The 57,671-nt window shown below is 52.3% G+C and carries 52 protein-coding genes, 2 pseudogenes and 1 riboswitch; of the genes and pseudogenes, 21 read left to right on the plus strand and 33 right to left on the minus strand.

Features of this window, described 5'->3' with window-relative positions; translation table 11 throughout:
- Positions 1–108: 108 nt before the first annotated feature.
- Positions 109–318 (plus strand): DUF1902 domain-containing protein, encoded by a 210-nt coding sequence (locus tag J4E70_RS11310; protein ID WP_213889464.1) that lies wholly within the window; start codon positions 109–111, stop codon positions 316–318.
- A 705-nt stretch (positions 319–1,023) separates the two neighbouring features.
- Here the strand turns inward: J4E70_RS11310 and J4E70_RS11315 are convergent.
- A complete protein-coding gene (locus tag J4E70_RS11315; RefSeq protein ID WP_085825391.1) occupies positions 1,024–1,272 on the minus strand; it encodes a DUF4242 domain-containing protein in 249 nt (82 codons plus the stop codon).
- Positions 1,273–4,254 (minus strand): ATP-binding protein, encoded by a 2,982-nt coding sequence (locus J4E70_RS11320; protein ID WP_213889465.1) that lies wholly within the window; start codon positions 4,252–4,254, stop codon positions 1,273–1,275.
- A 138-nt stretch (positions 4,255–4,392) separates the two neighbouring features.
- Here J4E70_RS11320 and J4E70_RS11325 point away from each other — a divergent pair, with 138 nt between their 5' ends.
- The 3 genes from J4E70_RS11325 to J4E70_RS11335 all read left to right on the plus strand — a co-directional run bounded on the left by J4E70_RS11325 (position 4,393) and on the right by J4E70_RS11335 (position 6,746).
- The gene (locus J4E70_RS11325) at positions 4,393–5,250 is read left to right on the plus strand and encodes a class I SAM-dependent methyltransferase (RefSeq protein ID WP_213889468.1); all 858 of its coding nucleotides are present in this window, start codon (positions 4,393–4,395) and stop codon (positions 5,248–5,250) included.
- 100 nt (positions 5,251–5,350) lie between these two features.
- Entirely contained in the window at positions 5,351–6,289 is a 939-nt protein-coding gene (locus J4E70_RS11330; protein WP_213889470.1) for a carbon-nitrogen hydrolase family protein, read from the plus strand.
- A gap of 25 nt (positions 6,290–6,314) precedes the next feature.
- Positions 6,315–6,746: a GFA family protein gene (locus tag J4E70_RS11335; RefSeq protein WP_213889472.1), complete on the plus strand. Its 432-nt coding sequence runs from the start codon at positions 6,315–6,317 to the stop codon at positions 6,744–6,746.
- A gap of 589 nt (positions 6,747–7,335) precedes the next feature.
- On the opposite strand, the gene J4E70_RS11340 is transcribed toward J4E70_RS11335, so the two are convergent.
- A complete protein-coding gene (locus J4E70_RS11340) occupies positions 7,336–7,890 on the minus strand; it encodes a PIN domain-containing protein (protein ID WP_213889474.1) in 555 nt (184 codons plus the stop codon).
- Positions 7,887–8,357 (minus strand): helix-turn-helix domain-containing protein, encoded by a 471-nt coding sequence (locus J4E70_RS11345; protein WP_246531716.1) that lies wholly within the window; start codon positions 8,355–8,357, stop codon positions 7,887–7,889. The genes J4E70_RS11340 and J4E70_RS11345 overlap by 4 nt, the downstream gene beginning before the upstream one ends.
- A gap of 467 nt (positions 8,358–8,824) precedes the next feature.
- On the opposite strand from J4E70_RS11345, the gene J4E70_RS11350 reads away from it, so the two are divergent.
- Entirely contained in the window at positions 8,825–9,862 is a 1,038-nt protein-coding gene (locus tag J4E70_RS11350; protein ID WP_246531717.1) for an acetamidase/formamidase family protein, read from the plus strand.
- On the opposite strand, the gene J4E70_RS11355 is transcribed toward J4E70_RS11350, so the two are convergent.
- The gene (locus tag J4E70_RS11355; protein WP_213889475.1) at positions 9,863–10,051 is read right to left on the minus strand and encodes a hypothetical protein; all 189 of its coding nucleotides are present in this window, start codon (positions 10,049–10,051) and stop codon (positions 9,863–9,865) included.
- Between the two features lie 338 nt (positions 10,052–10,389).
- Here J4E70_RS11355 and J4E70_RS11360 point away from each other — a divergent pair, with 338 nt between their 5' ends.
- The 4 genes from J4E70_RS11360 to J4E70_RS11375 all read left to right on the plus strand — a co-directional run bounded on the left by J4E70_RS11360 (position 10,390) and on the right by J4E70_RS11375 (position 15,521).
- A complete protein-coding gene (locus J4E70_RS11360; protein WP_213889480.1) occupies positions 10,390–11,985 on the plus strand; it encodes an ABC transporter substrate-binding protein in 1,596 nt (531 codons plus the stop codon).
- An 81-nt stretch (positions 11,986–12,066) separates the two neighbouring features.
- Complete coding sequence (locus J4E70_RS11365) at positions 12,067–13,053, plus strand: ABC transporter permease (protein ID WP_213889485.1); 987 nt, start codon at positions 12,067–12,069, stop codon at positions 13,051–13,053.
- Between the two features lie 3 nt (positions 13,054–13,056).
- On the plus strand, positions 13,057–13,887 hold the full coding sequence (locus tag J4E70_RS11370; RefSeq protein WP_213889486.1) for an ABC transporter permease: 831 nt from the start codon (positions 13,057–13,059) through the stop codon (positions 13,885–13,887).
- Positions 13,884–15,521: an ABC transporter ATP-binding protein gene (locus J4E70_RS11375; RefSeq protein WP_213889487.1), complete on the plus strand. Its 1,638-nt coding sequence runs from the start codon at positions 13,884–13,886 to the stop codon at positions 15,519–15,521. Before J4E70_RS11370 ends, J4E70_RS11375 begins: the two co-directional genes overlap by 4 nt.
- 16 nt (positions 15,522–15,537) lie before the next feature.
- Here the strand turns inward: J4E70_RS11375 and J4E70_RS11380 are convergent, their stop codons facing one another.
- Together J4E70_RS11380 and cuyA are read right to left on the minus strand one after the other, a co-directional pair.
- On the minus strand, positions 15,538–16,308 hold the full coding sequence (locus J4E70_RS11380; protein WP_213889489.1) for an alpha/beta fold hydrolase: 771 nt from the start codon (positions 16,306–16,308) through the stop codon (positions 15,538–15,540).
- A complete protein-coding gene (cuyA, locus tag J4E70_RS11385) occupies positions 16,305–17,315 on the minus strand; it encodes a D-cysteate sulfo-lyase (protein ID WP_213889491.1) in 1,011 nt (336 codons plus the stop codon). Before cuyA ends, J4E70_RS11380 begins: the two co-directional genes overlap by 4 nt.
- A 312-nt stretch (positions 17,316–17,627) precedes the next feature.
- Between cuyA and J4E70_RS11390 the strand changes: the two genes are divergently transcribed.
- Positions 17,628–19,748, plus strand: coding sequence for a N,N-dimethylformamidase beta subunit family domain-containing protein (locus J4E70_RS11390; protein WP_213889493.1), 2,121 nt, complete (start codon positions 17,628–17,630; stop codon positions 19,746–19,748).
- A gap of 612 nt (positions 19,749–20,360) precedes the next feature.
- Here J4E70_RS11390 and J4E70_RS19330 read toward each other — a convergent pair.
- The 11 genes and pseudogenes from J4E70_RS19330 to J4E70_RS11445 form a co-directional block, all read right to left on the minus strand.
- Positions 20,361–20,673 (minus strand): annotated as a pseudogene (locus tag J4E70_RS19330) (transposase); the annotation flags it as partial.
- A 271-nt stretch (positions 20,674–20,944) separates the two neighbouring features.
- Positions 20,945–23,197 carry a molybdopterin-dependent oxidoreductase gene (locus J4E70_RS11400; RefSeq protein WP_213889496.1) on the minus strand — a complete coding sequence of 751 codons (2,253 nt, stop codon included), beginning with the start codon at positions 23,195–23,197 and terminating at the stop codon, positions 20,945–20,947.
- Between the two features lie 466 nt (positions 23,198–23,663).
- Positions 23,664–24,341 (minus strand): hypothetical protein, encoded by a 678-nt coding sequence (locus tag J4E70_RS11405; RefSeq protein WP_213889497.1) that lies wholly within the window; start codon positions 24,339–24,341, stop codon positions 23,664–23,666.
- A complete protein-coding gene (locus J4E70_RS11410) occupies positions 24,338–24,937 on the minus strand; it encodes a twin-arginine translocation signal domain-containing protein (RefSeq protein WP_213889498.1) in 600 nt (199 codons plus the stop codon). Before J4E70_RS11410 ends, J4E70_RS11405 begins: the two co-directional genes overlap by 4 nt.
- 47 nt (positions 24,938–24,984) lie before the next feature.
- Positions 24,985–25,088: riboswitch (SAM-I-IV-variant riboswitch) on the minus strand.
- Between the two features lie 341 nt (positions 25,089–25,429).
- Complete coding sequence (locus J4E70_RS11415; protein WP_213889501.1) at positions 25,430–27,382, minus strand: BTAD domain-containing putative transcriptional regulator; 1,953 nt, start codon at positions 27,380–27,382, stop codon at positions 25,430–25,432.
- 643 nt (positions 27,383–28,025) lie between these two features.
- Positions 28,026–28,601, minus strand: coding sequence for a hypothetical protein (locus J4E70_RS11420; protein ID WP_213889502.1), 576 nt, complete (start codon positions 28,599–28,601; stop codon positions 28,026–28,028).
- A gap of 331 nt (positions 28,602–28,932) precedes the next feature.
- Complete coding sequence (locus J4E70_RS11425) at positions 28,933–31,806, minus strand: VapE domain-containing protein (RefSeq protein WP_213889503.1); 2,874 nt, start codon at positions 31,804–31,806, stop codon at positions 28,933–28,935.
- Positions 31,796–31,972 carry a helix-turn-helix transcriptional regulator gene (locus tag J4E70_RS11430; RefSeq protein ID WP_213889505.1) on the minus strand — a complete coding sequence of 59 codons (177 nt, stop codon included), beginning with the start codon at positions 31,970–31,972 and terminating at the stop codon, positions 31,796–31,798. Before J4E70_RS11430 ends, J4E70_RS11425 begins: the two co-directional genes overlap by 11 nt.
- Before the next feature lie 89 nt (positions 31,973–32,061).
- A complete protein-coding gene (locus J4E70_RS11435; RefSeq protein WP_213889507.1) occupies positions 32,062–32,586 on the minus strand; it encodes a hypothetical protein in 525 nt (174 codons plus the stop codon).
- Complete coding sequence (locus J4E70_RS11440) at positions 32,558–33,718, minus strand: tyrosine-type recombinase/integrase (protein WP_213889509.1); 1,161 nt, start codon at positions 33,716–33,718, stop codon at positions 32,558–32,560. The genes J4E70_RS11435 and J4E70_RS11440 overlap by 29 nt, the downstream gene beginning before the upstream one ends.
- Positions 33,719–34,033: 315 nt before the next feature.
- Positions 34,034–35,071, minus strand: a complete 1,038-nt coding sequence (locus tag J4E70_RS11445) for a hypothetical protein (RefSeq protein WP_213889511.1) — start codon at positions 35,069–35,071, stop codon at positions 34,034–34,036.
- A gap of 724 nt (positions 35,072–35,795) precedes the next feature.
- Between J4E70_RS11445 and J4E70_RS11450 the strand changes: the two genes are divergently transcribed.
- The 3 genes from J4E70_RS11450 to J4E70_RS11460 all read left to right on the plus strand — a co-directional run bounded on the left by J4E70_RS11450 (position 35,796) and on the right by J4E70_RS11460 (position 38,112).
- Entirely contained in the window at positions 35,796–36,542 is a 747-nt protein-coding gene (locus J4E70_RS11450) for a putative 2OG-Fe(II) oxygenase (protein ID WP_213889516.1), read from the plus strand.
- A 68-nt stretch (positions 36,543–36,610) separates the two neighbouring features.
- Entirely contained in the window at positions 36,611–37,348 is a 738-nt protein-coding gene (locus tag J4E70_RS11455; protein WP_213889517.1) for a hypothetical protein, read from the plus strand.
- Positions 37,345–38,112, plus strand: coding sequence for a hypothetical protein (locus J4E70_RS11460; RefSeq protein WP_213889518.1), 768 nt, complete (start codon positions 37,345–37,347; stop codon positions 38,110–38,112). Before J4E70_RS11455 ends, J4E70_RS11460 begins: the two co-directional genes overlap by 4 nt.
- 118 nt (positions 38,113–38,230) lie before the next feature.
- Here the strand turns inward: J4E70_RS11460 and J4E70_RS11465 are convergent, their stop codons facing one another.
- A complete protein-coding gene (locus J4E70_RS11465; RefSeq protein ID WP_213889519.1) occupies positions 38,231–38,494 on the minus strand; it encodes a hypothetical protein in 264 nt (87 codons plus the stop codon).
- A gap of 240 nt (positions 38,495–38,734) precedes the next feature.
- On the opposite strand from J4E70_RS11465, the gene J4E70_RS11470 reads away from it, so the two are divergent.
- Positions 38,735–39,334 carry a GNAT family N-acetyltransferase gene (locus tag J4E70_RS11470; RefSeq protein ID WP_213889520.1) on the plus strand — a complete coding sequence of 200 codons (600 nt, stop codon included), beginning with the start codon at positions 38,735–38,737 and terminating at the stop codon, positions 39,332–39,334.
- A gap of 179 nt (positions 39,335–39,513) precedes the next feature.
- The gene (locus J4E70_RS11475) at positions 39,514–39,822 is read left to right on the plus strand and encodes a hypothetical protein (protein WP_213889521.1); all 309 of its coding nucleotides are present in this window, start codon (positions 39,514–39,516) and stop codon (positions 39,820–39,822) included.
- 95 nt (positions 39,823–39,917) lie between these two features.
- On the opposite strand, the gene J4E70_RS11480 is transcribed toward J4E70_RS11475, so the two are convergent.
- The 12 genes and pseudogenes from J4E70_RS11480 to J4E70_RS11525 form a co-directional block, all read right to left on the minus strand.
- Positions 39,918–41,369: a sensor histidine kinase gene (locus tag J4E70_RS11480; RefSeq protein WP_213889523.1), complete on the minus strand. Its 1,452-nt coding sequence runs from the start codon at positions 41,367–41,369 to the stop codon at positions 39,918–39,920.
- A 20-nt stretch (positions 41,370–41,389) separates the two neighbouring features.
- Complete coding sequence (locus J4E70_RS11485; RefSeq protein ID WP_213889524.1) at positions 41,390–42,445, minus strand: adenylate/guanylate cyclase domain-containing protein; 1,056 nt, start codon at positions 42,443–42,445, stop codon at positions 41,390–41,392.
- Positions 42,435–42,806 (minus strand): group I truncated hemoglobin, encoded by a 372-nt coding sequence (locus tag J4E70_RS11490; RefSeq protein ID WP_246531718.1) that lies wholly within the window; start codon positions 42,804–42,806, stop codon positions 42,435–42,437. The genes J4E70_RS11485 and J4E70_RS11490 overlap by 11 nt, the downstream gene beginning before the upstream one ends.
- A 41-nt stretch (positions 42,807–42,847) precedes the next feature.
- Positions 42,848–43,708, minus strand: coding sequence for an alpha/beta fold hydrolase (locus tag J4E70_RS11495; RefSeq protein WP_213889526.1), 861 nt, complete (start codon positions 43,706–43,708; stop codon positions 42,848–42,850).
- A gap of 172 nt (positions 43,709–43,880) precedes the next feature.
- On the minus strand, positions 43,881–45,056 hold the full coding sequence (locus tag J4E70_RS11500) for an NAD(P)/FAD-dependent oxidoreductase (RefSeq protein ID WP_213889528.1): 1,176 nt from the start codon (positions 45,054–45,056) through the stop codon (positions 43,881–43,883).
- 12 nt (positions 45,057–45,068) lie between these two features.
- Complete coding sequence (locus tag J4E70_RS11505; RefSeq protein ID WP_213889530.1) at positions 45,069–46,313, minus strand: flavin-containing monooxygenase; 1,245 nt, start codon at positions 46,311–46,313, stop codon at positions 45,069–45,071.
- A 49-nt stretch (positions 46,314–46,362) separates the two neighbouring features.
- Positions 46,363–46,500 carry a hypothetical protein gene (locus J4E70_RS11510; RefSeq protein WP_213889531.1) on the minus strand — a complete coding sequence of 46 codons (138 nt, stop codon included), beginning with the start codon at positions 46,498–46,500 and terminating at the stop codon, positions 46,363–46,365.
- A 233-nt stretch (positions 46,501–46,733) separates the two neighbouring features.
- Entirely contained in the window at positions 46,734–47,312 is a 579-nt protein-coding gene (locus tag J4E70_RS11515) for an OsmC family protein (RefSeq protein ID WP_213889533.1), read from the minus strand.
- Positions 47,313–47,813: 501 nt separating this feature from the next.
- A complete protein-coding gene (locus J4E70_RS19530; RefSeq protein ID WP_281414303.1) occupies positions 47,814–48,272 on the minus strand; it encodes a glutaredoxin domain-containing protein in 459 nt (152 codons plus the stop codon).
- A pseudogene (gene cysK, locus J4E70_RS11520) lies at positions 48,252–49,289 on the minus strand (cysteine synthase A); the annotation flags it as partial. The gene J4E70_RS19530 and the pseudogene cysK, both read right to left, overlap by 21 nt.
- A gap of 44 nt (positions 49,290–49,333) precedes the next feature.
- Entirely contained in the window at positions 49,334–49,465 is a 132-nt protein-coding gene (locus J4E70_RS19535; protein ID WP_281414302.1) for a hypothetical protein, read from the minus strand.
- A gap of 48 nt (positions 49,466–49,513) precedes the next feature.
- A complete protein-coding gene (locus J4E70_RS11525) occupies positions 49,514–49,753 on the minus strand; it encodes a DUF1127 domain-containing protein (RefSeq protein WP_213889537.1) in 240 nt (79 codons plus the stop codon).
- Between the two features lie 291 nt (positions 49,754–50,044).
- On the opposite strand from J4E70_RS11525, the gene J4E70_RS11530 reads away from it, so the two are divergent.
- Both J4E70_RS11530 and J4E70_RS11535 read left to right on the plus strand, forming a co-directional pair.
- Complete coding sequence (locus J4E70_RS11530; RefSeq protein WP_213889542.1) at positions 50,045–52,273, plus strand: ATP-binding protein; 2,229 nt, start codon at positions 50,045–50,047, stop codon at positions 52,271–52,273.
- Positions 52,270–52,986 carry a response regulator gene (locus J4E70_RS11535; protein ID WP_213889543.1) on the plus strand — a complete coding sequence of 239 codons (717 nt, stop codon included), beginning with the start codon at positions 52,270–52,272 and terminating at the stop codon, positions 52,984–52,986. Before J4E70_RS11530 ends, J4E70_RS11535 begins: the two co-directional genes overlap by 4 nt.
- A gap of 69 nt (positions 52,987–53,055) precedes the next feature.
- Here J4E70_RS11535 and J4E70_RS11540 read toward each other — a convergent pair whose 3' ends face one another.
- Together J4E70_RS11540 and J4E70_RS11545 are read right to left on the minus strand one after the other, a co-directional pair.
- On the minus strand, positions 53,056–53,985 hold the full coding sequence (locus J4E70_RS11540; RefSeq protein WP_213889544.1) for a hypothetical protein: 930 nt from the start codon (positions 53,983–53,985) through the stop codon (positions 53,056–53,058).
- 491 nt (positions 53,986–54,476) lie between these two features.
- Positions 54,477–54,701 (minus strand): DUF1127 domain-containing protein, encoded by a 225-nt coding sequence (locus J4E70_RS11545; RefSeq protein ID WP_213889545.1) that lies wholly within the window; start codon positions 54,699–54,701, stop codon positions 54,477–54,479.
- Between the two features lie 245 nt (positions 54,702–54,946).
- On the opposite strand from J4E70_RS11545, the gene J4E70_RS11550 reads away from it, so the two are divergent.
- The 4 genes from J4E70_RS11550 to lptB all read left to right on the plus strand — a co-directional run bounded on the left by J4E70_RS11550 (position 54,947) and on the right by lptB (position 57,653).
- On the plus strand, positions 54,947–55,558 hold the full coding sequence (locus J4E70_RS11550; protein WP_213889546.1) for a ribonuclease D: 612 nt from the start codon (positions 54,947–54,949) through the stop codon (positions 55,556–55,558).
- A gap of 206 nt (positions 55,559–55,764) precedes the next feature.
- Positions 55,765–56,367: an LPS export ABC transporter periplasmic protein LptC gene (gene lptC, locus J4E70_RS11555; RefSeq protein ID WP_213889547.1), complete on the plus strand. Its 603-nt coding sequence runs from the start codon at positions 55,765–55,767 to the stop codon at positions 56,365–56,367.
- Positions 56,368–56,382: 15 nt separating this feature from the next.
- The gene (locus J4E70_RS11560; protein WP_213889548.1) at positions 56,383–56,892 is read left to right on the plus strand and encodes an LptA/OstA family protein; all 510 of its coding nucleotides are present in this window, start codon (positions 56,383–56,385) and stop codon (positions 56,890–56,892) included.
- Positions 56,892–57,653, plus strand: coding sequence for an LPS export ABC transporter ATP-binding protein (gene lptB / locus J4E70_RS11565; RefSeq protein ID WP_213889549.1), 762 nt, complete (start codon positions 56,892–56,894; stop codon positions 57,651–57,653). Before J4E70_RS11560 ends, lptB begins: the two co-directional genes overlap by 1 nt.
- Positions 57,654–57,671: the final 18 nt, after the last annotated feature.

Here is a 57,671-nt window from a genome sequence, read left to right on the forward strand (position 1 = left end):
TGATCCTCGGGGATCCAGTAGATATAGCTCAAGACTTTCGTGGCACCTTCGGTGAAGTATCAATACAAGACTCCGCTTAGGTAGAGTCTTGTGCTTTATTGGGGCAGCATGAAAAACCGACTCATAAACATAACAGCGACATGGGATGGTAAGACTGGTATCTGGGTTGCAACCAGTACCGATGTACAGGGCTTAGCAATCGAGGCAGAAAGACCTGAGGATCTTGAGAGTAAGGCAGAAACTGCGATTGCCAACCTGTTAGGGCTATCCGATGCAGAGGCGCTTGATGTTATCATCCGCTTTCAATGGATAGCTTAGAGCTTACTTTTTGCAGCATTAGAAATTTTCCTAAGATTGGTATCTTCGTCGCACCCTATCTCGTGCAGGGGTCATTGAATTTTTAATCGATTGTACAATTGACGAACCTAGGAATCTTAAGAACCGACGTGCTGACGTCCTCACAGAAAGCCAAAACCAACAAGGAGTGAGTGCAATCGCCGGAAAGCTGTTTAGAATGAATGTTAATGAGCAAATCGCTCTACTAAACGACGGTAAGGCATCCTTACCCCTCCCCTTTACGGCTGCGCCTTTGCGGGGAGAGCAGCTGCCCTGCAATTCATGGTTTTAATTTTGGAGAATCATGTTGCGGTCGAAGCCTGCAGTGTTGTCCGGCAGCGGGAAAAGTAGACGAGTCCCCTGCCCCGCGTCCAGGTTTCGCTGTTCGCATGGGAGGGCCTATGTGGCGTCGCACAGACCTATGAAAACCTTGATACATTTCTTTGAACAGACGTTTGCGAGCCATGCAGCTAAGGTCTGAATCGAGCCCAAATTTCCTAATACTGCACGATCGACGAACGGGTGCGAAGCGCACACAGCTGACATTGCTCCTCGAGCGACCTGTACCAAACCAGACCTACACACCCAAGGTCAGCGCGGCGAGTCAGCTCCTCCAAGTGGGCCAATGGCACATCAAACAGTATGTGATCTTCTTGCTTTTTAGGGCCGCAGATCGTGCGCATTTTTTCAAACAATAAGATCGGCCGTCCACACGCGCTCAAAATTGGCACCGGCTTCACGCTGGACGTTGCGAACCGATTCAGAATCCCGGGCTTCATACTCGCAAATCATTCTCTTGCGGTCTGTGCTCCAATAGCTTCTGAGCCACGTCACATCGTAAAGGTCGAGGCAAGGAGCCATGCGCTCTTCAGTGGCGGCGAGTTCCTCTTTTGTCAGTGGCAGCTCGAAACTACGTTCGACGATGAATCTGGGCATCTAGAGTCCTTTTCCTTTGGTCATTTTGCGGCGGGATTGCTTCGCGGTCCGCGCGATCTGGCGCGCGCGCGCCGTGAGTTTAAAGGAGGAAGACCACTCATCAAGTTCAGCGGGCGTTACCGGGTTTCCAACCTCCTCGCCCAATAGCAATGCAAGAGACTGAGCAAACGCTTTCTCGTTCTTATTCCCGATCTCATTGGCAAACTCATACGCTTTCCGAGCGAAATCAACCGCTCGAGAAGCGTCGCCATTCTTTCGTTGGCGCTCTGCGGCGAGGTTTAGAATATAGGCTAGGCGAGACTTGTCGTCGGCGGCTTCGAGAGCCTTTATCGCGCCTGTAAATTCTTGGTCGTTTTGCTGCGAGATGGCAATGATCGCGCGAGACAATGGACCCATAGCCCCCTCTCCAATCTTGGTGGCGAGCTTTCCCAGATCGGTGGCATATCCAATCGCCGTGTCCGTGAGATTCTGTTCCAGCGCAATCATCGCGGCCCAGGTCAGGCACTTGCATTCACGCCAGCGGTCTTCGATGTCGCTGGCGAGCTCCAGAGCTTTCTCGATTTCAGCCGCGGCGCGGACTAGGTCTCCTTCCCAATAGGCTAGAAGTCCTCGGCTCCAGGATACCTCAATATCGGAAAGGCCTTCTTGCTGCGCCAACTGATCGGCGTCATGGCTGAGATCGGTGGCCTTGGGGATGTCACGGCCCAGTTCCAGCAAACAACGGGCGGAATTCGCAAGTTGCCTCACCTTTTTCTGCGCATCCATTCGCCTTGCTGCATCAGCGGCGCGTGTCGTTGCCGCAACCGCTGCCTCAAGGTCCCCCAAATCCTGAAAAAGGACGGATAGCAGGTACTCGCCCTGCGCGACCTCATCCGCCATAGCGTGCTGACTGGCTTTGGATATCAGCGATGAGAGGTCGGAGACCAGATTGGGAGCATTACTGTTCGAAATTCCCGAACTCGATAGGACTTGGACCCCCAATAGGGACACGGTCAGACTGATCCGTTCGCTGCCGACATTAAGCTTTCCGGCATGGAACAGACCCTTTCGAGCCAATTCCGACGCTTCGGAATTGGCAAAAGACCTCAATGCATTTTGCCCCGCGATTACTGCCGCGCGAGCAGCGAGAATGTGGTGATCGGACATCGCGCTATGGTGCAGGACTCGAGCGGCCCGGTCAGGGTTTGCAGTCATTTCCATCGCCAGAAGTTCGGCAACCTGGCCATGCATGAGACGCCGCCTTGTGTTCGATAACCTTTCGTAGGCAGCATCTTTTACGAGGTCGTGGATGAACTCAATTGAGCCCGCAAGGAGCGGTCTTATGACCTCGTGGTTTTCAAGTTCTTCGATCACATCCAGAGCTATGTGGATATCCATTCCGGATGCTTCGATCACTATGTCTATTGGAATGCTACGCCCAAAAATTGATGCCCAGGAGGCAAGCGAGACTGCCGCCTGGGACAACCGTTCGATGCGACTGGAGAGAGATTCTTGTAGCGAAACTGTTGTCAGACCATTGTTCGCGCGGGCCAGCTCCATCAAATAAAATGGATTGCCTTGTGCTTCCCTTACAAGGCCATTCACGTCAGTAGCCGGGCGCAGCGCATGCGCAAGTGCACTGGCTTCGATCGCGGATAGCCCGGTCAGGGCGATCCTCTGAGCGTCGCTGCCAAGTCCCGATATTAGGGTCTGCACCGCTTCATTGTCGTCGACCTCACCGGCGCGTGCAGCCAAACAGAAATGCACCTGATCACCGGAGAGATGCCGGATGAGATAGCTCAGCAACGCGCAGGAGGACGGCTCCATCCATTGCAGGTCATCCAGAGCAATCAGGACAGGGCCGAGTTGGGATAGATCGGTCAAGAGGTTTCGAAAACCGTCGAACACCTGCTGTTCCGTCAGGGTATCGGAACTGCCCGACCTGGCACGAAGCATATCACGCAACTTGTGTTGAATATCCGAAACAACCTCAGTTTCGGCCGATTGATCCAGCGCATCCATCCAAACACCGAAAGGGCGCGATCGTTCAACTTCGATCGCACGCGCCGAGAGGCGGCGTGCTCCGTACTCTTTGCCTATTTCAGATAGAAGGGCGGATTTTCCAATGCCGGGTGCGCCAACGATCAGGGCGACGGCGGGGCTGGAGCCACCGAAGGCACTCCGGATAAGCCGACGCTCTTCCTCACGTCCGATGAAGCGGGTCTGAGATCGCGCGCCCGAACCGGAAGCATCACCTTTGGTTTGCAGATTTTCACAAGACGTTTGCAGGTTTGGCGCATGCAGCGGAACGGCTTTGCAGGCCTGATCGAGCGCCTGAGACGGCTCAACCCCAAGCTCCAGCTGAAAGATCTTGCGGCATTGTGCCGCCTGCGCCGCCGCATCTTCTGGCCGCCCAAGTGCCAATAGCAACTCAATAACCCTGATGTGAGCCGGTTCCTCAAACGGATTCATCCCAACAAGCTTGTGTGCGTATTCAAGTGCAGCGGAGGGTTGGTCGCTGTGGCGGGAAATAAGCGTATCAAGGATCTTCGCACGGAGCCTGCCATATCTTGATCTTTCCGACTGGCACCATTCGTAGAAACCATAGCAATCTGATAGTTCCAGACCGTTCAGAAACTCACCCCGATACAACATCTCTATGGCAAGCAGTGTATCGGTCGTGTTGCTTTCGACGTCACCGGAAGCAGCATCGATAAGTGCAACGTCCACGTCTATAGCAGCGGCGTTCAATTCCACTGTGTTTCTGTTTGCTAAAATCGTTTCCGGCCCAAGGGTCGTGCGCAATTTGCTCAAGGACCAGCGCAAAGCCCCGCGTGGATCCTCAGCCTCTTCCCAGAGCAAGTCGCACAGCTCGCTTCGTGAACGTGGGCGCGGGCTGGAAAGCAAATACCCCAGCAAGCCACGGGTCTTCTTGGAGGCCGGAAGGTCGACAGCTTGTCCGTTCAGCGCGACTCGCATGTGCCCGAAAAGTTCGGCATGCAAGGGCGGCGTTTCCCGATTTTCTTCCCTTGGTTGCAAATTTCCACTTTCTTCAAACGCTGGTTCAAACGATCGGCTGCGATGGTGTCCTCGTCAACAAGTAACACACGGGCTTCCAAACCCGGAATTTGGAGAAACAAAATGACGACAGCACAATTCAACCCTGTAGCATATAAGACAGCAACCACGCAGCAATGGCAAAGCGCCGCCAAAGCCTGGAGCGAATGGGGCGGTACGCTGCGTGAATGGCTTGGACCCGCCACTGAAATCATGATCGACGTCGCCGACATCGCCAAGGGCGCAAAAGTTCTGGACGTGGCGGCTGGCGCGGGAGATCAATCGATGCAGATCGCCGACCGTGTAGGTTCGGAAGGCTATGTACTGGCCACAGACATTTCTCCAAACATTCTGGACTATGCTGCGGCCAACGCTCAATCCAGCGGCTACGGCCAGATCGACTTTCAGGTGATGGATGGCGAGGATTTAACAGCCACACCGGAACAGTTCGATGCCGTCGTGTCCCGCGTCGGTCTGATATATTTCCCTGACCAGATGAAAGCCCTGAAGGGCATCCGAAAGGCCCTGAAACCGGGTGGCTGGTTTTCCGCGATTGTCTATTCCACACCAGAAAACAACGGCTTCTTTTCCATACCCGTCGGCATCATACGAACTGCGGCGCAATTGCCTTCACCTGCAAAAGGTCAACCCGGACCGTTCAGCCTCGGTCAGCCCGGTGTCCTGGCGGACTTGCTGCGGGACGCTGGCTTCCAAAACGTACTCGAGAAAACCCTTTCCGCCCCGCTGGAGCTACCAACCGCGGCCGATTGCGTTCGCTTTGAACGTGAAAGCTTTGGAGCACTTCACGAAATGCTCAAAGGGCTCGACGCAGACGAACAATCCAGGGTTTGGAATGAAATCGAAACCGTGCTGTGTGCATTCGAGAACGGCAATGGCTTTTCCGGCCCCTGCGAACTGATCGTCGCCGCCGGTCAGAAGTGACCTCAAACAAAACAACAATACCGTGGTCAGCAAGCCGCATCGCAACATAAGGATCAATGCGCGGGTTTACGCGCCACATCGAAAGCAAAGGAAACCCCCAATGACAAAAGTAGCAATCATCCAAGAACCCCCCGTCTATCTGAACCTTTCCGCCACCATGGACCGCGCCGTAGAGCTTGTCGAAAAAGCGGCCCGGGATGGTGCCAAGCTGACAGTGTTTCCCGAAGCCTGGTTTCCCGGCTACCCTACCTTCGTCTGGCGTCTTCCGCCCGGTGCAGGCATGGGCAAAACCGACGATCTTTTTGCGAAATTGCAGACCAACTCAATCGACCTGAGCCAGAACGGATTCGCGCCCTTGCAAGAGGCCGCTCGTGAAAATGATATGGTGATAGTTGCAGGCTACCAAGAGCTCGACGGAGAGGTCTCGGGATCAACTCTGTTCAATTCTTGCATCACCATCGACGCCGACGGCCGTATCGTGAACAACCACCGCAAGCTGATGCCGACCAATCCAGAACGCATGGTCTGGGGTTTTGGCGACGGGTCCGGTCTGAACGTGGTCGATACGGCCGTTGGTCGCATTGGCGCCCTGATCTGCTGGGAGAACTACATGCCCATGGCGCGGGCTGCGCTTTATACCCAAAACATCGACATCTACGTCGCCCCCACCTGGGACAGCGGCGATACCTGGCTGGCCACAATGCAGCACATCGCCCGAGAAGGTGGTTGTTGGGTGATCGGATGCGCCACGGCGCTGGAGGCATCAGACATCCCCACCGACATCCCGCACTATGACGAACTGTTCCCGAACAAAGACGAATGGGTCAATCCGGGTGACGCAGTTGTCTACAAACCCTTTGGCGATGTTTCAGCCGGGCCTATGCATCGTGAAAAAGGCCTGCTGGTGACCGAAATCGACGTCAGCGCCGCGCGCGCTTCACGCCGGAAATTCGACGCAAGCGGCCACTATGCCCGCCCGGATGTTTTCAAGCTCTCAGTTAATCGAGCAGCAATGCAACCCGTCGCGTTTACCGACTAGCCACAAGGAAAGAAGGAGAAATACCATGTCCAATTCAACTTATAGCGGCCAATGCTTCTGCGGGACCGTAAAATTCAGGGTCTCGGGAACACCGGAAGGAATGGGATATTGCCACTGTGAAAGCTGCCGCTCCTGGTCGGCGTCTCCTGTGAACGGTTTTACGCTCTGGGATCCCCAGAACCTAGAGATCACGGAAGGCGAAGGCCATGTTGGCGAGTACCACAAGACTGAAAACAGCCATCGTAAATTCTGCACGAAATGTGGCGGGCACCTCATGACTGATCATCCGGGAATGGGTTTGGTGGACGTCTTTTCGGCAATGCTCCCAGAACTTGAATTCAAGCCCGGATTGCATGTCCACTATGGCGAAAAGACATTGTCTGTTCCCGATGGCCTGCCGAAATTTGCCGACCTGCCAAAGGAGCTTGGTGGCTCGGGTGCGCAGCTTGCAGAATGAAACCAACCTGTCTTCAGGGCCGACGGTGACTGGCAGCGCTTAACCCGAACTGCTTACCGCCAAGATCGACCGCTCGTTGTGCTTGCAGCGGGCGGCTGTTTTCCGCGTTCCCCTTCAGAGCGGTGTGAAGTGATGCACATATTGCCGACATCGGAGCGCATGCGGCGAATGCTCACTTCGTCCCGCTCAGCAGACTTTCACGCCGACCGAACTGTAGGTCTGCTTCCGACCAGCCCGACCGTTTTCTACAGTTTATCACAATGGCAGTTGTGAGCATGTGAAAATTTGATTGCACCAAGCACGGAATGCTGAATTATTTAGATTCCCCGGGCAAAGAAAATACCCGCGAATCACAGAAATGATCCCCGTTGGGAACTCGAACCCCAAAATAAAATAGGTATGCGGGGTATCATAGGGGGTATTGATAAAAATCGAGTTTCTTTTTTTCGCTTAATAACATATCATTATTCTTTTTAGATGGGTCCTCTTCTGGCACCAATTCTCCATAATTTATTATTTAATATCAAATAGTTACGCGAATTTGAACATTTCATGTCCACCTTCACACCCACCTCTACGATTTTTAAGTCTAAAGCCTGTCGGAATATTTCGATAGGTAATCCCCCGCCTCGTTTAGGCCACGAGATTTCATCAGTTCTAGAAACTCAGAGCCATCCGACACGCTTGTCATTGAGCGTCTCATTTGCGCAAGAGCCTCAAGGGATTGGACGGTAGCGAGATCAATGGTGTTCGTTATGAACTCATCGGACGTGAAAACGTCTACGGTACTGAGTCCGAAATCGCGCTTGTTGTCAGAACAGATCGCGTCAGCACTTTCCTGCAATGCAACAGCAACTACGTGACGGTCATTTTCGTCTACTAGCTGAATTTTTCTCACTAAATGGATGTATCCACTTTCTGCCATAGCACTTGGAAATGCGCGCTCAAGTTGACCACGTCGTTTCGACCCATCACCGCCAAGCTTTGCTATCGCTGTTTCAGTTTCAGTTTCAGTTTCCGTTAAAATTGTGTCGGACCAAATTGGTTTAAAACACTCTGCAGCAGCTAGATTTAGCAGAATGTTTCTATGCAGTCCTTTCGCTAGTACGTCCGCATCTAGAACGACGGAGTAAGGGTTGCTCAAATCTGATCTTCCTGTTCGTCATCAGCGAGCATCTGGCAAAGAATTTCATTTCGAGAGGAATCTTGTTTCTGTTTGTATTCAAATAGGTCAGCAGCTTTTACTCGCCTGTGCCGCCCAACCAGACGGTAAGCAATTTCCTGAGCTTCCAAGAGCTTGATCAAGAATGGTCTACTGACATTAAGTATTGCCGCAGCCTGCTTAGTCGAAAGCTCCGCTTCAATAGGCACTATTTGCACTGACTGCCCCCTTGACACAATTTCGAGAAAAGCTCGAAGTGCGTCACCTAGGGCAACATCAATATGAACTTCTTGTGGCTCTTTGGTATCTAGAGCAGAAAAACAAAATCTGTACCCACCGCCACGCCCACGCGTTATGTCCATAATGCGCTTTAGTCGCGTTGCGTCGTCTTGCTCAACCTGAGTGGGTAAGCGATCTCCAAATATTGATGCTTGAAGCAATGCCATCATTAATTCCCCATATTCTTACATGTAATATATGCAATAAACGCAATAAATGCAATAAATGCAATAAATATAGGGCTGAATTTTGTCTAGAATCAGTAACTTATTGAAAACGATTCGAATTTTTCTCACAACACAGTAATAATTGATGTGACATCCACAAATGTGATCGGACTATTTGTGGTGGGGTAGCAGCGGTTTGCACCCTGTCGCCACACCACCCATTCGTGATTTTTTGTATTCGTAAAGTGAGAATTAGTCTCTCACCGACAATAGTTCGGGAGCTTATAAACTCTTGCCAACCTCCATGCCCTGCTCAACCAAGTTTCTTCTGACAGTAGCTCGCGAGTTCTCCCGGGGTTGGGTGGCCTGGGGCCGATTGGTCAAGCGGGTGCCGGAATATGTTAAATCTTTGGTTCGTCGCGGTGCCTGTGCTAAGCCTTTCTTGCCGGAAAGGTCAGCGCTTCACATGAATGGCTGAACCACTCAAAGTGATTGGACATGTTTACGATGTGGAGGGGCCTCAAAATGCTGAGCAAAGAACGACTTGCAGATCAAAGACTGACAACGCGATGAGTGTGGTTCTAAAAGCATCGACCGAGACCTGCCACTGGGGCTTTTTCGACGCAGCACTTCCGCCAACACTCACAATCGAAAGTGGCGACAAGATCACAATCGATAGCATCTCTGGCGGGCCTCAAAACCTGCCAGGCGCTGGATTTCATGTGCCCCCTGAACTACTGGAAATGCATGCAGCAGGTGTGCCTACCATTCCAGGGCATCTTCTGACCGGACCGGTTGCCATTGCGGGTGCGATGCCCGGCGACGTACTGCAGGTCGATATTCTGGACGTTGCGTTACGTCAGGACTGGGGCTTCAACCTTATCCGACCTCTTGCGGGCACCCTACCCCAGGATTTTCCTGAACCGCATCACACCATCATTCCGCTTGATGCAGACCGCGGGGTTGGCACGCTGCCTTGGGGGCTTGAGCTGGACTTGAACCCATTCTTTGGTGTCATGGGCGTTGCCCCGCCGCCCGCTTGGGGGCGGATTTCGACGATTGAGCCACGGGTAAATGGCGGCAACATCGACAATAAGGAACTGGTGGCGGGCACGACGCTTTATCTGCCCGTGTTTGCCGAAGGCGCGCTGTTTTCTTGCGGCGACGGCCACGGCGTCCAAGGCGATGGCGAGGTTTGCGTCACGGCCATTGAAACCGCACTTCAGGGACGCTTTCGTCTAACGGTCTTGAAAGATTGCGACCTGACTTACCCTCAGGCTGAAACCCCGACGCATTACATCACGATGGGCATGGCCCCTGACCTTGATCGCTGCGTTGAGATGGCACTGCGCGACATGATCAAACTGGTATCTCAGCAGGCGGGTATAAGCCGCGAGGACGCTTATATGCTGTGCAGCCTCGCTGGGGATTTGCGCATCACCCAGACGGTCAATCACGAAAAGGGAGTCCATATGATGATGGCGAAGAACCTGATTGACACCGCCTGATCAGGCATCCGCTTCACGCACGTCCGGCGCATACCTGAGCCCGCCACCGACAAAATTAATCGCCAGAACCACAAGCATGATTGCAAGGCCCAGAAAGACCCCAAGCCACCATGCCTGAGAGTTAAAGCTGCGCCTATCTTCCAGAATAAGCTCCGTTGCGGAATTGCGCAGGCTCTCCGCTGTCAGCAAAGAGCGCTACGCGGGTTTTTGATGGAGGAGGTAAAGTGCAAAAGCCGGCCGTCGCATGAAGCGCGACGAACATTGTCTTTCTGTATCACGCTAATAAGACCCAATTGCGCTGGCTTCAGACTCGTGGAAGGGCGCTTTTACCTACAGACATCGCGATTTTGGCTAAAAAAGTGGCAATTAGCCAAACATTGCTGCAATATTATCCGAGTGTTAACCTTTCGGTTGATTCTAAACCGTCGAAAAAGGTCAATGACGTCGGGACCATACCAGACTCGTTTGACGGTAGAAAAGCAATTCGATACCGACTCAAGGACGAATGCAAACAGGGAGTAAAATGAATGAATTTTAAGGCTCTACTCATGGGCGCGACCTGGGCGATTGGGCTCGCCCTCTCGCCCATTACCGCAATTGCCCAGAACTCTGGCGGAAATCTCGTTTATCTGGTACAGCCAGAACCGCCTTCACTGGCGTCATTTCTGTCAACCTCAGGGCCCATCGGTCTCGTTGCTCCAAAGATATATGATGGTCTGTTTGACTACGACACCGATCTGCAGATCGTGCCATCCCTCGCCGAAAGCTATGAGGTCAGCGAAGACGGCAAGACCGTCACATTCAAGCTGCGTCAAGGTGTCGTTTGGCACGATGGCGCACCTTTCACGTCGGCTGACGTTGCCTTTACCGTCATGGATGTTCTAAAGCAGGTGCACCCACGTGGGCCAAATTCATTCCGCGAAGTGACATCAATCGATACTCCGGACGATTATACCGCCGTATTCAATCTTGAAAATCCGGCTCCTTACATGCTGCGGGCGCTGTCGGTCTATGAAAGCCCAATGGTGCCAAAGCATCTTTTGGAAGGACAGGATCCGCGCAATTCTGATCTGGCCACAAATCCAGTTGGAACCGGACCTTTCAGATTCGTAGAATGGAGAAAGGGCCAGTACATCCGTCTTGATAAGAACGAAAACTACTGGAAGCCTGGGCTGCCGCTGCTTGATCGCATCGTCGGACGTTTCATACCGGATGCCTCGACACGTACTGCTGCCATGGAAAACGGCGAAGTGATGTACGGTGCCTACGGTGCTATCCCCAACATTGACGCAGTCCGTTTGCGCGAAATGGACGGCTTTTCGGTCACGACTGATGGTTATGCGATGATCAACCCGATGGCGTTGATCGAGTTCAACACCACCAAACCACCCTTTGACAATCCAGCCATGCGTCGGGCGGTGTCACTGGTCATGGACCGTCAGTTCCTGATCGACAACATCTGGTTTGGTTACGGGAAACCCGCCACTTCGGCACTGTCTTCGAACTTTGACAAGGTCGGTCTCTATAGGTCCGGATTGCCGAACTATCCTGCGACAGGTGACTTGGAAGCGGCGATCAAAGAACTCGACGATGCCGGGATCATGCCAGATGCTGACGGCGTTCGCGCAAGTATCACGCTTGACCTGATCCCTTACGGCGAAGACTGGCGCCGGGCTGGTGAGTACATGAAGCAGGCGATGAAACCGCTAGGGATCGAAGTTGAGCTACGTTACGAAGACGTGCCCACTTGGCTGAACCGTATCTACGCTGAATACGACTTCGAGATGAACGTGAACTACTTCTACCAGCTGCCCGATCCGGTGCTGGGAGTTCACCGTCACTATGGCACGGACCAGATCCGTCAGGGCACACACTTTGTGAACTCATCGCGGTATTCCAACCCAGAGCTTGACGCACTGCTGGCTGCTGGTGCGCAAGAACCCGACGCTACAAAAAGGGCAGAAATCTATGGCGAGATCCAAGAGATCTTGGCAACCGACATGCCAGTGGCAAACCTGTTCGAGATGGAATTCCTGACTGTCTACAACGACAAGCTGGCAGACCATGCGACATCTGCGATGGGGGCTTACGGCCCGTTCGAGAACGCCTCGATCACCGAGTGACACTGTCACTTCAAAACGCAGTCTGAAAAAGGCACCGGTCAGAAACTGGCCGGTGCCAACTATTAAAGGGGTCAACACGTCATGGAGGGTTCAAAGCGTCGCGCAAGATATGTGCTGAAGCGTCTCATTCAGGCTGTTCCAATTGTTCTTGCCATCGTTGTGCTCAACTTTTTCCTGTTACAACTGGCCGAAGGCGACGCGGTTGATGTGCTCGCCGGCGAGGCGGGTTCTGCAACGCCAGAGTATATGGCTGAGTTGCGCGAAAAGTTCGGTCTGGATAAGCCGTTGATCGTGCAGCTGGGCGTCTACCTCAAGAATGTTGTGACCCTCGATCTCGGTTATTCCTTCCGCCACGATATGCCGGTCAGCCAACTTGTGTTTGACCGCTTCATTCCGACTTTACTTTTGATGACGTCAACAATCTTTCTGGCCGTCGGGTTGGGTATCGTTCTTGGCCTCGTTGCGGCCTCTGGCCTGAACACCTGGCGGGACACTGCGATCTCGATCTTCGCGCTGATCACCTACGCGACCCCCCTGTTCTGGGTCGGGTTAATGCTGATCGTCGTGTTCTCGTTGAACCTTGGGTGGTTCCCAACGTCAGGCATGGAGGATTTCGCAATGTTCTATGAAGGCTGGGACAGGGTCGTGGACATCGCCCATCACCTCGTCCTGCCGACCATTACGCTGTCGCTGTTTTATCTTGCCCTATACACGCGGTTGATGCGTGCTTCGATGCTGGAACAGGCGGGACAAGACTATGTCACCACAGCCCGCGCTAAAGGCCTGACAGAGCGGCGCATCGTCTTTGTTCACGTCTTGCGCAACGCGCTGTTGCCGGTCGTCACCATGGCGGGCGTGCAGGTGGGCGCACTGATCGGAGGCTCGGTGATCGTGGAATCGGTCTTTGCATGGCCCGGTCTTGGGATGCTCGCGTTTGAGGCGCTTTTCGCCCGTGATCTGAACCTGCTTTTGGGTATTTTCCTGCTGTCCGCCGTACTCGTCGTGGCAGTCAATCTGGTCGTGGACATTATCTATTCCACCCTCGACCCCCGCATTGAGATGGCCTGACCCATGGCATTTTGGAGACTTTTCGCCCGCAACCGCTCGGCCGTCATGGGGATGATCATCTTGATCCTTATTTTCCTGATGGCGATCTCGGCGCCGCTCTTTTTTCCGGCCGATCCCTTTAGCTTGGCAGGTCAATCCATGTCACCGCCGGGCGAGAACGGATTCCTTTTGGGCAGCGACTCACTTGGCCGGGACGTTGCGGCTGGGATTGCGCACGGAGCTAAGACGTCTTTGCTGATCGGCTTGCTAGCCACGCTGGTGGCCGTGTTCATCGGTGTCATCATGGGCGCCCTTGCGGGCTATTACGGCGGCATCGTCGACAACCTGTTGATGCGCACGACCGAGATGTTCCAGACGATCCCTTCCTTCCTGTTCGCGATCTTGCTGGTCGCGATCATGAAGCCCTCAATCGAAAGTATCGTCATCGCGATTGCTGTCGTCTCATGGCCAGCCGTCGCACGTTTGGTGCGCGGAGAGTTTCTGAGCCTTAGAAACCGCGAATTTGTACTAGCCTGCCATACGCTTGGCATGGGCGACGTGCGCATCATGCTGGGGGAAATCCTGCCCAACTGCTTGTCTCCGATCATCGTGATCGGCTCTCTTATGGTTGCCACTGCGATCTTAATCGAAAGTGGGTTGGCTTTCCTTGGTCTGGGTGATCCAAACATCATGAGCTGGGGATTCCAGATCGGTGCCGGACGGACATTGCTACGCTCAGCCTGGTGGGTGTGCACCTTCCCGGGTATCGCCATCTTGCTGACGGTGTTGGCCATCAACCTTGTGGGAGAAGGCTTGAACGACGCCTTAAACCCCCGCCTGAGGGATAGATCATGACCCGCCTTCTTGACATCAAAGACTTGCACGTCGGCCTGCCCGCCGGGGGTCAGCGGCAATACGCGGTTGAGTCTGCGAACCTGCATCTGGACGCCAACGAAATCCTTTGCGTGGTAGGCGAGTCCGGATCAGGCAAATCCCTGACAGCCCGCGCCATCATGGGTCTGCTGCCAAAACCGCATGTGCACATCGCCAAGGGTCAGGTCAACTTTCAGGGCGAAGACCTTGCCGCCGCCAGCGAGGCCCGTCTGCGGCAAATCCGTGGGTCTGAAATTTCGATGATCTTTCAAGAGCCGATGACCGCCTTGAACCCTGTTATGACCATTGGCGGGCAGATCGACGAAGTCTTCCGTTTCCACGAAAAAATGCCTGGCCATGAACGTCGCAGCCGGGCACTTAAACTGTTGCAGGACGTGCAACTGCCAGACCCCGAACAAGCCCTTGGCGCCTATCCGCACCAGTTGTCGGGTGGGCAACGCCAGCGCGCAATGATCGCAATGGCCTTAGCACTTGACCCTAAAATCCTGATCGCGGATGAACCGACCACAGCGCTCGACGTGACCACGCAGGCGCAGGTCCTGCGGTTGATCAAGCAGATGCAGGAAACCCACGGTACAGGCGTTGTCTTCATCACCCACGATTTCGGGGTCGTCGCTGATATTGCTGACCGTGTGGCCGTGATGCAGAATGGGCTCGTGGTCGAAACCGGCCCGACCGAAGAAGTCCTGCGTAGACCGAGCCACCCATATACCCAAGCCCTCATGGCGGCGGTGCCGTCACTGATCCCACGGGCCGCGCGGCCCCGCGCCGAAGAAAAGGTTCTACGCGTTAATGCGCTGACCAAGACCTATCGTGGCGGCGGTGGGCTATTTGGCGGCAAGGTGCGCGTGGTTCACGCGGCCAAGGAAGTGACGCTTGATCTGACCCGGGGCGAAACGCTTGGGATCGTCGGCGAATCTGGGTCAGGAAAATCCACGGTCGCGCGATGCATTGTCCGTCTAAACGATGCAGAGGCCGGGGAAATCCTTTTGGGTGACACCGATTTGCGCCCCTTGGGCCGAGCCGCTATGCGCCCGCATCGTGCCAAAATTCAGATGGTATTTCAGGACCCCTTTGCCTCGCTCAATCCCCGCTCAAAGGTCGGGCGGATTATCGCGCAAGGGCCCGAGATGTATGGTGCCAGCCGCAGCGAGGCCCGCGAAAAAGCGCTGGAGTTGCTACGGATCGTCGGGTTAGACGGCCGGGCTTACGACCGCTTCCCGCATGAGTTTTCAGGTGGTCAGCGGCAACGCATCGGCATTGCCCGGGCACTTGCGCTAGAACCGGAGATTTTGGTCGCGGATGAGCCGGTATCGGCGCTGGACGTTTCCATACAGGCGCAAATCCTCGATCTTCTGGACGAAATCCGCGACCGCATGAACCTGTCGATGATCTTTATCACCCACGATCTGCGCGTTGCAGCGCAGGTCTGCGACAGGATTGCAGTGATGCAAAGTGGTGAGATGGTAGAGATCGGACCAACGGCTGAGCTTTTCGCCAATCCGCAGCATCCCTACACAACAGAATTGCTGGCTGCCGTGCCGGGAAAGGGATGGTTTTCAGCCGATGGAAAAGCGCTGACCGAAGCGTCTTAAAAAAGTCACTCAGCGCTCAGTAGGCTTCTTTCAGGAACCGCGCCACGATCTGATTGAACAGCGCGGGTTCCTCAAGGTGGGCGGCATGCGCACAGCTGGGTAGAACGCATAGGCTGCTGTCCGGGATGCCACGCCAAAGCGCTTGGGGCTGTGCCCAACCGTAGGATCGGTCACGATCCCCCCAGATTACCAGCGTCTTTTGCGTGATGTGCGCCAAGGCTGCCCGGCCATCCCAGTTTTCCATCGCAGTCAGCCCGCCAAGTGCGGTCTGTTCGCTGACCTTTTCGCCAAGCTGGACACACATCGGATAGCCTGCGGCCTGATCGCCTTGGGCGAACCAGGTCGCCGCGATGCGCTGTGCTGTGTCTGGCACGCCCTCGGCGCGGACACGGGCACGCGACACCTCTATCGTTTCAAACCGATCGGGCAAGATACCCCGTGGCCCAGTGCCGTAACAGATCAACCGGTCGACCCGCTCAGGGGCCATAGACACCATCTGCTGCACGATCATACCGCCCATAGAATGCCCCAGAAGATGAAACCGGCCGATGTCTTGTTCAGTCAGATCCGCCAGAACCTGCTGGGCAAATCCTGCAATGCTATCCTGTCCATCACGCGCCCAGCTGCTCCCGTAACCGGTCAATTCCGGGGTAATGACGTCAAGGTAGGGGCTCAGCGCGTCCAGCTGTGCCTCCCACTGGGCAGCACCTCCCAGATAGCCATGAACTAGCACCAGCGGAGCCCTTGCCTCACGTCGAATACTGGCGAGGGGGGCGGTCTTTGTCATCCGCGTCGCTGTTTTGAAAAGAGGTGCTCATATGCGAAAAGTGCCGCCGACCCACCAGTGTGAATGAACACCACCGTTTCACCCTTTTTCAGCACGCCTTGCTGGATTAATCCGATCATACCGGCCATGCCCTTGCCCGAGTAAACCGGATCAAGGATAATCGCCTCTTCAGCAGCCAGAAGCGAGATCGCATCGACCATGCTATCCGTCGGCTGACCGTAGCCCGGCCCCACGTATTCATCATAGGCTTCAACCATCTCAACGGGCAGCTCTGCTTTGACGCCAATCAGGTCAGCGGTGGCCACGGCCAGCCTGTGCACATTTGCAATTTGGGCCTCGCGTTTGGCGCGGACCGAAATCCCGATGACATCGATGGGTGCGCTGATAGCATGCAATCCCGCCAGAAGGCCCGCCTGCGTTCCAGCACTGCCGGTCGCATGCACGATCTTGTCGATCTTCAGCCCAATCGTGTCGGCTTGATAGACAAGTTCGGCTGCCGCCTGAGCATAGCCCAAAGCGCCAACAGGGTTAGAGCCACCGCCGGGAATGAAATAGGGCTTTTTGCCCTTTTCACGCAGGCTGTCTGCTAGCGCCATCGCCTCAGTATTCATATCCGATCCGTTGGGCCGAAACGCATATTCCAAGCGGAGCATATCATCCAATAGGACGTTTCCCGTGGTCTCATAGTTGTCCCCGGCGTTCTCGACCCGGCGTTCGAGCAGCGCGTGACAGGTCATCCCAACCTTGCGCGCCGCCGCCGCCGTCTGGCGGACGTGATTGGACTGGGTCGCCCCCTGCGTTACAAGCGCATCGGCTCCTTTTGCCATCGCATCGGCCACCAGAAACTCTAGCTTGCGGGTCTTATTTCCGCCCGTGGCAAGCCCGGTGCAATCGTCGCGCTTAATGTAGATGTCAGGTCCGCCGAGCGCTTTGGTCAGATTGTCGAGTTTTTCCAGTGGTGTCGGGAAATGGCCAAGTTTGACACGTGGAAAGCGGGCAAGATGCATGGGATGTTTTCCTTTGGGTCCCGGACAGATGGCCCGGTCTGATTTATTATTGCGACTGCACTTAGCGTGATGTCAACCCAAACAAGGTCGTGTCCGGCGTACTGTTGATCGAGACTGAAATTACGTCCCATCCCGTGAAGGTCTGATCATGTGAGGCGGTTAATCCGGTTCACGTTAGCATCCTTATGTCTCACACAATATTCGCGACTTTCGCGCCGCAGTCAACGCCCAAGACACATGCGGTGCCCCGACACATTGCCATAGCAAACCGAATGGGTAATAGAATGGCAACCATTTCAGAGGACGGGCACTATGGCGAAACAACCAAAAGACATACCGCTTCTGGGATATGTTGACCGCCTCTCTGCCCGGCCCGGTGACACCCTTGAATTCAAGGTGTCGTCTACGTCTTCGGAACGATTCCAAGCCCGCTTGATGCGATCCATCAGCGCTGATCCCAATCCCGAGGGGCCGGGCATCGTGGAAGAAGACGCATCCCCTTATTTCAAGCAGTCGACCTACCCATCAGTGCATCGGCCCTTCGCCGCGGGCTCTTACGGGATCGGACAGACCAGCGTGACGGCTACCCCGGCATCCGAGGTCACCCTGACGGCACGTATCTATCCGACATTTCGCAGCGAACAGCCGCAGACCGTTGTAGGCATCGGACGCTACGATCTTAGGATCGACACAGACGGCGCGATCAGCCTTGCGATCGATGGGCGCACCGTCACATTGGGACAAGCTATGATCCTGCGCCGCTGGTATAACATCCAAGCCAGTATCACCCAGGACACGATCACCGTCGCGCAAAGCCCGATCGGACACAGCGTCGACGCCGCAAAAGACACGACAGATGACGGCGCTGCCGATCTGTCACTCTCTGGTCGGCCCACAATTGCCGCGCACCTGATCGACGGGGCGCCAGCACAACATTTCAACGGCAAGATTGAGGCCCCCACGATCACGGTCGACGGACAGTTGTTTTGCCATTGGAACTTGGCCAAGGACATCTCAAGCTGTGTTGTGCCCGCACAGGCCGGGCCGGACTTGAAGCTGATAAACTATCCCGCTCGTGCGGTAACAGGGTCCGCTTGGGACGGGTCAGAAATGAACTGGACCCACAAACCAACGCATTATGCGGCGGCCCATTTTCATCAGGACGACATCTACGATTTTGGATGGGACACCGACTTTTCCTACACCCTGCCCGATGACATCCCGTCTGGCGTCTATGTCATGCGCATCAGTTGCGAAGGACTTGAGGACGCGATCCCGTTCTTCGTCTGCCCTCCGTTGGGAAAGCCCAATGCAAAGCTCTGCGTGCTGGTCTCGACCTTCACCTACGCCATCTACGGCAACCACGCGCGGCCCGACTACAAGCCTTTATGGCTGGACAAAATCAACGACTGGAACGCCTATCCCTATAACCCGGCCGAACACCCGGAGTATGGCCTGTCGACCTACAATTACCACGCCGACGGGTCGGGGATTTGTCATGCCTCCCACAAGCGGCCCCTTTTTAATCTCAAACCGGGGTATTTTACGTTCGGCGAAACCAAATGTTCCGGCCTGCGCCACTTTCCCGCCGATATGCACCTCATCGCGTGGCTGCATGCCAAGGGGATCGACTACGACATCGTGACCGACAGGGAATTGCATGACGACGGCGTGGCTGCAATTGCTGGCTACTGCGCCGTGACCACAGGCACCCATCCCGAATACCATACCAGCAAAACCCTGAACGCACTGCGCGACTATCGCGACGACGGCGGCCATCTGCTTTATCTCGGCGGAAATGGGTTCTATTGGCGCATCGCACTGCACCCCGAAAGCGAGGATATGCTTGAGATCCGCCGCGCCGAGGACGGCATTCGCGCCTGGGCTGCAGAGCCGGGCGAATACTACAATGCCTTCGACGGCACCTACGGAGGGCTGTGGCGTCGCAATGGGCGGCCCCCGCAAGATCTTGTCGGGATCGGGTTCGCGGCCCAAGGTGAGTTCTTTGGCGACCCATACCACCGGGTGTGTACCGACGCCGCTTATGATTGGGTCTTTGAAGGCGTTCAGGACGCGCTGATCGGTAACTATGGGTTTTCCGGGAACGGTGCTGCGGGGTTCGAACTCGATCATATGGATCACAGTCTTGGGACACCCCAAAACACGGTCCTGCTGGCGCAGTCGGTGACTCGTGACAACGGCTTCATGCTGGTGCCTGAAGAACAATTGACCCATCTGACAAATCTATCAGGCGGCACTGCAAAAGACGCAATGCATGCAGACATGGTCCTTATCGACTACCCGGGCGGAGGATCCGTTTTCTCCACAGGATCCATCACCTTCTGCGGGAGTCTCCCTTGGAACAACTTCGACAACGACGTCTCGCAGCTGCTAAAAAACGTCATGACGCGTGCGCTAGCGACAGGTGTTTGAGATTTGTGCCGGGCCGAAAAGGATGGCTGGACCGACCGGCCCCACATTCAATTCCAGTGTTTTTTAGACACGATATCTGCTCACATAGCGCGATTGGCATTGTAAGTCATGGCTTGGTGGTGCCATGCGTGGACGTATACGGACCCCGCGTTATTGCAACAGTCTGATTGGGTCTGGATCGGCGATCACGACTTCTGAAATGCTCAGCTATTCTTCTCCAATGAGAACACGCGCCCGCTCCCCCAAGAAAGCCAAAGAAGAAAAAGCATTCCCAATACGCATTCGGGTTAAAGTACTTGAAAATGGGTAGCACTCTCCCCGTACTCCACGATGCCGACAATATGCGAAACTCTCGAAGGGGTCGGTATGTGCAGGTGTCTGAGGACCGTGCTTCATCTTTTCTTGCCGCAACGAGGCTAACCCCAAACACTGGCAACAATGGATCGGTAGGTCGACATGCTTGAAATCAGTACCGGAAAATCGTTCACGTCATCATGTTTTCGCGCGAGTATTGACCCGCTAGCCGACAGCTGTTCAACTGTCCAGCCCCAATTTTATGGGCCACTTTTGTGTACGGTTTCTGGCGCTTGCGGACGAATGTTCAGGGCGTGGTGAGGACGGATCTGGTACTTTGCTGTCCAGCCCCTCCGACAGAGCCAGCGGTACGCAAGGTTCAGGTGGACCTCTTCGCACAGCCGTCGTTCCGACCGGATACCAAGGACCTAACTGATCACCAGCCTCTGAACAATGAGTTCCGGGTCGACTGAAGGACGACCGAGATGACGTAAAAAGGGCGCAATTGCGTGCGCAGGCCTTCCACGTCTAGGAAATAATCAATCTGGCGTAGCGTGTGATCATCCGGGACATGGGCTTCGAGATCAAATCCGTAAAACAATCGCGCCGGTGTTAATTGAGGCCCCATCATTGCTAAACCCTCCTCTCCTTTCAAAAACGAGTGAATCATAGGAACTAACGCTCCGCAACAAAGACTTTATCAACAAAATGAGCCCAAACTGACCGCATCAACCAAAACCTGTTTCGTACTTGAGGCACGGTTTGGCGAGTTGAGATTGGCCCAGACCGGATCCTCAAATCTTAATGTTTGCTTCGGGTGAGTGGAACCCGAGCAGAACAATCCCTTGGCTGTCATCGCTGAGACATTCTCATGTTCGAGCGCCGGACCCTCATAGACACCGCTACATCTTAAGATTGACCACATCGACTAGCGCGGTATGCGCGCTGCATCCCTGTCCCAGCCGCGACGTTCCGACGTCCAATGTCAGGACGTTCGGATTTCCGTGCGGATCAATGTTGCCGTCCGGATCCCCAAACCAGGCTCCGGTTGGCAGGGCCACAACGCCGGACCGGATATCGCCAGAAACTGCGGCGCGTGCCCGGCAGGCGCCGCGCGCGTTAAAGACGCGCACGACATCACCGGACCGGATGCCACGCTTCGACGCGTCATCGGGATGAATGACGATCGCCACTGGCCGCTCTCCCTCGACATCCGCAAGCGCGCTTTCCAACTGGCTGTGCAGCTTGTCACCCGGTTGTGGCGACACAAGATGAAGAGGAGATGCCGTCGTCGCATTTCCCAGCCATTCCGTTGGTGGAAGCCAGACCGGGTGTCCAGGGCAATCGTCATATCCGAAACTGTCGATTGTCTCGGAGAATATCTCGATCCTGCCCGAGGGTGTCTTGAGCGGAACCCCTGCCGGATCTTCGCGGAACAGGGCGAACAGCGTCCGGTTCGGACCGTCCAAACGGATCGGCAGGCGGACCCAGTTTCGTTCCTTCAGCGTCTCTAAATCGGGAACGTCCACGCCCTGATCCCCGGCAAGGGTCCGGTAGCCGTCATAAAGATTGCGAATCCACTCCGCTGCGCTTCGTCCTTCGGTAAACTCTTCCTCCTGGCCAAGGCGCCGTGCAAGACCCGTAAAGATGGCATAGTCGTTGCGGGCCTCACCCACGGGTGGGATCAGTTGCGGCATGTAGAACAGATAGTCATCAAGGTTCGTCCGACCGATGTCTTCGCGCTCGTAGGGCGTGGTTGCCGGAAACACTATGTCGGCGCGCTTGGCCGTCGCTGTCCACCATGGTTCGTTGACGATGATCGTCTCGGGCTTTTGCCAGGCCTCGTGCAAGCTATTCAGATCCTGATGATGGTGGAACGGGTTGCCGCCCGCCCAGTAGATCAGCCGGATATCCGGGTATGGCCCGCATTTCCCGTTGAAATCGTAGGATTGCCCCGGATTGCGAAGCATGTCCCCGATCCGTGCCACCGGGATCACCGTCCGAACTGGATTCTGAAGCTGCGACAAGGTCATGCCGCTGAGCCCAGTCAGGAATTTCCCCACCCCGCCAATAGCCCCGTAGCCATATCCTACCCCGCCACCGGGAAGGCCGATCTGACCGAGCATCGAGGCAAGGACGGCGGACATCCAGTAGGGCTGCTCTCCATGCTCGCCCCGCTGCAGCGACCAGGCTACCGTGATCAGCGTGCGGGTCGTCGCCATGCGCCGCGCCAGGTCCCGAATGGCTTCTGCATCGACCCCACACAGCGGGCTGGCCCATTCCGGCGTCTTTGGCTGGCTGTCCTCTTCGCCCATCAGATAGTACAAGAAGCGGTTGAAGCCGACGGTGCACCGAGCCAGGAACTGCTGGTCGGTCAGGCCCTCTTCCTCGAGCACATAGGCCAGCGCCAGCATCAGTGCGGTGTCCGATGCGGGCCGCAGGGGCATCCATTCGCACCCCGCCGGAGCGTCCGTGCGCTGTGGGCCGATATTGATGCAGCGCAGTCCCTTCCGGGCGAACCTGTCAAACCAACCCGCGGCTTCGTGTTCGGTGATGCCGCCCATACTGACCTGGGAGTTTTTCGGGTTGATCCCGCCGAACATGACCAATGTCTCGGTATGGTCGAAGATTGACTGCCAGCTATCTTGGTGTTCGTAGAGAATCTTCAGGAAATTCTCTCCGAAGACGTGGGGCATGATCGCCTGGGCACAGCCGGTGGAATAGCTTCCGAACGAGGCGACATAGCCGCCAATGCTGTTTAGGAAACGGTGCACCTGACTTTGTGCGTGGTGAAAGCGCCCGGCGGAGCCCCAGCCGTACGAGCCGCCAAAAATCGCTTCGTTGCCGTGGGCCCTGCGTACCCGATCGATCTCGGTCGCTGCGATGTCCAGCGCCTCATCCCAGGGCAGCGCAATGAATTCGTCAGTTCCACGTCCCTTGCGGCACCGTGTCTCCATCCAGCCGCGGCGAATAGACGGGCGTTTAACCCGAGTATGGTGATGGACCGCTGCGGGCAGGATATCCGGAATCGCTGACGGATGAGGATCCTGCGAAAACGGGCGGGTGGCGACGATCCGTCCACTCTCGACATCGACCTCGAACGCTCCCCAGTGGCTGGACGTCACTCTGGTCTGCTTTTCCGACCCGTCAGCCATTGGAACCTCCTGCGTCATGATCCAGATCTTATAACTTGGCCAAGCATAGGCAGAGTCGATATAAAAGTGCAGTTCTTTCCGACAGACAAGTCGTCGGCGCGGTGGGCCTCGCCATTTGAATGGGTCCATCGTTATGTTTGGGAAACGGAAGATCACAAATGGCAAACAAACTACCAAAACCCGCATCACTCTTATTAAATAACTCTATTTGGACACATAGGCGCTCACGCCAGACAAATCGCCTAAAATTTTTCTGATTTCTTGAAGATCAAATGTGTTCGTTGCCGCTCCAGGGCACGGCTCAATCTCGGTAATGCACTGAATTATCTTAAAAAACAGTATACCTTTTCCTTAGAGTCCACCTGCCTAACCACCCACTTTGGTGACAAGTCGACCATTCACATGTTGCTAAAGGCGGGCTTCAAAGCCCGTTAGTGTTATTGCCGCACGCAACCGAGTAGTAAGCTCATAATCGACTATAGCTGAATTCACGCGTGTCTGGATCTCCAGAAACTTCGAATATCTCCAATTGATCGAAGGAGATTACCGTCTGCATCTCAAATGCCTGTTGTTTAATTATTTCCTTTGGCAAAGCTTTGAGAAACTGGTGAAGCTCTTGGGCTGAACCACCGTGTTCTGCGCGGATGTACTCCAAAGGAATCTGCGAAATTTTTACCAACACTGGAGCAACCGGCTTGTCTATGAAATTTGACAACTCGCGATACGAACCGAGCAAATCTCGGATTACCTCGACTTCATCTGGAGCAGAGTTTTTCAAGATCTGTTTTGCAAAGTCAAAAGACTCCGGTGCGCGAAAGGCGTAACTTGATGCTTTTTCCTTTGATCCGGTCACGTACACGCCTCCATGCCGCCAATTCATTGCTGTGACACGCTGATCCGCGGCATGCCTGATTATCGAAAGTATTGCGTGGCGCGGATCGGTGTATTCATCTGGGTCAAAGCGCACCAGTTTGATTGCTTCTTCAAGAAAATCCAAAACTTTTGTCTGCAAAACTACATTCACGCCCCCAAGACCGAACTCCTTAATTGAGTCGAGGAGATGCGCGGAGGTGCCGTGCCATAGATCCAGAGGGAACAACTGTTTTGTCGTTTGCATAAATTTGGCTTTCTCAAAAGCTGTCATAGATACACCGCCTCAATTATTCGCTCGGTATTGAAAACAATCCACTTTGTCCGCGCTGCGACGGCTGCAATAAGAGCTTCCAATTTGTACTTGTCGACAATCCTCACGGTCGCCAAGCGCGGTGTACACGGATGCTCAGCAAACTCTAGTCCCAGGTCAGCGATGGTATATCCGATAACTCCCGTTAACCGATCTCGAAACAGATCAAACAGTAGGTCATGGGCCTCGCATTCTGGTTTATAGTTGGCATGCCAAACATCGTACTCGTTGCCCTCAGTCTCGGAAGGGTCGAAGAGGTCGGTATCTGTAAACCACCCGTCATCGATCATTCGCCAATGGTCTGGTTGGGTAAGGGCCTGGAACGACCCTTTCCCAAAGGCCTTGTCAAGCACTTCAGGCAAGATCAACTTGCGAGGCTCAAGCGCACCATCGCTGAGGAGTGTGTAGCCACCCCGGGAATGCGGCTCCAGATGCAGGACACGCACCTTCAGTTCGGCATTTATGGCCAGAATGGGTTCCGCCAGCGCTGGACGCTGCACAGTAGATGAAGCGACTGTCACAGCCGCTGCAGTTTTCATGAAATCTCTACGTTTCATCTTTCGATCTCCTTTGTGAGACCGGCAAGCTGATCGCTGATAGATGAAGCCAACCCATTCGTTGCCTAAGCGGCCACATCCCCTTTCGGGCGACCACCTTGCCGGGATTGGCAGGTTGGCGAAGGCCGAAGCCTTTCTCTTGATGCAAAATTGAATGTATTGGCGGAGCAAGGCAAATTCAAGGGTTTTGACCGACTGTTGCTCTGCCGGGTTAACACATGAACCGAACTTCTACTTTTGGGGAAAGCGGACATTTAAGGCGATTGGCTCGAACGGCAGTTGAGCGGGACCTTCCGGACTCATGCTGCCGCAGCGAATGCACGTGCAGAAAGCCGAAAGCGATGCTCGCATGTGCAGAATTGGAACTTTGGCGGTGCGGCAAATTTCCCCGTTCCGGACATTCAACCGTGTCGATCTCAGCGGATTTCAAACCAACCATTCGCTGCGGTCGGTATCAATCATCGAGATACGAGATGGAGTAGATGGCAAAAGTCAATCCGGCAGGCCAGCTAGGCGTAACCCTTGAGCAATATGCTCCCAATCATCTGGTCGTCGCCACATGGTGCGAAACCCGCCCAGAGCAGTTTCAATTGTATCGGCATCGGCTCTCAATCCTGACAGGTGCTGATCTCGTACGCGTGCTTCCTTAAACTCGGCCAGCGTAAACAACGCCTCCTCACTCATACCCAAACGCGCTTGGGCACCTGCGCGAAATGCCAGCCCAAGTGAATTTAGCAACGATGCGCCGTTCAGGGTCCTAACAACATCTGAATCCCGTCCCTGAAACGAAAACATTTGGCCCGATATCCACTCGAAAGTTGGCGGCAACGTGGTCCTGCGCTTGGCAACAGCTTCGATAATGTCAGCCGCTTCGTCGTGTTTGCCCAGCATCAACAAGGCATATCCGCACCACGACAAGGATTCGATTTCGTTCTCGGCCATGGACAATGCGTTCATAATTTGCGCCTCTGCCGCGTCCCAATGTCCCATGACGTGAAGAGCAAAACCAAGATGGTCTTGGATGTGAACATCGAGTGGGTCCAGCGCTACAGCACGGCGCGCGTGATAGAGCGCTTTTTCCTTACTGTCTGCTTCCAACTGGCCAAACCAGTGCTGCACGACATAGCTGTCGGATAGATACATGTGCGACCGGGCAAGCCCCTGGTCTTTTTCGACCGCACGCTCCAAGTGGACCCGAGCTTTCAAATTGCCTTCAAGACTGATTGTGTCACGCAGGCGCTTGCCTAAGATCATCAGCTCGTAGGCCTGCAATTCATCGGACGGCTTTCGCCCTGCCTTTTCGGCAATGTCATCTTCGACCCGATATGGGATTGCTCCGACAAGGTAGCGTGACAGATCGTCTTGTAGGTCAAACAAGTCCTGTTTTTGGCGGTCCAGACGTTCTCCCCATTTCACCGCGCCGCTTGCGACTTCTACCAATTCTACGGACAAACGAAGCCGATCGCCCAGCCAACGCACGCTTCCCATCAAGAGATAGTCCGAGCCAATATCCGCCGCCTGCGAAAGAGGATCTCCAGCCGCGTCCATCCCCAAATTCGATGGACGAGAAACAACGGCAAGCGTGGAGAACTTTGAAAGCTGAGTAATCACATCTTCTGCCAGACCTTCCGCGAAGTACCGATAATCCTGAACGTCACTGAGTGTTTTGAACGGCAAAACCAAAACCGTAGGAACGCTTATAGAGGTCGATTTCGTTGCTTTTGTACCATCCGCCTTTAACAACTTCGTCTTCAGAGCAACCAGTTCCGGACCAATCTCAATACCCAGTTCGTTTTGCATGAGTCGTTTGAATTCATCGAACTTGATTTGCACGCGGCTACGCTCGCCTTTGGCCGCATGCGCTTTCAGGCATAGTGCCATGCCAGCCTCTTCATATTGATCCAAGAAGAGAATCCGGTCTGCTGCCTGTAAAGCCCGTTGCGCATCACCTGAAGCCAGAGCCGCGCTGCCTGCGTCAAACAGGGTGTCCCGCACCGCGCGAGCGCGCAAGGCCCGTTCAGTTGCTAGCCATTCTTCAAACGGTGGCTCATTGATCGATATTCCGTCAAGAAAAGGACCCCCGAAATTCGAGATGATATCACTTGGATCCATAGTCTCATCGTCAAGCGCATCAATATCCAGCGCTACCACACTACGGTCCAGCGCCAGCATCCCGCCGTTCGACACTATGATCTCATCCCCGTCGGTCGCAGTTCTGATAACCGAAAGGGCCTGACGCAGATTGGTTCGGGCCTGGGCGTCGGGGCTTCGGCTCCAGAGCATCGCTGCTGCCTGCTCTCGTCGCAAACCACTGTTTGCAGCGGCCGCAATCATCGCGAGAAGCGCCACGGTCTTCTGCGTGGACAACTGAAGAGCATTGCTTTCGCTGTCGGTAACTAGCGGAGAACCCAACAATTGAACAAAGTATTTTTTTTTATTTTTCAACCGATAACACCGTTTTCGGTGCCATTTGCAGTCCAGTCATCCGATTTTACGAGTTCCGAACGCCTCATTTCACACCGTTAGAACGCAGTATCGCCACGTTGAGGGTCAAGCACAACGAAAACTTGAAAGGAAAGAAGATGTGGCTCCCCAATAACGATGAATTTCAATACTTTAAACACTATGAACGCGATTTGAGGCGTGACTTTGAAAAACGTCGATTTGTTGCACCGACCCGGATCTTCGCCGCGAAGAACCAACCGGGCCCAGTCCAAGGAACAAACTGGCCTGCCGCGGCTAATGCATTTTTGAGGCGCTGTGTCCCGGGAAGTATGGCCTCGATCTCCAATTTATTTCGCATCAGTTGATAGCGGCGATGGCCAGCGACCGGTCATTCATCGGTCGCGTCATTGCCCCTGGGCGATCCTTTGAATCCGCACGCACTACCCGGGCTTTGCTCGTCGAAATATAGCTGCACGTTGCCCGAATGGCCGCATTTTCTTCTGCTTTGCAGCGAGAGTAACTCAGCGACACAGCAGGTCAACGTGCTGCGAGTGCTCGCGGCAAAATCTTAGCGCATACGGTGTGGGCTCAATCCGGCCATTCGCTGCAGCTTACATCAACGGCAGCTATGTGCCCGAACTGTTCAATTTAACCGTGACGAGGGCACTCTCACGCCAAGCTTCCAGTCTATCGTCTTCGGTCGGTTGTCTCGCCAACGTCTCGAGTACTCACATTCCCGCCAGTACTTTTCCCGTAACGTCTTGTACTCTTCAACTAGGGCCAAATGCCGTTTCGTCGACATGCCCTTAGGTGGCGGGTTGAATGGGTTGCCAATTTCCATACCGGCGCCGATGACCTTGCGGATTTTCAAAAGCTGCCGACGCATGCGTTCCCGTGGCGCCTCGTATTGGCTGGCGTAGGCGAGATTGTGGCAGGACCGGCAGCCTATTCGACGGTTGATATAGAGCACCCCACAGCGACGACGACAGTCTGGGCAAACGAACCACTGCCTAGTGCCGCCGTAGTGGCAAGGCGTCTCTGTGAGTGCCACGCCTTGAACCGTGTCGCCCCAACCGGCGTGGACGGTGATAATTATATAATCGCTGTGCCCTTCGACCCATGCGTTGAAGGTCAGACCGGGTTTGATATCAGCGATGGGCAACGTGCCACTGCCTGTATCCAGTCCAGCATCAGTGACCTGCTTAATGCGCAATTGCATCGTGTCATCACAAAAACGTTTGAAAGAGTGTGTATGGATAACGGGCTCCCTCGAAATCATTAACATTGTCAACTATATTGCTCTAAAAACGAGGAAAACCAAAGAGTTTTCGAGAATTTTTTGGGGAGCAGGTGCAGGGGTGATCTTTTCAAACATTCACTCTCAAAAGAGTATATCTTCAAAGACACTCTCTTTTTCACTCAACTATTTCTAGTGAACTACCCCTGCACCCCTGCACCTACTACCCACTCTGCAAGCCAAAACCCAAGAGAGCGCATCTTGAAAGGCGTCGCAGAGGCCTGCTAAGTGTCCCTCGGCTCGCCAGTACATTCTAATCATGCTGTTGTGCGGCTCTTAAAGCGGATATCACGGCCGGGCTGCTTGCTTCGCTCCGCTTCGGTGGTAGCAGCCATCCACGGTTCTTTCCGTTGGGCGCGTTCACACTCACAGGATATCCTGCCGAGTTCCGCACCACGAGCTGACCCGCACGATTTTCGGTGATACCGGAGCCCTCCCATAGGCGCTTGAGGCTTGAACCAATCGTTTTCACTTCTTTTTCACTTGGAGGGCGCGCGGAAAGCGGCATAACATCGTGGTATATTTCGGTTGCCTTCAATCGCGCACACTTTTCTTCAGGGCGCTGCCCCCATGCGTAGTGCCGTTCAATGCGCTCTTCTACTTCGGTGCGAATACGATATTTCTCCGCGTTTTCCTTAAGTGTTTGCTCCTCTTCTTCAGTCGGCCACCATTGCTCACCGGTGGTATAGAGGTGCCACGCCTCGGCCCAGAGTTGGTCCAGTTCTTCGTCGGACCACTCTACATCCAGCTTACCGACCGAGATTGGCAGGTAGCGCCGGTTCCCGGTTTCGTCCGCTAAAAAGCTTTCCTCGTTCACTGTGCCGACAAAAACGGTACGTCGACCGTAGCGAGATGACTTCCTGGCATAGGGCGCTCGGATTTCGTCCTCGCTTTGAGATAGGAACGCTTTCTTATGCGATATAGCGGACTTTCCAAACGTCGCGTCCAATTCACCTAGCTCTCCAATCCAGCACGACAGCGCCCTTTTTAAGCTATCCTTGTCCGACGTGTTGAGAACAAGGCTTTCGCGGTAAACCGCTCGCAGTGCGCGTGGAAGGAGTTTGCGAAGACCCTTCGTTTTGCCTTGCCCCTGTGCACCGACCAGAACGAGGACGTATTCGAAGTGAGCTTCGATGTTCTCATTCAATGATTTGGCCTCTTTCGCGTAGTCAGCGGCGGCACAGGCTTGGATTAAAAACCTGCGAACGGCGATCGAAGCAACCTGGGGGTTGCTCGCGTTCAGTTGGGAAGCAATCCTTTCGATCCGAGGAATGCCATCCCAGGGCAACCCTGACAGGTAGTCAGTCACCGGGTTGTACGCGTTAGTGTCACCAAGTGCGACCAAGTGGGTGTCTAGGTTCTTGTCGGGCAGACTGTTTAAAGCTGCTGAGCTCAGAAGATGCGAGTAAAGTCCGGTCTCCGCATTGTCACCATGGTTCGGGATATTTGGGTGCGCCCACTCCATTTGTTTGGTGATCAGGTTGTACCGGTACTTGATCCCATAGCCATCTAGCATGTGCGCGAGGTTGGCTTGGTGATCAAGGAGCGCTACAGTTCCACTTGCCAAGGGGCGACGCTGCGGGAATGAAGTGGTTGGCAACGGTTCGTTAAGCGGTCGCGGACTATCATCGAAGGCCCAACCTTCATCGTGCCCCTCGTCGTGGCCAACTGACTGGTAGATACGATCTCGTTCGCGTGTCACCTCTGTGCGTAGTTCCCGCCTGCTGTTTCCGAGACCTAGAGCAATGGCTACGTCACGCTCAACCGTCTTGTTCTCGAGTTCCGAAAGTTCTGACAACGCAAGCGCATGTACGATGGTACTGTTGTCGCCAGCGGCCGCTGCAATTGCAGCGGTGGCGCTTTCCACGTCGTGGCGCATCGTATAAAATCGATTGCCATGTGCGAAGCTGTGGACGCCTGGCGCATCGCCGTTGTTCCAGTAAAACTTTCCTACTGCGCGACCGCCATCATAGTCTGGTTCGATCGGATCGAGGCAGACACGCAGGTCGTATTTTTCACCTTCAGGAGAAAGCAGCGTGCTAACGGAAGCCAATTCCCCACTGTCGAACACAACATAATCTGACCCCAGAAGAAGACCTTTTTCCACTTTTACTGTGGCAGCCCGTTCTGCCGCCGGTTTAGGAACCCCGCGGTCAATTAAGTCTTTCTCGTACTCCGCCTTGCGCCGTGTATTTGCTTTCGATTGTTCTGGCTTGAGAGCCACCCGTGCCTCGTTGAGGTTTGCGGTTGCCGCATGTTGGTCTTCGAGCGATACCTCGACCGAGGCAGGATCAAACAATTCCACGTCGACATGCCGAATAATGTGCGCACCTGGCGTTTTTTGTAGCCCTTCACCCAACACGGCAGTTGGATAGTCTGGCTGTGTTGGCCGCGCGAGAGCTTGATCAGCTAGGCTTCGTGGAAGAAATTGCCCTCCCTTTGAAATGAACGCAAAACGATGAAAACCGCGCGCCCAGCAGCGTATGTGGATTGCCTGAAGAATGCGGGGGGTTTGGCTGGCGTCACTCGTAGCTAGAACTACACGCCATCCTCCAGGGCCCTTGACCAACGCACCGTTCGACACACGCTCAATCTTGCTACTTGAACTGGGCATGACCAGCACTGGACAATCTCGCGCCTCGGGCAATACGTCATACAAGGCGTCAAGAACTACGTCCGCGGTCTTAAACACAGGCATTTCTTCGTCAGGGTAGATTGCTGAAACCTCTTCGCGGGATTTCACATCTATGTCGATGCTGATCAATCCCGGCCCATCGCGGAAGCTCAGGAACTCGCCAGTCACGGAGATCATCGGTTCCATGTCTGGCTGCGCATTTATCAAACGACGAGCCTCGGGCACTACATCTGCATGCTTGATCTCAGGATCAAAAGTCCCGGTAAAAAACATTGTGCTCGGTTCGGCATCCAGTCTGCATTTGAACGCTTCCTCTACTGTGGCAAACTCATGGTTTCTTAGTCGACCAGTCGTTGCGCGCATTTCCAAGAGCGGTTCCTTGATAACTGTCTCTTCATCGGGGGCTAGAGACAGCTTCTTTCCGACTGGTGCCGAATAGGTCACTGCGCTTACGCGGATCGGTGGATGACTTGTGGGCCGGTCACTGCACATTTGACAATTCCAGTATGAAGGCGTCGACTTGATCCTCGATCCAGTACAACCGGCCTCCCAGCTTGAAAGGTTGGGGAATGCGACCAGCAGCTATATCTCTGTAGAGTGTCGTGCGGCCGCGACCACCTAGCTTCTCGCGCAGTTCATTGAAGGTCAGGTATTTCATTTCATGGTACCCCTTAAGGTTTCTTTGGGTACCGTTTTCATCGAAATCGAATGTTAAGTAGTCGGCAGTTATTCAGCTAATTTGCCGAATTACTGCTGCGCTTTCCACTCCCACCACATTTCTTCAAGGAATGGCAACAGTTTAGGGGATTTGGGGCGCGATATACTACTTCGACGTCGGTAGTCCAGAAAGGCTGCAGGAGTAAATCCAAGCTCTTCTGCAACGCAATCGGCAAATTGATTTGCCTCTCCGCGTGGACGACCAGCAGCCTCATATCGGCGTTTGAATATGTGCTCTGCCAACGCCAAGCCACCAGTTTTAAACCGCCTTTCTTGCGGCGTGCCATGAGGCTTACCTGGTGGTCTCGATGGTGGCAGGTCGCCAGCCAACCAAGCAGCGATTGCTTCGATAGTATAGAGCGACAACGGTTCATCATTTCTCAAGTAGTCAGCGAGTTGTTTCCTCTGTCCTTCGATCGCTGCGAAGACTTCTACAGGGGGGCGGTCCAACCGATCTAGCTCTGATGGTTCCCATCCCCCTTCTGGATTATATGTGGGTTTAGGGTCTATTCCGCTTTTGCTCTCTTTAACCACGATTACCCCCTCCTGTGACATGATCCGCCCATTGCTCCATCAATTCGCGTCTTTGCTCCAAGTAATCCGTCCGCCGATATGCGCGTTCCACGCTGCCGCCGACAACATGTGCCAGAGCAGTCTCCGCGATTTCACGAGGCGTGTCCGTCGCCTCGGCGCACCACGTGCGGAAACTGGACCGGAAACCGTGAGGGCGAGCTTCCATGCCTCTACGCTCCATAAAACGAGACATTGTCGCATCTGAAATCACGCCCTTTCTCACGCTCGGGAAGAGGAACCCATCACGCTCGAATGGCTTGGCTTGCTCAATGATCCCCATGGCCTCTTTAGAAAGCGGAATACGGTGCTCCTTTCCAGTTTTCATCCGTTCGGCGGGGATGATCCAGGTTTCGTTTTCAATTTCTGATAGATTGCAGAACCTGATTTCGCTTGAGCGCGTAGCAGTAAGGATCAGAAGGCGCAGAGCCAGATGTGTGACAGTCCCCTCATCGAGGCTGGCATAGAACGCAGGAACCTCGTGCCAGTCAAGGGCAGGGACGTGCTTCGGTTTGTGGCGTGATTTTCCGAGCAGGGCTTTTGCTTTCTCGGTCGCTTGAACGTCGACATTCAAGCCCATCGCTGCTGCGTGACGCATGACGATGCCGAGCCGGTTCATCGCCTTGCGTGCGGTGTCGGCCTTCGCATGCCAAATCGGCGCCAAGGTATTCTTGATGTCCTGCTGATCGATTTCCTCGATGGGAACCTGACCAATCTTCGGCAGAATATGAAGTTCGAGAGGGGAGAACCAGCGCCCCGCTTTACCATCGCCCTTGAGTTCGGCCTTGCGCGCCTCGAAAGCTTCTGCGGCGACTATGGCTAGTGTGTGATCCGCTCTTGCCGCCAAGCGTTTTTCCTTCTCGCGCTCTTTGATGGGGTCCTTGCCTTGTCGTGCAACGGCGCGCCATTTCTCAGCAGTCTCTCTCGCTTCTTTCAACGAAACATACGTAAGGCTACCAAGGCCCATCTCTCGACGCCTGCCGTGGATGGTCACCCGAAGAAACCACTGGGAGCCGCCGTCAGGTCTTCTGTGAAGCCATAGACCACCGCCATCTGAGTGTTTGCCAGGCGCAGCGTTCTTGACCTGTGCAGCTGAAAGTTTGTTCAATGCCCTCATTATTCTGTCCACCCCATTGTCCACCCCAATATGTGGTATAGGACGGAACAAATTGAAATAGTTTGAAACAGTAGATTCTTATAAATGACTGAAATAGCTTAGTAAAAAAGTATCAGTGGTGCACCTTGGGTTATCTATTCAATGCTTCTTCTGGGCACCAATTTTACTGATATATTATTATGATCTAATTCAGATTATTGGTAGTACTGATATCTATCAATCGGACTATTCATTAATATCTCAGGTTCTCATTTACTGTTTCGTTGACACCGCCTGCTAAAGGTCTACCTCTCTGCAATTTATTTGTGGCGGTTGTTAAAACGTGGCCCTTATCTCAGAAAATGTATGGCCATATCGGCTAAGTTTTCCCGAAACTGTAATTGTGTCGTTGACCTCCAATGCATTCCAAAAATCACTGTCTAAACCACACACTCGGAACGAATGCCTCTCATGTTCAGGATGCCTTAGGCTCACTGCTGACCTACAGCGCCGTCCCTGAAGTTTCTTTGTGACAACATAGATAATCTCGGCCTCTTCAGTTTCGAATATGCCATTATAAACATTTGGCCAGATTATTGCCTGTGAACTATAAGCGAACACGAAACTTGTAGGGATCGCTGCAATTGTTAGCAAAACATTCTTTCTACGTGACTTAGTGACCTTACCGTTTGTATCAACGACCCGGCTGCTCAATGTACCCGGAAGTGAAATCAGAAAAAATGCAATTGCGACGGGTACGATCCGAACGTAACTTTCTTGAAGAAAAACATAACGAGCGTAGGTTTCGCCAAATTTGATGAAGTAGCCGAGCGAAAAAAATGCGCAGAGCCAAGTTACGCTGGTAAAAATAGTTAAGAAACTGGTTTGCCTACCTAGCCTTTCACACCGTTGGTTTTGATCGACCACCACACGCTTTGGTTGAAAGTCTTTGAATTGCCAAAAGGCAAATCCCGGCAAGATGAAGGCTACGATAAACAAAGCCAGGAAACCCAGAAGGCCATACAGCAGGGTTTCACCTTTGATATGTTCCTGAAACGGTAAATTACCGCTATTATAGACGACAAAAATTGAAGTAAAAAGAAATGCTACCCAACTAAAGGTTAGAATTACAAAACCCATTCTTTTCCACAGAGGATAGAACCAGTGCAAAGCTTTGGCATGCAAGCCAGGAAGCAGAAACATGAGAGCAAACAAAAAACAAACCGCTGCAAGTACCCCTATAAGCGCACCATTCGGTAGTTCAGAATATCTGAGCCACCCGATACTGGCGCGGGCAAGCAGGTAGGTTAGAAGCAATCCCAGAACACCTGTCACAAGCGCAACAGTATCGCTTATCAATAAAGTAATTCGCATGGTTCAGTCTCACTGCAAGTGCCCAATCTTGTTAATACCCGGAAATAAGGCGGAAAAATGGAAATTGTGTTTCCAAAAGTTGCTATACAGAGCGGTTAGTTTTCCTAAGGGGAGGGATCAATATTCAAAATCTTTTGATAATTCCGAGCAGACACTTCTGCACACCGCTATTTCTTTTATCAGTCCCGAGATGTAATTTTGAATGGAACATTTTTGAAAAATTAAAACGCTTTGCGATGCGACTGCGTGATTTCTAGAACTGTTTGAAGCCACACAATACCAGCAATCAGTGCTTGTCGGGTTCTGTCTCTCTTGCATATTGAAGAAAATTGAAATCCTGCAACGCGTATTGGGGACATCCGTTTGGTTAGCGCTCACTTAGTTGGGTCAAATAGTTGGGTCAAAAAATTAGTAGCGCCCGTACGTCACGTCGATGTTTAGGGGCTTTCCAACCAAGATCTGGGCGCGCAATCCGGTGCACCCAAATCGTAATTCGCCAACCATATCAACTTTACTGTCTCTCAATCAATAGTTGCATTGAGCCGGCGGCGTCCTTAACAGTTTTTGCGTTCACCTGGTAACGCTCACGTCAAAAGCTGATCACTTTGTGCCACGATGTTTTGATTAGCCACTCCCCCGTCAGGCGTTACACTCTTTCAGAAATAGGCGTCACGGTAGAACCGTGAGTTATCGACTTTTGACACATAACTATTGGACTGAAGAAATGCCGCTCAAGCGCTTAAAGTCACCACCCGCGCAATCTCCTTTTGCACCCATCTGGGAAATACCGCTGGGGATCGAGAAGCTGAGTGATGCAGAAACGCTGGCTGGAATACGCAAGATCGTTCTGGCGCGTGAACCAGAGTTGAAACAAGAAATTAAGGCCAAACCGATCGCAGGTATCGATGATGGACTAACCTCGCGCTGGCATAGCTTTAACACCTTCACCTGGAACGAGCCGCCAATGCGCCAGTTTCAGGAATTCGTCAGAAAATCATATCTCGGATATCTCTCGGCTCTTAATATCTCACGGCGTAAATGTTATGTTCAGGGATGGGCAAATGTGGTTCGCGGTGGCGGAAAATTTGCCCCCCATTGCCATGACCAATCACCTTATGCCTTCGTTTCAGGGAATCTAACCGTTGCCTGTGAAGACACCCAAACAATTTATTATCCGCCCTATCTGTATCGCGGTGCGCCATCGCCAAAAATGCAGGTGCCAATTCAAAACGAGCCCGGCTTACTGACACTTTTCCCCAGTACGATCATGCATGAAACGTCACCGCACAATGGCGACAGCGAAAGGATCACGCTGGCTTTCGACATTTTTCTGCAAGACTTCGACCTTGGTGGGCGTCCCGGTGCTGATGGAATGCATATCGTGATGGACGATCCGGCAGGCTTCACCGGAACTCATGTGGGAAGAGCTGGAACCGTCACAAGCGGTACGCCGCTGTCACTCAATGACTAGGTCAGACAAAACCGCGATGACGCATTGGATTACACAACGCATCGCCAAACACGCATAAAGGACAATGCATGTACGCGAAAGCCGAATACTGCGATATCGGGTATTGCCTTTTAGAGGATCGGGGTGGGTTCGCCTTTCAACCGCCGCGCACGGTGTTTGAAAGCCGCTCAAAAGCGCTTGGGATGCGGGCCATTCAAAACTGCCCTGCTGTTAACACGATTGAGCGTCAGTTGATTGAAATTCCGTCACCGATTGCCCTGCGCATGAGCCTGTCAATCGCGAGTGGTAAACTGGATTTTCGGATTAATTCAACTGGCACATTCGCAAAACCCAACGTTCTAAAATCGCTGGTCAGTGCTGAACCGCCAGAACGCTGGCGCGATCCAAATAAACCCGTATTAAGGATGAAGTTACCCTTCTTTTTCGTAACTGACGAACCTTGCGCTGCCTCAATCTTGCCTCCCTTTCTGTCCCCAAGCTTGCGCCAGTGGCCGGGTACTGTCGTAGCGGGAAGCTATCCTGTTACAAATTGGCCGCAAAATATCACGTGGGCGCTGGAGTGGGACAAGATCGACGAAGAATTGATCATCCGGCAGGGTGAGCCGCTGGCCTATGCCATGTTCGAATTCAACGACCCCAACAAACGCCCAAAATTGATTGAAGCAGAGTTGACGGATGAATTGGCCGAGTACCGTGCCGGAATGGACGGCGTCCACCAATTGACCAATCAAATTGAGGAGTTGTGGATGAAAGCCAGCGAACGACGACCTGCAAAACTTTTAACACCCCTATCGGTCGACGCATGAGCGGGAAACGCGAAGTTCTTCTGGGGTGGCGCAATTCATCCCCGCAAGCGGCACTCGCATTCTTTGCGCCTGAACCGTTGAGCAAAACCGACGAAGTGGGGCTAAGCACACTTTTCCCGGAATTCGCACAGGATGGCGCTTTGGCAAATCGGGTTTTTGTTGTCCGTAGTCCGTTTAACATGCGCATACGCCTGGGGCGTGGGCAAAACGGGCAGGCGGGCTTTAGGCTGATTGACGAGCCCGGCTCTATGAGCGTGAATGCGTTTCGCGGCCTGGTTTCGCCTATTGCACCGACAGCGCAGCGTGATCCCGATGTACCAGCCTGCCAACTCGCAATGAACCTTGTGATGATCTCGGACGAACCCTGTTCGTTGCAATTAATGCCACCTTTCCTGTCGCCGGATTTTCGCAACTGGCCCGGCTCGCTGGTATGCGGCAGATTTCCATTGCGTGCCTGGCCCCGTCCGTTGAACGCCGTTTTGGAGTGGCATGACAAGCAACGCGATTGGGTCCTGAAACGTGGCGAGCCGTTGGCCTATCTTATGGCAATTTATGACGACCCGTCCGTATCTCCGCGAATTGTTGAGGCGTCCCTGACGCCAGCGCTTAAACGCCAACTCAGCAGGGTTGACGACGTATCGTCATATGGCCGCAATGTAGGCCCCATGTTTGCCGAGGCGGAGAGAAGCCGCCCCGGAAAAATACTAGTGCCAAAACTAACAGCCAAAATTGTAAGGGATGGCCCCGAAGCTAAGGCGAGTTGACGCTCAGATAGAATGTTTTTGTCGTAGAACGAGCGCGATCCGTACTTTCACAATATTAAGATCTGCCATTTCGGCAGAGAGACCTGGAAATGTCTCAACCCGATTTCTTAGCTGATGATTACCGCATCGCAGAAAGGTTGGAAATCAGTACCGAGCGGACTCTTCTGATTTCATCCGCTACGCGCTCTGCTTTTTGGGCATCGCCTTCGTGACATTGCTGCGCAATAGTAGCGCAGCGCTCTCGCTCTTCAATCAATGCCCGAATGATCGCGTGCTCGACAGCATCTGCGACTTCTTTTGAATGGTCGCCTGGCAAAACCCCAAGAATATCCTGAACTTCTCTCGCCGTAATTTCTGCACGTTCTCTCAAGTTTTTTGACATTGGTATCCCCCTTAGCTTAGCAAAGCTTTGCATTTTTTTGAGAGTGTAACAACTTCGAGTTTTATTAGTGTCACAGATGCGCATCTAAGTGCTGTGTGCATTTGGAGCTAGAGCATCTGGTTCGCATTAGCGCGTGGCTACCTGCTTTTCACAATTGAAACAATTTTCAGCACCTGCCGAAATCAAGCTGAAACACGACATCTAAAGAATGGCTTCATCAATTTTTGATGGAGCTTAAAAATGTTCGGTGAAATCTTTTGGAATGAAACACGCAGCAGCGACAGCTCGCCCGTCAAGATTGACGAAGGTGTCACTATTAGAAGGCTTGTCAAAAATGACGTTGGGCTTCTGCGTGAGTTTTTCCGCGGGCTTTCGAAACCAACGCTTTTTTGGCGCTTCATGAGCCCGGTTCACGAGATATCAGAAAAGCTTTTGCATCAACTTGCCGATACGAAACACGATAGACATTACGCATTGATTGCCGAACATGAAGAGAACGGTCATCGCCGAACGATTGCCGAAGCCAGGTACGTTCGTGATCAGACTGATCCAGCAAAATGTGAATTCGCAATATCGATTGCGGATGAAATGCAAGGACGGGGCCTTGGGTCTGTACTTCTTCAATTTCTGGAAAAGCACGCCTCAATAAACGGGGTGCTCGAGATGACAGCCGAAACATTGCGTGAAAACACCGCAATGGTCCGTTTGGCAAAAGGTGCAGGATATTCAGTCGTCACAAACTTCGCTGATCCAAGAATGGTGAAATTGAAAAAAGCGCTAAACCAGTCAGACCCAGCTTCACAGGGTTTGCCACATACCCACGCCAAGATCGCAGCATGAGCTTCATCTTATTGTCAGAAACCTGAAATTTCGATGCAAACATTGATACAAACAAAACGCCAAATATTCGTTCCAGAAATACGATTGAAAACTGCGTCCTTCATAAGAAGCCTCAACCAAATCGTGATCAGCGGACAATCAGCCTCGCTCGATCCAAACGCAAACTGAGGATGAAGAACATGACACATGAAACCAACCCAAGATTCTTTTTCAATGACGGGACAATCAACTTAAAAGCTGCGATTCAGGCAGGCCGAAATGCCCGGGCGGAGGCAGCTAAGGGTTTATTTGTCGACGCGACGTCTTTTGCCAACGCCACCGCCAAAAAAACAATTTCATTTTTTGGAAAAGGCTTTGTCAAAGTGGCGGCCACAATGAGCTTGGTTACACTCTTTTCAGCCTGCGCATCAGAAGGCCCAACCAAAAGTACAAAGTCATTTGTTCATCCAATGAATGACTTTGCTACTTTCCACATTCCATACAATTGATCGGGTGAAGCGACGGCAATGGACCGGGAAGACATCTTCAACATACAACCTAATTTTCGTTTTAGTCCAAAGTGATACTGAAGTTCAGATGAGTATCAGTCTGTTAAATATGGCAAGCGGATACTAAAGGTTGCGCCGCCATCTGTTTTGGGTTCAAGCCGAATTATACCATTATGTGACGCGATTACCTTGTGACAAAATGCAAGCCCGACCCCTGTACCTTTGCCGACTTCTTTTGTTGTAAACAGCGGGTCAAAGATACGTCCCGCGATATCGTCATCCACCCCAGGACCGTTGTCGGATATTGTCAGGCAAACCATGCCTGATTTTGCTTCTCTTTGACCTTTAATGACGATTGCATCCCCAATTCCCGCGTCGTGAATTGCGTGGACAGAATTTGTTAGAAGGTTGATCAGGACTTGTGCAAGTTGAACTTCGTCGACCATTACACGGGGAAGGTTTCCGGGCAGGTCAGTGGTGATACGAACACGAGGGACAGGCGCAACTGAAGCCATCGCATCATTTGCTGTCTCAACAATCCCACGCAAGGAAACTGGTTGTGGATTCAAGGGTTCCTGACGAGCCATCGACAAGAAAGAGCGTACAATTTTTACGCAACGCTCAGCAGCGTTGCCAAGTTTGCCGATCCGCCCTTCCTGACTAGTTCCTTCCAGATCCTCTTTCAGGATTTCCGCATTTCCAACAATGATCGACAGAGGGTTGTTCAGCTCGTGCGCAACCCCAGCCAGCAGTTCACCCAACGCTGACATTTTCTCGGCCTGAAAAATCTGGCGCCTTTGCTGGGCAAGTTCTGACTGGACAGCAAGTTCATCAGTCAAATCGTCCATACTTGAAACAACCATGTCCTCGCCGCGATAATCTATAAGGCGCGCAGAGATTGCCGCGGGAAACTCTGTTCCATCCGCACGCACACCGGTAACCCGCATGTCGTCTACCCTGGCATCCGGTAGCAACGCCGTCACAAAATCTGCGCGTTCTTCACGTTTTGAGAAATGGGAAAAACAACTTTTGTTTGACCCCAACAATGCGCGCGCCGCAGGTGATCGATAAATAATCTTGCCGTCACCAACACGCGACATAGTCAAACTTGTTGGACAGGCTTCCAGCACTTTGCTAAGCAGAATTTCTGCCTCTCGTGCAGCATCCGCTTGCGCAGAATAGTCAACAACCTCTGTCTGGCTGAGAATAAATCCACCGTCTGATGTCGGTTTGATGCGAAACAGATGAGCTTTGCTTGAATTCAGATTCACCTGCACCGAATGATCAATATCAATACCATCCAGTAAATCCGCTTCAATTGTCTCGAGACCTCTTCGCGCATCAGGGGTTAAGACACCCCGGTTTTCCGCTTCTCTCAGGTAAATGTCCCAGCGCAGGCCCGGGCGAAGGAATTCTGCAATATCGCGGTTCATCCCGCAGAAGCTGTCATTTACCAGGGTCAGATTTGCCTCTGCATCAAAAATCGCAACACCTTCGCTTAGTGCTGCGATAGTGTCCTGCAGTAAAAGTTCAAAATCCTGGTTCATGTTCTGATCAGGCACCACGTCTAGATCTGACTTTTCAACGCCGGCTCTTTGCGTTCAGAAAGACTCAGGATTTGCTGCGGGTTTTCTTCGTCATGCAAGGCTGGTTCAGAGGCGTTTATCTCAAAACGGCCGTCCAGCAATTCAACAGTCGTTTCGTCTGCCGTTATCGTCATCGGCGCAGCGAACCCGCGCAATTCCAGCGCTTTCGTTACTGCAGGTCCGAATACGTCGTAAATATATTTCTGCACGCCAACGACGGAACCGATAACCGAACCGGTCGCGATGCCGATGCGTGCTTCCCACTTGATAGGGTGGCTGGCATTGCGCTGGCCCAAATACCGCAGAAACCTTACGGCCGCATTCGCGACAGCAAATGCGTGATCCGCCATTGGATCTGGCACGCCGGAAACAGCAATATAGCTGTCACCATTGGTGCGAATACGCTCACATCCGAACTGTTCGCCGATCCTGTCAAACGCGCTGTAAATGTCGTTGAGCTCACTGACCATTACACCTGGGTCATGTTCGTTCAGTAAATCGTCGAAACCAACAAAGTTAAGCGTCAGAACCGAAACGGGATCAAAAACGCGTGGGGCAACAATTCCGGATGATTTATACTCTTCATATGCCGCGCGCGGCATCATGTTCAAAAGCAGCTTTTCAACCTGTTCTTTCTCGCGTTTGATTTCAAGCGTGTTGCGTTCGACCATCATCGAATAGCTGTCGATCATCGATTCCAACTCTTTGATACGCGTGATGTTCTGGCAAACCAGAACAACTATCTTTTCAGACGCGTTGATCGCCCGGTTAAACTCCATGGCAACTGTCATCGTGCGTCGACGTAACTTGAACGACGCCTCAGTGGTGTGGCGCCCTCCGTCGTTTATCGCAATGGTTAGCGCCTCGATATCAAGCGCCGGGAAAAGATCACCCAGTTTCGCTGCGGGATCTTCTTCGCCAAACCATTCAACGAAAGTGTCGTTCTTGAAACGAAGGGACAATGTTTCAAGATCAACCAGAGCGACACCAACACCAATTGCCCGAAGCAACTGTTCATTAATTGCCTCAATCGACATTTACTGTCCTAACAATCAAGGGGCGTCGTTCCTCAAAGGCAGCCAGAACAATTTCAATATCTTCCGCCGCAATACTGAATTCCGTCAATGTTTCATCAACAAGCTCTTTCAGCTTATCAAAATGCAAGTCCGTAATGACGAGATGCACGTGCGCGCGCTCTATGTGAGTGTCAGAAAAGGTTGCGGGCCCCCCCATAATCGCAGAGATAAATTTTGTCTGGTGGTCGATCAGTTTTGGCAGTTCAACATCATCAAAAAAAGGACCAATATCATCGTCATCCAAAAATCTGTCATAGAGCGACAGAACAATCCTGCTGATTGCAGAAAAGCCACCGTATTTTTCAAATAGAGTTTGTTCCAAAATATCCTGTCCCCACTAGGATTTGAGACGGCCCGGCTGCGCTAAGCCGCAATCAGGACCTCGTTCTTTGCATCCTGCCACCCAAAATCCACTTGTTCAAGAAATTCACCAATCATCGGGTCGGTCAGATGCGGGTCAGTCATCGGCAACATGTGCCCGGCACCCGCGACTACTTCATGGCGAATGAAGGGTAATGACTGCTGAAGTGTCTCGGAAATCATGCGCATTTCAGACGGGGAATTTGCTCCGGTCACATTAAGAACAGGACATACAACACCGGCTGCATCCAGATCGGTAAACTTGTCCATCACCAGCGCTGAAAAATCATCCTGAATTTGCGCAGCACATGTTGCGAGCTTTTGACGCAACGAGAAACTGGTGCGGCCCCACGACCCTTCGCCATTCCAAAAATCCAGAAAAATGCGCATAGCACTCCATGCATCGCCTTCTTCAAGCGCGATCTGGGACGAGCGGGCGGCGCTTACAAATTGTTTGGTTTTAGCGCTCAGAACACCATGCTTTGCCCAAACCAGATTGAAAACCGCCGGCTCAATCATGGTCAGGCTGCGCACCTTTCCGGGATGCATTCTTGCTGCCTTAAGCGCGACCGCCGCTCCAAAGGAATGGCCAACCAAATGTACCGGATCGTCGTAACGGTCGAAGACTGGCTCCAGCAATCTTACAATTTCTTCAAGCGTCATAACCCGGTTTCCGGCACCGCCTTTTGAACGTCCGTATCCCGGCAGGTCCGGACAGATCACCCGAAAACGCCCATTAAGATACTCTGCCAGACTACGCCACTGTTTTGAATTGCTCGCAGACCCATGCAGTAACACAACGGGTGTTCCTTCACCGCTTTCGGTAAAGCTGATTTCTGGCTTTGGTGTGAACATAAAAGTCATCTGAGCAATCCTTTCTAAGCGTCATTTCCTTTGTCTGACGCCCTGTTAAAGATTGCGTGTTTCAGCCTGATGTCCTGCAACGCCCGAATATGTTTCAAATGTTTCAGGGGGTGTTTTTGTTTGCGGAATGCACACCTTAAAACGCTATTAACGGCCTGATTTTTGGTGAACCCTATGCTGCGACACGAGGGCTTGGATACTTCTCTGCCATCCAGTCCTGCTCTTGTTTCATTACGTCATTGAGACGCAAGTGCATCTGCTGCAATTCAGGCAACGACCAACGCAAGCTGGCAATCTGATCGGTGACCGAAAACAGATCAGCCGAAAGAGAGTCTCGGACACGCTGATACTCTGTCAGCGCTTCTACAGTTCCTTGACCAACCGCTGAGGCGAGGATTTCGGCATCCCGAAACGCATCGGTAATCCCATGTGCTGTGATTGGATCTTTGAAATATCCAGCATCGCCAACCAATGCCCAACCCGGCCCCCATGACCTTCGGAAATGGCCCTTTTGCCCAACAAACGATATTGGCTTTGAACATAGGCGCGCCGCGCCGATTACCTCGCCAAATGCCGGATCAATCTCCGCAGCGATGAACGCAATTTGCTTCGCAACGTTTTCGCCGCGCACCTGATTCAGAAACCTTGCGCGATGCAGCCCGACAAAGACACAATGCTGGTCATTATTTGTCGGAATTTTTCCAGCGCCCAAACCCTGCGAATATAGCCAGTGAGAACCTTGATCTTCGATCCCCTCATAGTATGCGTAGGCGCATGAGATGGCATTTTCCGACAGGCGTTCGGTTTGTGCCTCGACACGCCGCGCAACAGTCGACCGCCGCCCGTCCGCACCAATAACGATATCTGCAGATACGTGATGTGTTCCCAAGTGGTGCGCATCCAGAATTGCGCCAGCCACGCGCCCTTGGTCATTCCGGATCACATCACGAAACGAGACCCCATAGCGAATGTCGACCCCTGCCTCTCTGGCCGCGTTGACAAGTGCGCTATCCAGAACGGTTCTGCGAGGTGCGTAAAGCGCATCAACACCGTGGGACGGTTTCAAATTCAGTGGAATTACCTCTGATCCATACTGGAACGTCGTGGTGCGAATTGCCGGTGTTCCCGACGCAATGATCCGGCCCAGCACACCCCAGCGATTAAGTTGCATAACCGCACCGCGCATCAGCGCATGGGTCGACATTGTATCCGTGCCGGGGCTTGCCCAGTCAACAAGAAGAACACGAGCGCCTTTGCGGGCCAGCAACATTGCCGTCGCGGCCCCGGAACAGCGTGCGCCGACAATGATTGCATCATAATGTGGCAAGTATGGGCCGAGATGTCTCATCGTTTTGTCCTTTCAGGCTGCACGCGTGGATCTGAGACCCAGATGCGCCGCGATAAATTTCGTGATTTCATGTGCATCAGCACCAACCCCATCAATGAAGGTCGAATTGCGCCGGCGCATAAACGGAAGTCCCATGGTAAAGAGGCCGGGTGCCGAGGTGACACCGCCTGCCTGATCAATTTCACCCTTTGCGGTTTTCACAGGGACGTTCAGCCAAAGGTATTCACGTTTGTAACCCGTTGCCCAGATGATCGTTTTGATCCCGCGCTCAGCAAGGTTGATAAGGCTTTCGTCACTGCGAATTTTGATTGGTGCAATCACTGGTTCCACCGGCACATCAATGCCGTGCGATTCGATGTAATGATCGATGCGACTTAGCAATCTTTTCTGACGGGCGTCAGCTGCGTCAATTGACGCTGAGAGCGTGTTTGAGACGAAGACCCGACGACCGCTCATGCTTGTGACCCGTCCGACAATTTTAGCACCGCGACGTGAGATTGAACCCAAATCAAGGTCGCGATTCAAAGCACTGCCAACCAACTGAAAGGACGGATGATGGAGCACCGATTTCAACGAAGCCTGAGAGTCTCTTAACTCGCTAAGGACACCACTCTGATCAAGCCAATACATGATATCGCGCCCTCGGTACCGACGTGGAGTCCGGACATGGCTGCCTGCAGCCAAGGTTACATCGCACCCGCCGCGCAGCAGTTCGTCTGCCAGTTGGATACCGGTTGCAGACGCGCCAACAACAAGTATCCCGCTGTGCGAAATTTCACTGATATCGTCTAGGCGATCCGGGGTAACTTGGCGAATTAAAGGGTGGATATATCGCGCGAATTCCGGAACCAGCGGTTTGTCGCAGGCCCCCGTCGCAATAACCACTGACTTTGCCATCCAGAAAGCAGTGTCAGTGATAACTCTGTATCCGTTTTCAGAAAGCGAAACCGAGCGCACCTCGGTATTGCATTGGACAGGTGCGGCAAAGTCATCGCTGTAGTCAGAAAGGAGCTGAACAACATCGTCTTTGTGCATGAAGCCATCAGGATCAGCGCCAACATAAGACCATGACGGAAGTCTCGTCATCCAGTTTGGTGTCAGGAGATGAAGGTTTTTTCGGCGTTCTGTGCGCCACCTTTGAGCAATCTCACCGCGCTCAAACACGACGTGATCTATGCCCAGATCAGTCAGGCAACGACTTGTCGCAAGCCCCGCCTGGCCAGCTCCGATAATGATGACATCTGTTTTGCGTATCACGAGATTTGTCCTGTTAAGTTTGAGGTGGAATAGTTCAGCCCGAGGTGGGTCAGGCGCAGAAATCGCCCAAAAATTCGCGCACCAACTGCTTTGGGTTTGGCGTGATGATCTTTGCGGTTTTCGCTGACCGTGAAACTGCATTCATTTCATTGGCGGCGTTATCGTTGCTTTTTGTAAAACGTGACATTCGGATTCCTTTCAAAATTTCAAACGATCTAACCGTCTGTCTTGGATGGCAAAATCGTTGGCATGGAGAGTTTGGTTTTAGCCCTTTTGCCTAGCGTATTTCGGATAGGGCCGAAGTCGACTGAGATGGGTTTCTTCCATCTTGGAAATGTTTGGTTTGCGAGTTCTTTCAGTGTCATATCTAGTCTCTTTTCGTGAGTGGGCGGGCGGCGAAAAGCGCCCGCCCGATCTGAGTTAGGCAGCAATATCAACGTTGACTTTGACGCCATTGGTCAGCACGTCGAGCACAGCCGAACGGGCCATGGATTGCTCTACAATTTGCTGAAGCTTTTCAGATGGTGCGTCGCCTGCGATTTTGAAGCTGGCACGGATGTTGTTGAAACCGTTGCGCACTTCGTCATTCAGGCCAAGAATGCCCTGCATATCCATGTCGCCTTCGACCGTTGTTTCGACGGATGTTAGTTTGACTTGACGGGCTGACGCGATGTTGCCGATACCGGCTGTAATGCATGCTGCCAGTGCTGAAAGAAGATACTCCACTGGAGCAGGTGCCGCGTCACCGCCACACAAAACGCTTGGGTGATCGCCTTCGACAACGAAATCTTCAACGCGTGTGTGGTCTCCGCCAGCACCGCTAAAGCCGTTGATGCGTGCCTGGCTGTGCGTACCTGCCAGCCATTTTGAATTTGCGCGGAAGGTAAACTGAGCAAGCTCAGGCTGTGCGCCAACTGCGCCAATAGTGGCCAGTAGTGTTGGGACATCAACGCCGTTGATTGCGACTTTTTCAGGTTTTTCCATAACTGCTGTGTTCATGATTTTCGTATCCTTGGGTCTCTGTTTCAGGGTTAGCCTTGAGGGCTGTTAAAACCAAAGACAGCGGGGGCTTAGGGAGGTTGGCCTTGCCGCTTTGGCTATAACGTTGTTCTAGACCTCGGATGTTTCACTTTGTGATCGCTAAAACAGCTTTTGTGTTTCATGTGTTTCAGCAACGTTTGCAGCGCGTTACAATCTGACAAATTATTGATTTAAAAGAAAAACCCGCCATTTCACGCTGGCGGGTTGAGGTAGATGCTTAAGAAAAGCAATCCGTGAGTGGTGGCGTTCTCGGCTCTTATTTTTTGTCCAGATTGTTCGTATTTTATCTGCGAGAGCCTGACATTCATCGGGACCACTTTTTTGGCTGATAACTGAGATGCGAAGAACCTTCCGGCTTCTTCAAATTACAACTCGAAGGAAGCGCCGGCTATCCGCGTTTAGCAGCTAGTACAAGCGCATTGATTCCATCGGATTCACCTTGAACATGAGGAACCTGTTTCATCTTGGGTGCAACCATTTCGGAAGGAAAGAATATGCGTTTTCTTTCATCGCCTGATTGAATATCACTCCATTCGCATCCAATCGCTGTTTCAGGCTACCGTCATTAAACGCGTCAAACGTCTCGGTGGCTCCACCGATATGCTGGCCACCAACAAATATCTGCGGAATGGTGAGCGAACCAGTTGTATCACGCAAAGCAGCGCGAATATCGGCCCCAAGATTGTCTTTCTGGTAAGCTGTTGAGTCCAGATCGACGCTCTCATATTCAATACCAGCTTCCGCAAACATCTTGCGGACCGACCAGCAGAATTCACACCATTCAAGCGCAAATACAACAACTGATTTTTCGCTGACGATACGTTCTACATAAGCGATTGCTTCGGGTTTGGCTGGTGCAGTTGGCGCAACGGCAGCGGGCGCTGACGACACATCAAACCGGATTCCTGGCGTGGACATCGAAAGTTCCATTTCTTCGTCCGTCATTTCCGATGGAACGTCTTCGAACAATGGAGTCGAGAGATACCTCTCTCCGGTATCAGGTAACATTGCCAAAATCTTCGTCCCTTTTGGCGCTGTTCGCGCGACCTCAAGGGCTGCGGCAAAAGTTGCACCGCCGCTCGTGCCACAGAATATACCTTCTTTCTGCGCGAGCGCCTTTGCCATGTCCATGGCATCAATTCCGGCGACGGCTTCAAACCGGTCGATATGACCGCTTTCCAGCACATCATTGGCGAGCGACGAAATAAAATCAGGTGACCACCCCTGCATTAAATGCGGGCGAAACCCTGGATGACTTTCCGCAGCACTGCCATCTGCGTTGAACGCCTGCACAACACCGCTTGCAAGAAGGGGTACGTTGTCAGGTTCTGCAGCAACGATTTTCGTTCTTGGGCTGCGATCTTTCAGAACGCGCGCAACACCGTTCAAGGTACCGCCTGTTCCAAACCCTGTTACCCAGTAATCAAGCCCGTCATCTCCGAAATCGTTCAGAATTTCCTGAGCGGTCGTGTTGCTGTGGATATCTGCGTTTGCAGGGTTTTCGAACTGCCGAGACTGGAACCATCCATGTGCTTCAGCCAGTTCGCGTGCCTTGGCAACCATTCCCGTGCCTTTTTCAGCAGCGGGTGTCAGAACAACTCTCGCACCCAGAAACCGCATCAGCTTGCGCCGCTCAACACTGAAACTTTCAGCCATTGTTACAACCAGCGGATATCCCTTTTGTGCACAGACCATGGCAAGGCCAATGCCGGTGTTTCCGCTTGTCGCCTCAACCACAGTTTGGCCGGGCTTTAGGGTTCCGTCTTTTTCAGCAGCCTCTATTATGCCAATGGCCAGGCGGTCTTTGACAGACCCCATAGGGTTGAATGCTTCGAGTTTGACGAACATCTCAACCCCATCAGGTGCTAGCTTGTTGATGCGAACGACTGGTGTATTTCCGATCGTATCAAGTATGGAACTGCAAATGCTGTTCATGACGGGCCCTTCTTTCTTGTTTGTTTAACCGCTGATAAATTGTCTTACCGTGACCCCAGCCGATTGGTCGCGTCGTACCAATTGCTAAAGACTTTTGGTTCTACTGGTGTGTGCGCGCTTTCAAATCCGGTTCCGTATTTGGGAGCTTTCCGCTGAACGTATGTTTTGGTTTTCATTGGTCTATCCTCTTTCATTGGGGTTGGTAGGTGATCGTGCGAGGCTGATCACCAAAGCTGAGTTTTCATAAGGTGCTCAAGCACGGCACGGCTTTCGCGGCTCATAGGGTCAGCGCGGCCATAGCCGATATCTTTCAGTATGCGATCATCCAATGCGCTAAGGCTGCGCCGTGCCGCATAGCGGCGTTCTGTAACCGTTGAACCGTTGCGTTTGGGTTTTCTTGCGAGTGCAGCGCCTATAACTGCTACAATCGCTTGTGTAGGTGAGTGCATCGTTTTCGTGTTCACTGTCTTATCCTTAAGTCTAATGATTAATGTTTGCGTTTGTTGCCCCGGGATCTCCGCGACCTTTGACAACGCTTATTTGCCAGTCCCGTGTTGCAGTCTCATGTCGTGCTTCACGGTTTTGTGTTTCAATTGGGAAAACTTAGGTTTTTAGAGGTATCAAAAATAAACCCAATTACTTTCAATGCTTTAGAGAAAAGCCACGCGTTCTTTCCCGCAGTTCTCTGAAACAATTGAAACAAAAGCCTGCACTCACGAAAACGAAATGAAACAAAGGCTCTTTAGACAGAATTCATGACATCAACTTTGGAAAACCAAACACCAGATACAGCAGAGGTTCTGCGTGATGCTGTCGAAGCGCTGTCAGAAGGCATAGCGGTATTTGACGCAAACCTGCGGCTTATTACCTGTAATCAACGATACCTGGAGATGTTTCCGTTGATACGTGAGCTTATTGTTCCGGGCGCTCATTCTGATGACTTGTTGCGAGCCGGCGTTGAACGGGGTCAGTTTGCGGCTGCCCTGAACGACCCCGAAGGGTGGTTGGATAAAGCCTACAAATTCAGGCTTGAGTTTGACCGGGAGTTTGAGGTTGAATTCACAGATGGAAAAACCTACCAAGTTCGCTTTAAACCAACGCGATCGGGCGGCTATGTCGTTTCGCGAAGCGATATTACGGAAAGCCGCCGCACCGAAGCGATGGTTCGCGATAGGGAAACATTGCTGGCAACCGTTCTAGATACATCGCCAGTTTCCGTTGTTATGGCGCGGATAGAAGACGGCAAGATCATTTATCGTTCTAAAGAAGCTGCCGCCAATTTTGGTCAAACAACGTTTGCTCACGAACACTATACATCCCCGGAAGAACGGGAAAAATATGTTGCTTTGCTCACTCAGAAAAAACGCGTTGATGGTTATCAGATGACAAGTGTCCGCGCTGACGGAAGCAGCTACACCTCGTCTTGCTCTGGTCGAATTGTCGAATATGGCGGTGAACTATGCGCTGTTTCGGCGCTCACAGATTTGACCGAACAGCTCGAAAAAGACGCGTTGATCCGGCACGTTTTGGAAGCTTGTCCAATCCCCATTCAAATGAGCAAAGCAGATACGAGCGAGGTGCTGTTCTGTAGCCCGGAAACTGTTGCTCTCTTTGGGGATGCCCCAAGCTCCAAATCCTTTTATGTCGACCCTAAAGCACGAGAGATATATGTTGATACACTTCGGAAAGACGGGGTGGTCCGGGACTATAAGGCCGAGTTTTACAATCGACACGGGACGCGTTTTTGGGGCGCGGTCTTCGCACAAATGATCCGATATAATGGGGATGACGTGATCGTCTCGCATACGCGTGATATGACCGAACAACTGAAGATCGAGGACGAGCTGATCACCCAGCGCGAGTTGCTGCACCAAAACGAGAAAATGTTTGCCTTAGGTGAGCTCTTGGCCGGCGTTGCGCATGAATTGAACAATCCGCTTTCTGTTGTTGTGGGGCACTCGCTTATGTTGCGCGAAGATGCTCAGGACCCTGAAATCTTACGCCAGGTCAAAAAAATCAGTGATGCCGCAGAACGATGCACAAAAATCGTAAGAACTTTTTTGACGATGGCGCGGCAACAACCGGCAAAGTCCGAAAAAATAGAAATCAACGAAATTGTCCAGACCGCAGTAGATGTAGCCCGATACGGTGATTTTGGAAGTACAATCAAGATGGAATGTGATCTGGCCCAAACCCTTCCATCAATATGCGCTGACAGCGACCAGATCACCCAAGTTATTTTGAATCTGATAATAAACGCAGAACAGGCCATCAGAAGCGAAGGCAAAGGAGACAAAATTGTCGTAAAGACAAGCCAGGGAGCATCTGAACAAACGGTGGAGATCGAGGTGAAAGACAATGGCCCGGGCATCCCGGCCAAGTACCAGAACCGTATTTTTGAGCCTTTCTTCACAACCAAAGACGTTGGCGAAGGTACAGGCATTGGTCTGTCGCTGTGCCACAGAGTAATTCGATCACACGGTGGGCAAATAATGTTGGACGGGAATTACAAGGAAGGCACGCTTTTTCGGATATCATTGCCGGCTAAGCCAGCTTCGGATCGTGCATGTAAAAGCGTACCAGAGGTTGAAACACCGCAGGGTTCGCTACGTATTCTCATTGTCGATGACGAAGAAGATGTCGCCGAATTAAATGCCGAAATACTGGGCAGAGCAGGATTCGGCGTAGATGTTGCGAATATTGGTGGCGACGCAATCAGCAAGCTCAGGCAGAATAGATATGACCTGATACTCAGCGACCTGAACATGCCTGGCATCGACGGGCGCGGTTTCTTTGAAACCATAACAAAGGATTTTCCCGAGATGGCCCAGCGCATTGGATTTGTAACCGGCGACACTATGGGCCGCTCTTCCCAGGGTTTTTTAAAAGAAGCAAACCGCCCTTATCTGGAAAAACCCGTGTCCCCAAAGGAACTTCGTGCCTTTGTTTCGGAAATCATCGCTATCGCGGAGAATGAAAAATGACCGAACAAAAAACGACCGTTCTGGTGTGCGACGATGAACGCGATGTACGCGAGATGTTGCAGGAGTACCTTCAACGACGTGGTTTTCGCGTTGTAACCTCCGGCAATGCCGAAGAACTGCGCGACGTTTTGGAAAAGGAAAAGATCGACCTCATTCTGCTTGACGTAAACATGCCGGGCGAAGACGGCTTAACAGCCCTGCGAAATCTCCGCTCAAGCAACCCTGTAGCTGTTGTGATGCTGACTGCGGCCGGCGAAGTCGTAGACAGAATTCTTGGTCTCGAAATGGGTGCCGATGACTATCTGGGCAAGCCCGTAGATCTGCGCGAACTTGAGGCACGGATAAAGGCGGTCCTCAGACGCAAATCTGAACCAGTGGTTAAAACGGCAGATTCAATCAATACACCCAAAACCGCTCAATTCGGGAAGTTCACGCTGGATCTCGAAGCAGCCAAACTCCTTGATGACGACGGCAGCGAACTTCCGCTAACCGCTATGGAATTTAATCTTTTGAAGGTCTTTGCTGAAAACAAGCGCCGCGTCTTAAACCGGGATCAAATTCTCGAACAGGCGCACGACAGATCGTGGGATCCGTTTGACCGAAGCATCGATATACGGATTTCGCGGCTACGCCGAAAGATTGAAGCAAACCCTCAGAAACCGCTCATTATTAGAACTGTGCGAGGGATCGGTTATATTTACGATCCGGACTGATAGCTTCAGACATAGGCCCAATAAAAACGAATTTGCGGGAAATCGGACAATACCGGGGTTCGTTTCCTGCTATGGGCAAATGAATTTTACACCTGGCATTCTGGAAATTCTTTCAATGTCATCTTCGTACATTTCAGTGATCTTTTCGACCAGGCTATCGGTCCAGCCCGGCAAATCAATCTCTTCTTCAACCGCGTCACTGACTCCAAATTTCTCTAGAAAAATCCCTCTGACTTGGCGGCGTTGCAGTTCATTAAGTTCCGATTTTTCGTCAAGGTATTGCTTGAGTTTTAGGAACGCATTCTCAGGAAGTAGATTTTGAATTACGTCCAGTTCACCCAAAAACCTCGTATCCGCTGCCAGCCCGGTAAATCTTGCGAGGATAGAAGGCCAGATAATTGGGGTATCTTCATTGCACCAAACGGTAATTGGACAATCAGGGTTGGCGCGCTGGATACGCGACACAACGTCAGACCAGCAAACAGAATTTAGATCTGTGTCGCCGATAAAATCGTCATACTCCCTTGAAGTTTGTGCCGAGAATGCGCAGGGAATAAGGGTCGCCGGGTTCATAATTGCCAGAAAAAACTCACACGGATTGTCCGGGAAAAGGTTGCGCAGGGCGGTTGTTTTGGGGCCTGCGTTTTTGAACAAAATACCCTTATTGAGCATCCATGACGATACGCCTAAAAATTTGCTGTCGGAAAAAACCAAACGATCAAGATTTTGATTTTCGGTGAGTGTAGCAAAGTTTTTTTCCTGAAGGCTGGCAGGCGCCATTTTACCTGACAACTCCAAGAGCATATCGTTCAGGCGTTTCCGGTATCGCCGCTGGCGCTGTGGTAAAATACCGTTCTTCGTAAGCAATTCAGAATCTTTTTTCAAAGAGCGCGTCAACTGATCATTGTCTGTATGCGGAGCACCCAAATGGTAAACCATTGGAACGTCATTCCGTATTGCAGAACCCTCTTGAATTGGCGCTAATTCGGCTAGTGTCATTTTGATACTTTCCTCAAAAAAGGCACAATCGGTAAGAAAAGGCCCAGGCTCTGGCTCAAAATGGCAAAACTTAAAGGTCCTAATTTAGCGAAAGAACGAAATAATTGTGTCAGCGTTAAAATTTAGGGTGCTAAATTGAACACTTCAAATAAAAGTAACGTGAATGCTTTGTTTGGAAAATTGCATAAAACCGTTTTAAAGCTTCCTTACCTTCGCCCATTCAGAAATGCTCAAAATCTGGCTCTACGCCTGCCTCCATCAGGAACGACAATATTGTGTCATTCTGCTCAGATTTTGCTACGCGTTTAAGCCATTTCGCATTGGGCTTTTAGATCTGAAAAACCTTTAAGGTTACACTTAACCACCAACGTCTTTAATCTAGGCAATCATCAACCTTGCCAGTCGTCTAACCCTGTTTCAAATGAAACGATTTCGCAAGAAAAAAGCCGCTCAAACGAGCGGCTTTCATACCTCTGGTTGCTGTCGCAAAATCAGTAACGACCGCTTCTGATTTTGTTGTAGATCATATCCGCATCAGCACGAACCAAACCGATATCTTCCAGCTGAGAATCTGAAAGGTTGGCCAGTGCACCTCTTGTTTGACGCGCTGCTTTCCACGAAGCAAAAGCTTCGGCTGCATTTTCGATCGCGTGTACCAAACGGAAAGTCGTGATTGCTCCGAAAGGCACAGAACGTGTGGCTGTTGTGATAGACATTTTGCGCTTCCTTGCTTAAAAACCTTGCCGATCCATTGTCGGCTGATGAGCGTCACCTAGTCGGCTCGAATTTGATTTACAATGTGGTTTTCTGCATTGCAGAAATGCAATTTCTGCATAGGTACCAAGGCGCGCTGGATTACGCGCCTCTTTTACATAAACCATTTAGACCCCATGAGTTGCGTGTTGGGGCATTTTTGATATAGGCAAGTTAAGCGCCGCGCACTTGATATTAAGGGATCGCAATGACGAATCATTTGTACAAAAACGACTTGCCTGATGGGCTCGACCTTGGGCCAGTTGTTGCAATTGACTGCGAAACTATGGGGCTTAACCCACACCGGGACCGGCTGTGTGTTGTGCAGCTTTCAGGCGGTGACGGAATAGCCCACCTTGTTCAGGTGGAGAAGGACCAAACCGAAGCACCCAACCTCTGCAAAATGCTGACAGATCCTGATGTTTTGAAATTGTTTCATTTCGGACGCTTTGATATCGCGGCTTTGTTCAACACTTTTGGTGCGGTCACGGCACCTGTCTACTGCACAAAAATTGCTTCCAAGCTAATCCGCACCTATACGGACCGCCATGGCCTGAAGTTCCTGCTTCAGGAATTGCTGAGTGTTGATATTTCAAAACATCAACAGATGAGCGATTGGGGGGCAATCACGCTGACCTCGGCGCAAATCGCGTATGCCGCGTCTGACGTTTTGTATTTACACAAACTGCGCGAAGAGTTGAATGAACTGCTTGTCCGTGAGGGGCGAGCAGATTTTGCGCAGGCATGTTTTGACTTTTTGCCAACACGCGCTCTTCTGGATCTCGAAGGTTGGCCAGAAATAGATATCTTTGCGCATTAATCTGAGCCGAGTGACTATATAGACCAAACATAAGCTGAACGTCGCTGACACTGTAGCCAGCAATTTAGTGTCGGCAAAATGGCATGAACAGAATGTTAGTCTGGGGGAAACCCGATTAAAGTGCTTTAGGAAAGGAACAAATCTTTGCTTTGTATTGGTTCGATCATCCCTGAGCCTCGGCTGTATAGCGCGGGATCGCTCTGACAATGGCGATCTACGACAACGCCTATTCACGTTTTATCGCTTGGCTCAAGATAATCTTGCCTCTCGTCGCACTTGGGTTACTCTCAACATTGTTCCTGTTTTCGCGTGGCATTGATCCTAGCCAAACCATCCCCTACGCGGACGTTGATATAGACGAACTTGTAAGAGAACAGCGGATTACTTCACCGAATTATACAGGCATGACAGACGATGGAACCGCCGTATCTTTCTTTGCAGAAAGCGCACGACCTGATCCGGACAATCCGAATTTGCTGACAGCCGTTGCTTTAAAAGCGAAAATCGAAGCGCCTTCTGGCTTGCAAGTTGATATCTCCTCCGAAGGTGGTTCGATCAACAGTACACAACGGCAGTCTGTTTTGTCTGGAAACGTCGAGGTTGAAACCTCATCTGGTTACGAAATTTTCACAGAAAGACTGACGGCTGCGCTCGATGGAAGCTTGCTGGAAACAGCTCGTAACGTGCGTGCACAAGGCCCACTTGGCATGATTGAAGCAGGTAAGATGGTTCTTGAACTGGAAGATGCGGATTCCGACACCTATCTTCTTGTCTTCAAGGGCGGGGTGAAACTAGTATACACACCATAAGAATAAGGGAACGATATGCTGAATTTGTTGCGCACCGCTTTGATCGCCATCGCCTTGTCTGGTGTTTCCATGGCAGCAAAAGCTCAAAGCGCACAAGTTGCCTTCGGCGGGCTTCAGCACGACTCATCCTTGCCCGTGGAAGTTGTCGCAGATCAGCTACAAGTTAATCAAACAGACGGCTCCGCAGTTTTCACAGGAAATGTTGTAATTGGACAAGGAACAATGCGACTTTCTGCAGCCGAAGTGCAGGTTGAATACACATCCGCAGAGAGCGGAACGGCTGGTCGCATCTCCCGGATGCTCGCGAGCGGAGGCGTGGTGTTGGTAAATGGGGGCGAAGCGGCCGAGGCAAACGAAGCAACCTATACGATAGACACCGGAAGCATCGTCATGACGGGTGACGTTGTCATGACGCAGGGGCAAAATGCACTTACCGCCAACCGGATGGTCATAGACCTGAATACGGGAACCGCAAATATGGAAGGGCGCGTGCGTACCATTTTGCAGTCAGGCAGTAACAACTAATGCCCCAGAAACCAGAACTTAAACTATCAGAGGGCGACGCAGGTCTGCGCGTTCTGAACCTTCGAAAAAGCTTTCGCAAAAGACCGGTAATCCGCGACGTAACAATCGAACTTGACCGCGGTGAAGTGGTGGCGCTTCTTGGGCCAAACGGCTCAGGCAAAACCACGTGTTTCTACGCAATTGCAGGCTTGTTAACGCCGGAAGGCGGACAGGTTATTATCGACGGGCGGGATGTTACAAGCCTACCTATGTATCGGCGCGCAAAACTTGGTATCGGATATCTTCCGCAGGAAATGTCGATTTTTCGCGGCATGAGCGTTGAGGACAATATTCTAGCGATTCTCGAAATTGCGGTGCCTGATCGGGTGAAACGCCATGAGCGCCTTGAAGAACTGCTTTCCGAGTTTTCGATAAGCCATTTGCGGCGCGCATCCGCCCTGTCACTGTCTGGCGGTGAAAGGCGGCGTGTCGAAATCGCACGTTGTCTGGCAGCAGATCCAAAGTACCTTCTGCTCGACGAACCGTTTGCGGGGGTTGATCCAATCGCAGTTGGTGAAATTCGAGGATTGGTCGCAGAACTTAAGAACCGCGGAATCGGGGTTTTGATAACCGATCACAACGTCCGGGAAACGCTCGAAATTGTTGACCGGGCGTATATTCTGCATGACGGTGAAGTTTTGATGAGCGGAACCACGGAAGAAGTCGTTCAAGACGAAAACGTGCGACGCGTTTATCTGGGCCAAAGTTTCCGTATTTCCTAACGCGTACCAGCAATTGGG

Origin of the sequence: Pseudohalocynthiibacter aestuariivivens (assembly GCF_018457175.1) — a bacterium.
Classification (GTDB): domain Bacteria; phylum Pseudomonadota; class Alphaproteobacteria; order Rhodobacterales; family Rhodobacteraceae; genus Pseudohalocynthiibacter; species Pseudohalocynthiibacter aestuariivivens.

Bases quoted from the DNA above. Each gene is read 5' to 3' on its own strand.
- J4E70_RS11550 (WP_213889546.1), top strand. From the start codon at position 54,947: ATGACGAATCATTTGTACAAAAACGACTTGCCTGATGGGCTCGACCTT.
- J4E70_RS11370 (WP_213889486.1), top strand. From the start codon at position 13,057: ATGGCATTTTGGAGACTTTTCGCCCGCAACCGCTCGGCCGTCATGGGG.
- J4E70_RS11410 (WP_213889498.1), bottom strand. From the start codon at position 24,937: ATGAAACGTAGAGATTTCATGAAAACTGCAGCGGCTGTGACAGTCGCT.
- J4E70_RS11350 (WP_246531717.1), top strand. From the start codon at position 8,825: ATGGCTGAACCACTCAAAGTGATTGGACATGTTTACGATGTGGAGGGG.
- J4E70_RS11500 (WP_213889528.1), bottom strand. From the start codon at position 45,056: ATGAGACATCTCGGCCCATACTTGCCACATTATGATGCAATCATTGTC.
- J4E70_RS11540 (WP_213889544.1), bottom strand. From the start codon at position 53,985: ATGACACTAGCCGAATTAGCGCCAATTCAAGAGGGTTCTGCAATACGG.
- J4E70_RS11480 (WP_213889523.1), bottom strand. From the start codon at position 41,369: ATGAACCAGGATTTTGAACTTTTACTGCAGGACACTATCGCAGCACTA.
- J4E70_RS11360 (WP_213889480.1), top strand. From the start codon at position 10,390: ATGAATTTTAAGGCTCTACTCATGGGCGCGACCTGGGCGATTGGGCTC.
- J4E70_RS11335 (WP_213889472.1), top strand. From the start codon at position 6,315: ATGTCCAATTCAACTTATAGCGGCCAATGCTTCTGCGGGACCGTAAAA.
- J4E70_RS11460 (WP_213889518.1), top strand. From the start codon at position 37,345: ATGAGCGGGAAACGCGAAGTTCTTCTGGGGTGGCGCAATTCATCCCCG.
- J4E70_RS11325 (WP_213889468.1), top strand. From the start codon at position 4,393: ATGACGACAGCACAATTCAACCCTGTAGCATATAAGACAGCAACCACG.
- J4E70_RS11475 (WP_213889521.1), top strand. From the start codon at position 39,514: ATGACACATGAAACCAACCCAAGATTCTTTTTCAATGACGGGACAATC.
- lptC (WP_213889547.1), top strand. From the start codon at position 55,765: ATGGCGATCTACGACAACGCCTATTCACGTTTTATCGCTTGGCTCAAG.
- J4E70_RS11495 (WP_213889526.1), bottom strand. From the start codon at position 43,708: ATGACTTTTATGTTCACACCAAAGCCAGAAATCAGCTTTACCGAAAGC.
- J4E70_RS11530 (WP_213889542.1), top strand. From the start codon at position 50,045: ATGACATCAACTTTGGAAAACCAAACACCAGATACAGCAGAGGTTCTG.
- J4E70_RS11405 (WP_213889497.1), bottom strand. From the start codon at position 24,341: ATGACAGCTTTTGAGAAAGCCAAATTTATGCAAACGACAAAACAGTTG.
- J4E70_RS11455 (WP_213889517.1), top strand. From the start codon at position 36,611: ATGTACGCGAAAGCCGAATACTGCGATATCGGGTATTGCCTTTTAGAG.
- J4E70_RS11470 (WP_213889520.1), top strand. From the start codon at position 38,735: ATGTTCGGTGAAATCTTTTGGAATGAAACACGCAGCAGCGACAGCTCG.
- J4E70_RS11440 (WP_213889509.1), bottom strand. From the start codon at position 33,718: ATGAGGGCATTGAACAAACTTTCAGCTGCACAGGTCAAGAACGCTGCG.
- J4E70_RS11435 (WP_213889507.1), bottom strand. From the start codon at position 32,586: ATGTCACAGGAGGGGGTAATCGTGGTTAAAGAGAGCAAAAGCGGAATA.
- J4E70_RS11330 (WP_213889470.1), top strand. From the start codon at position 5,351: ATGACAAAAGTAGCAATCATCCAAGAACCCCCCGTCTATCTGAACCTT.
- lptB (WP_213889549.1), top strand. From the start codon at position 56,892: ATGCCCCAGAAACCAGAACTTAAACTATCAGAGGGCGACGCAGGTCTG.
- J4E70_RS11450 (WP_213889516.1), top strand. From the start codon at position 35,796: ATGCCGCTCAAGCGCTTAAAGTCACCACCCGCGCAATCTCCTTTTGCA.
- J4E70_RS11560 (WP_213889548.1), top strand. From the start codon at position 56,383: ATGCTGAATTTGTTGCGCACCGCTTTGATCGCCATCGCCTTGTCTGGT.
- J4E70_RS11430 (WP_213889505.1), bottom strand. From the start codon at position 31,972: ATGAAATACCTGACCTTCAATGAACTGCGCGAGAAGCTAGGTGGTCGC.
- J4E70_RS11310 (WP_213889464.1), top strand. From the start codon at position 109: ATGAAAAACCGACTCATAAACATAACAGCGACATGGGATGGTAAGACT.
- J4E70_RS11445 (WP_213889511.1), bottom strand. From the start codon at position 35,071: ATGCGAATTACTTTATTGATAAGCGATACTGTTGCGCTTGTGACAGGT.
- J4E70_RS11515 (WP_213889533.1), bottom strand. From the start codon at position 47,312: ATGAACACAGCAGTTATGGAAAAACCTGAAAAAGTCGCAATCAACGGC.
- J4E70_RS19530 (WP_281414303.1), bottom strand. From the start codon at position 48,272: ATGTCCACGCCAGGAATCCGGTTTGATGTGTCGTCAGCGCCCGCTGCC.
- J4E70_RS11375 (WP_213889487.1), top strand. From the start codon at position 13,884: ATGACCCGCCTTCTTGACATCAAAGACTTGCACGTCGGCCTGCCCGCC.
- J4E70_RS11425 (WP_213889503.1), bottom strand. From the start codon at position 31,806: ATGTGCAGTGACCGGCCCACAAGTCATCCACCGATCCGCGTAAGCGCA.
- J4E70_RS11390 (WP_213889493.1), top strand. From the start codon at position 17,628: ATGGCGAAACAACCAAAAGACATACCGCTTCTGGGATATGTTGACCGC.
- J4E70_RS11345 (WP_246531716.1), bottom strand. From the start codon at position 8,357: ATGATGGCATTGCTTCAAGCATCAATATTTGGAGATCGCTTACCCACT.
- J4E70_RS11400 (WP_213889496.1), bottom strand. From the start codon at position 23,197: ATGGCTGACGGGTCGGAAAAGCAGACCAGAGTGACGTCCAGCCACTGG.
- J4E70_RS11315 (WP_085825391.1), bottom strand. From the start codon at position 1,272: ATGCCCAGATTCATCGTCGAACGTAGTTTCGAGCTGCCACTGACAAAA.
- cuyA (WP_213889491.1), bottom strand. From the start codon at position 17,315: ATGCATCTTGCCCGCTTTCCACGTGTCAAACTTGGCCATTTCCCGACA.
- J4E70_RS11485 (WP_213889524.1), bottom strand. From the start codon at position 42,445: ATGTCGATTGAGGCAATTAATGAACAGTTGCTTCGGGCAATTGGTGTT.
- J4E70_RS11510 (WP_213889531.1), bottom strand. From the start codon at position 46,500: ATGTCACGTTTTACAAAAAGCAACGATAACGCCGCCAATGAAATGAAT.
- J4E70_RS11380 (WP_213889489.1), bottom strand. From the start codon at position 16,308: ATGACAAAGACCGCCCCCCTCGCCAGTATTCGACGTGAGGCAAGGGCT.
- J4E70_RS11545 (WP_213889545.1), bottom strand. From the start codon at position 54,701: ATGTCTATCACAACAGCCACACGTTCTGTGCCTTTCGGAGCAATCACG.
- J4E70_RS19535 (WP_281414302.1), bottom strand. From the start codon at position 49,465: ATGAAAACCAAAACATACGTTCAGCGGAAAGCTCCCAAATACGGAACC.
- J4E70_RS11420 (WP_213889502.1), bottom strand. From the start codon at position 28,601: ATGCAATTGCGCATTAAGCAGGTCACTGATGCTGGACTGGATACAGGC.
- J4E70_RS11365 (WP_213889485.1), top strand. From the start codon at position 12,067: ATGGAGGGTTCAAAGCGTCGCGCAAGATATGTGCTGAAGCGTCTCATT.
- J4E70_RS11465 (WP_213889519.1), bottom strand. From the start codon at position 38,494: ATGTCAAAAAACTTGAGAGAACGTGCAGAAATTACGGCGAGAGAAGTT.
- J4E70_RS11535 (WP_213889543.1), top strand. From the start codon at position 52,270: ATGACCGAACAAAAAACGACCGTTCTGGTGTGCGACGATGAACGCGAT.